General features: G+C 40.7%; 35 protein-coding genes, 1 tRNA gene and 1 pseudogene. 13 read left to right on the top strand and 24 right to left on the bottom strand.

The features are described from left to right. Positions 1-729 precede the first annotated feature (729 nt). Positions 730-2,688 carry a M13 family metallopeptidase gene (locus tag EKM65_RS07660; protein WP_125607225.1) on the bottom strand — a complete coding sequence of 653 codons (1,959 nt, stop codon included), beginning with the start codon at positions 2,686-2,688 and terminating at the stop codon, positions 730-732. Between the two features lie 175 nt (positions 2,689-2,863). Here EKM65_RS07660 and EKM65_RS07655 point away from each other — a divergent pair. After that, positions 2,864-2,936 (top strand) — tRNA-Thr (locus tag EKM65_RS07655). Between the two features lie 303 nt (positions 2,937-3,239). On the opposite strand, the gene EKM65_RS07650 is transcribed toward EKM65_RS07655, so the two are convergent. After that, positions 3,240-5,342 (bottom strand): KUP/HAK/KT family potassium transporter, encoded by a 2,103-nt coding sequence (locus tag EKM65_RS07650; RefSeq protein ID WP_125607229.1) that lies wholly within the window; start codon positions 5,340-5,342, stop codon positions 3,240-3,242. Positions 5,343-6,348: 1,006 nt separating this feature from the next. On the opposite strand from EKM65_RS07650, the gene EKM65_RS07645 reads away from it, so the two are divergent. Further along, positions 6,349-7,008, top strand: a complete 660-nt coding sequence (locus tag EKM65_RS07645; RefSeq protein WP_125607223.1) for a metal-dependent transcriptional regulator — start codon at positions 6,349-6,351, stop codon at positions 7,006-7,008. A 72-nt stretch (positions 7,009-7,080) separates the two neighbouring features. Here EKM65_RS07645 and EKM65_RS07640 read toward each other — a convergent pair whose 3' ends face one another. After that, the gene (locus EKM65_RS07640) at positions 7,081-8,391 is read right to left on the bottom strand and encodes a C40 family peptidase (protein ID WP_225420431.1); all 1,311 of its coding nucleotides are present in this window, start codon (positions 8,389-8,391) and stop codon (positions 7,081-7,083) included. A gap of 454 nt (positions 8,392-8,845) precedes the next feature. Between EKM65_RS07640 and EKM65_RS07635 the strand changes: the two genes are divergently transcribed. The 4 genes from EKM65_RS07635 to EKM65_RS07620 are packed head-to-tail and all read left to right on the top strand — an operon-like array spanning position 8,846 to position 11,419. After that, complete coding sequence (locus EKM65_RS07635; protein ID WP_164506865.1) at positions 8,846-9,304, top strand: LytTR family DNA-binding domain-containing protein; 459 nt, start codon at positions 8,846-8,848, stop codon at positions 9,302-9,304. Beyond that, complete coding sequence (locus EKM65_RS07630; RefSeq protein ID WP_125607219.1) at positions 9,297-10,034, top strand: LiaF domain-containing protein; 738 nt, start codon at positions 9,297-9,299, stop codon at positions 10,032-10,034. Before EKM65_RS07635 ends, EKM65_RS07630 begins: the two co-directional genes overlap by 8 nt. A gap of 57 nt (positions 10,035-10,091) precedes the next feature. Then, positions 10,092-10,343 carry a hypothetical protein gene (locus tag EKM65_RS07625; protein ID WP_125607217.1) on the top strand — a complete coding sequence of 84 codons (252 nt, stop codon included), beginning with the start codon at positions 10,092-10,094 and terminating at the stop codon, positions 10,341-10,343. Continuing rightward, entirely contained in the window at positions 10,319-11,419 is a 1,101-nt protein-coding gene (locus tag EKM65_RS07620; protein ID WP_263853616.1) for an MFS transporter, read from the top strand. Before EKM65_RS07625 ends, EKM65_RS07620 begins: the two co-directional genes overlap by 25 nt. Positions 11,420-11,713: 294 nt before the next feature. Here EKM65_RS07620 and tyrS read toward each other — a convergent pair whose 3' ends face one another. The 3 genes from tyrS to EKM65_RS07610 form a co-directional block, all read right to left on the bottom strand. Beyond that, positions 11,714-12,979: a tyrosine--tRNA ligase gene (gene tyrS / locus EKM65_RS07615; RefSeq protein ID WP_125607213.1), complete on the bottom strand. Its 1,266-nt coding sequence runs from the start codon at positions 12,977-12,979 to the stop codon at positions 11,714-11,716. A gap of 649 nt (positions 12,980-13,628) precedes the next feature. Continuing rightward, the gene (locus tag EKM65_RS11270) at positions 13,629-13,781 is read right to left on the bottom strand and encodes a hypothetical protein (protein WP_164506864.1); all 153 of its coding nucleotides are present in this window, start codon (positions 13,779-13,781) and stop codon (positions 13,629-13,631) included. A gap of 323 nt (positions 13,782-14,104) precedes the next feature. Then, a complete protein-coding gene (locus EKM65_RS07610) occupies positions 14,105-15,064 on the bottom strand; it encodes a Gfo/Idh/MocA family protein (protein ID WP_125607211.1) in 960 nt (319 codons plus the stop codon). A 200-nt stretch (positions 15,065-15,264) separates the two neighbouring features. On the opposite strand from EKM65_RS07610, the gene EKM65_RS07605 reads away from it, so the two are divergent. Further along, a complete protein-coding gene (locus tag EKM65_RS07605) occupies positions 15,265-15,831 on the top strand; it encodes a restriction endonuclease (protein WP_125607209.1) in 567 nt (188 codons plus the stop codon). 319 nt (positions 15,832-16,150) lie between these two features. On the opposite strand, the gene EKM65_RS07600 is transcribed toward EKM65_RS07605, so the two are convergent. From EKM65_RS07600 to EKM65_RS07555, 10 genes and pseudogenes are all read right to left on the bottom strand, one after another. Further along, the gene (locus EKM65_RS07600; RefSeq protein ID WP_125607207.1) at positions 16,151-18,307 is read right to left on the bottom strand and encodes a glycoside hydrolase family 3 N-terminal domain-containing protein; all 2,157 of its coding nucleotides are present in this window, start codon (positions 18,305-18,307) and stop codon (positions 16,151-16,153) included. Positions 18,308-18,491: 184 nt separating this feature from the next. Beyond that, the gene (locus tag EKM65_RS07595) at positions 18,492-19,595 is read right to left on the bottom strand and encodes a DUF916 and DUF3324 domain-containing protein (RefSeq protein ID WP_125607205.1); all 1,104 of its coding nucleotides are present in this window, start codon (positions 19,593-19,595) and stop codon (positions 18,492-18,494) included. Positions 19,596-20,206: 611 nt separating this feature from the next. Beyond that, the gene (locus EKM65_RS07590) at positions 20,207-20,422 is read right to left on the bottom strand and encodes a hypothetical protein (RefSeq protein WP_125607203.1); all 216 of its coding nucleotides are present in this window, start codon (positions 20,420-20,422) and stop codon (positions 20,207-20,209) included. 63 nt (positions 20,423-20,485) lie between these two features. Further along, positions 20,486-20,731: pseudogene (locus EKM65_RS07585) on the bottom strand (WxL domain-containing protein); the annotation flags it as partial. 262 nt (positions 20,732-20,993) lie between these two features. Beyond that, positions 20,994-23,219 carry a collagen-binding domain-containing protein gene (locus tag EKM65_RS07580; RefSeq protein WP_125607199.1) on the bottom strand — a complete coding sequence of 742 codons (2,226 nt, stop codon included), beginning with the start codon at positions 23,217-23,219 and terminating at the stop codon, positions 20,994-20,996. Positions 23,220-23,932: 713 nt separating this feature from the next. Continuing rightward, entirely contained in the window at positions 23,933-24,196 is a 264-nt protein-coding gene (locus EKM65_RS07575; RefSeq protein ID WP_125607197.1) for a diacylglycerol kinase, read from the bottom strand. Positions 24,197-24,212: 16 nt separating this feature from the next. Then, positions 24,213-25,544, bottom strand: a complete 1,332-nt coding sequence (locus EKM65_RS07570) for a PTS sugar transporter subunit IIC (protein WP_125607195.1) — start codon at positions 25,542-25,544, stop codon at positions 24,213-24,215. A gap of 383 nt (positions 25,545-25,927) precedes the next feature. Beyond that, positions 25,928-26,788, bottom strand: coding sequence for a MurR/RpiR family transcriptional regulator (locus tag EKM65_RS07565; RefSeq protein ID WP_164506863.1), 861 nt, complete (start codon positions 26,786-26,788; stop codon positions 25,928-25,930). 296 nt (positions 26,789-27,084) lie between these two features. After that, a complete protein-coding gene (murQ, locus tag EKM65_RS07560) occupies positions 27,085-27,987 on the bottom strand; it encodes an N-acetylmuramic acid 6-phosphate etherase (protein WP_125607191.1) in 903 nt (300 codons plus the stop codon). Then, a complete protein-coding gene (locus EKM65_RS07555) occupies positions 27,988-28,743 on the bottom strand; it encodes an alpha/beta hydrolase (RefSeq protein ID WP_125607189.1) in 756 nt (251 codons plus the stop codon). Between the two features lie 212 nt (positions 28,744-28,955). Between EKM65_RS07555 and EKM65_RS07550 the strand changes: the two genes are divergently transcribed. From EKM65_RS07550 to EKM65_RS07540, 3 genes are all read left to right on the top strand, one after another. After that, positions 28,956-29,843, top strand: coding sequence for an N-acetylglucosamine kinase (locus EKM65_RS07550; RefSeq protein ID WP_125607187.1), 888 nt, complete (start codon positions 28,956-28,958; stop codon positions 29,841-29,843). 1,124 nt (positions 29,844-30,967) lie between these two features. Then, positions 30,968-32,056: a DUF871 domain-containing protein gene (locus tag EKM65_RS07545; RefSeq protein ID WP_125607185.1), complete on the top strand. Its 1,089-nt coding sequence runs from the start codon at positions 30,968-30,970 to the stop codon at positions 32,054-32,056. Between the two features lie 762 nt (positions 32,057-32,818). Beyond that, positions 32,819-34,276 carry an NCS2 family permease gene (locus EKM65_RS07540; RefSeq protein WP_125607183.1) on the top strand — a complete coding sequence of 486 codons (1,458 nt, stop codon included), beginning with the start codon at positions 32,819-32,821 and terminating at the stop codon, positions 34,274-34,276. A gap of 482 nt (positions 34,277-34,758) precedes the next feature. Here EKM65_RS07540 and EKM65_RS07535 read toward each other — a convergent pair whose 3' ends face one another. The 7 genes from EKM65_RS07535 to EKM65_RS07505 all read right to left on the bottom strand — a co-directional run bounded on the left by EKM65_RS07535 (position 34,759) and on the right by EKM65_RS07505 (position 40,356). After that, complete coding sequence (locus tag EKM65_RS07535; protein WP_125607181.1) at positions 34,759-35,460, bottom strand: TIGR00266 family protein; 702 nt, start codon at positions 35,458-35,460, stop codon at positions 34,759-34,761. Between the two features lie 158 nt (positions 35,461-35,618). Continuing rightward, positions 35,619-36,437 carry a ZIP family metal transporter gene (locus EKM65_RS07530; RefSeq protein ID WP_125607179.1) on the bottom strand — a complete coding sequence of 273 codons (819 nt, stop codon included), beginning with the start codon at positions 36,435-36,437 and terminating at the stop codon, positions 35,619-35,621. 262 nt (positions 36,438-36,699) lie between these two features. Next, the gene (locus EKM65_RS07525; protein ID WP_125607177.1) at positions 36,700-37,401 is read right to left on the bottom strand and encodes a hypothetical protein; all 702 of its coding nucleotides are present in this window, start codon (positions 37,399-37,401) and stop codon (positions 36,700-36,702) included. A 32-nt stretch (positions 37,402-37,433) separates the two neighbouring features. Next, a complete protein-coding gene (locus tag EKM65_RS07520; RefSeq protein ID WP_125607175.1) occupies positions 37,434-38,774 on the bottom strand; it encodes a replication-associated recombination protein A in 1,341 nt (446 codons plus the stop codon). Positions 38,775-39,004: 230 nt separating this feature from the next. Beyond that, positions 39,005-39,466, bottom strand: coding sequence for a hypothetical protein (locus EKM65_RS07515; RefSeq protein ID WP_125607173.1), 462 nt, complete (start codon positions 39,464-39,466; stop codon positions 39,005-39,007). Positions 39,467-39,624: 158 nt separating this feature from the next. Next, a complete protein-coding gene (locus EKM65_RS07510; protein ID WP_125607171.1) occupies positions 39,625-39,858 on the bottom strand; it encodes a hypothetical protein in 234 nt (77 codons plus the stop codon). Positions 39,859-39,957: 99 nt separating this feature from the next. After that, a complete protein-coding gene (locus tag EKM65_RS07505; RefSeq protein ID WP_125607169.1) occupies positions 39,958-40,356 on the bottom strand; it encodes an iron-sulfur cluster biosynthesis family protein in 399 nt (132 codons plus the stop codon). Positions 40,357-40,709: 353 nt separating this feature from the next. Between EKM65_RS07505 and EKM65_RS07500 the strand changes: the two genes are divergently transcribed. Then, positions 40,710-41,552, top strand: a complete 843-nt coding sequence (locus EKM65_RS07500; RefSeq protein ID WP_125607167.1) for a hypothetical protein — start codon at positions 40,710-40,712, stop codon at positions 41,550-41,552. Positions 41,553-41,645: 93 nt separating this feature from the next. On the opposite strand, the gene EKM65_RS07495 is transcribed toward EKM65_RS07500, so the two are convergent. Further along, entirely contained in the window at positions 41,646-42,044 is a 399-nt protein-coding gene (locus tag EKM65_RS07495) for a VOC family protein (RefSeq protein WP_125607165.1), read from the bottom strand. 201 nt (positions 42,045-42,245) lie between these two features. On the opposite strand from EKM65_RS07495, the gene EKM65_RS07490 reads away from it, so the two are divergent. Continuing rightward, positions 42,246-42,884, top strand: a complete 639-nt coding sequence (locus EKM65_RS07490; RefSeq protein WP_125607163.1) for an SDR family oxidoreductase — start codon at positions 42,246-42,248, stop codon at positions 42,882-42,884. Positions 42,885-43,915: 1,031 nt separating this feature from the next. Beyond that, positions 43,916-45,421 (top strand): ribosomal protection-like ABC-F family protein, encoded by a 1,506-nt coding sequence (gene abc-f / locus EKM65_RS07485; protein WP_125607161.1) that lies wholly within the window; start codon positions 43,916-43,918, stop codon positions 45,419-45,421. Positions 45,422-45,629 lie beyond the last annotated feature (208 nt).

Raw genomic sequence — 45,629 nt, 5'->3', positions numbered from 1 at the left:
TTAATGGTGGTATTCTTATGTTGGGTCATGGAGTTGTCCTTTCTTGAGTTTAGTCACTTTAAGTGTAGGTCTCCATGGCCTATTTGTATACTTTTGGTATAGTTATTTGGTGTTGCACTTGAATTGTAAATCCGGGAACTAATTTTTTTTAAATGCAAAGTCCTAAAACTGTTATATTGAGCTTCTTCGTGCCTGCGGGAAATACGCTGGTGGAACGCTGCGAGCTTGATTTGAGCCAAATAAATTTGTCTCAAATACAATCTTTCTTGTAAATGGTAAACCATTAACAAGAATTCCGCGGCTGACCGCGATTTCCCTCCGGCACTGACGAAAACGCGTTAGTGCACCTAAACTTCTAGTTTTTACTTCTCAAAATTGAAGGTAATTCAACCACCTGTCAACTCAGCACTTGCGCAAAGGTTGCCCTCTTGCTTGTTTAGTGGCGGCAAATAAATACCGCTCAGTAGTGACATTAATGTTAGCAATTTATTGCTTACATTAAGGCTCGCATTTGAGACGATTTGTCCTGCAATCGGCTCAAATCGACGCCCACTACGTTCCAGCGACTAGTATTTATTTGCCGCCACGACACCTCGCACGTTCCGTATGCAACCTTTACGCAAGCGCGAAGAATCGCGACAAAACAGTTTTAGTTACCACTATTTTAATCTGATGGCAGAAAAAAATCGCGAACAGAATTTCTGTTCGCGATTAATTGTTGACGCAATATTACCAAATATTAACTCGTTCTTCTGGCGCTAACCACATGCCATCTTGATCTGTAACATCGAAGGCTGTGTAGAAATCGTCCATATTTTGTGCTTGGACATTAGCACGTAATGGACCTGGTGAATGAACATCAATTGATAACAGCAACTGGCTATATTCGTTGGTTGCTTTCATGCGCCAAACTGCTGCCCAATTGGTAAAGAAGGCCTTTAGGTCAACGTCTGCTTCTTCTTTAGCAGCTTCTAGGGCACAACTTAGGCCGCCACCATCGGCAACATTTTCGCTAATCACTAATTTGCCATTAACTTTTGATCCGGCATAAGGAATGCCATCGAATTCTTTGATCATCGCTTGCGTACGCTTTTCAAAAGCGGCGTAATCAGCGTCGGTCCACCAATTGACCATGTTACCTTGCTCGTCGAATTTGGCACCGTTGTTGTCAAAGGCATGCGAAATTTCGTGAGCAATAACGGCACCAATCCCACCGTAATTTTGTGAACTAGTTTGCTGCAAACTGTAGAATGGTGCTTGGAGAATTGCCGCTGGGAAGGTAATATCATTAAAGCTTGGATCGTAGCAGGCATTAACTAAGTTGCCTGGCATTGCCCAACGCGTCCGATCAACAGGCTGATTAACCTTGGCAAAATTGTCCAAACGATAAGTCTTATCTAAATTAAAGACATTAGTCAATAAGTTGCCACCTTCAGCAGCCGTTTTAACTTTTAATTGACTATAAATTGCGCGAACCTTATCTGGATAGCCAACTTTAATCACGATGTTGTTCAATTTAACGATTGCTTTATCCTTCGTTGCTTGTGACAACCATGAATTATTAGCTAAACGATTCTTATAAACATTAATCATCGTTTTGACCATCTTAGCAACATCTTGACGCGCTGTATCACCAAAATAAGTCTCGCCGTAATACTTACCGACAACATCAGAGAAATAACTATTGGCTAAGCGATAAGCGTGCTTTGCTTGATTAGGTGCTTCTTTTTGACCGCTGATTGCGCGTCCGTATGTTCCACCTAATTGCCGCAATTCTTCACTCAAAAATCCAGTTGTCCCCAAAATTTCTTTGACAATTAGCCAACCTTTATATTGTGCAAAAGTTTCAGCGGTAACTAATTTGCCTAAGTTTTCGAAATACTTAGGTTGCGTCAAAATCACTTTTTCAGGTGTGCTTTGCAAAACTTCAGGAACTGCCGTTGCAAAATCTACTTCTGGTGCTAATTTCAAAAAGTCAGCAAATTGATAAGGATTATATTGTTTCGTATAATCAGCCAACTCTTCAGAATTCTTAACAAACGGTACAATTGCTGCATCGAATGCTTTAGCTTGATCAACCAATTCAACAGCCAAAGATTCATCATAACCAAACTTTTGTAGTACGGCGATGGCCATCTTAGTCCAGACAGCCAACAGTTGCTTACCATTCTCATTGTCAGCATCATAGTAAGTCTTATCTGGTAAAATCAAACCGGGCACATCAATATAGAGTAAATAAGCCGATGTGTTCTTCATATCTGGTTCAACATCCATGCTAAATGGCAAAGCCGTGCCATCTTTAATGAGGTCGGCTAGTTGCGCATTAACATCAGCCCAACTTTTCAAGGCATCGAGTTTAGCTAACAGAGCTACTGCCGGATGTGTTCCTTCTTCACCGCGTTTAGCAAAGTCTAAAGCCAACTGACTCAGTTTAACCGCCTCTTGCAATTCTGGCTGCTTAACCTGAGTTAAATCCTGGCGAAATTTAGTGAAATCAGCAAGTAATAAATCTTCAACGCCAACAACAAGATCGGCAAAGCCACCAGCCGTTGAACGATCTGCGGGAATATTGGCAGTTTTAGCCCATTCACCATTGACAGATAAGTAAAGGTTATCTTGGGGACGTGCCGATTCAGCCGCAGTGGTGTCGCCGGCACCACCGCGTACTAAGGCATAATTTTTTATCATAAGTTAACACCCTTCTTCAGTAATTAGAATGATTAAAATGATTGTAACATTAGAAGTTTGATTAGACAAATATGAGAAGGCCTCATTTAAAATAAAATTCAACAAAGTTACTTTTCCTAAATAAATCTGGTTGACAAGCTAGCAAGTCGTTCTATATACTATTTATTGTTGCAATGCCGTCTTAGCTCAGTAGGTAGAGCGCATCCATGGTAAGGATGAGGTCGGCAGTTCGAATCTGCTAGACGGCTTTCTTCATGAACTCGGTGAATATGCCAGTCATCAAGAGTAGCCATAACCGTTGCTATAATAGCGGTTATGGCTACTCTTTTTTGTTGACAAAAGTCCTAAAATAATTTTTTTCAAAAAGATAGTCACGTTTTGGCCCCGCTATGCCAGCAGCTTGCTCAATTTCAACCACTCAACTGCCGCTTGGCTTATACAAAAAATACGGAATTCCGCTTAGACATAAAAAAAGCTTGCGTTTAAATTCAGCAACGAATTTAAACGCAAGCTACTTTTAATGCCAGCAAACTTAATGATGTTATTTAGTCTTATTGATCTTCAAGTTCATCATCATCTTTTAACGTCGGCACTTTCACATGCTTGAGTGTTTGTTCTTTGTGCAGATGAGAATGAAGTTCTTGGGCACGCTCGCGTTTTAAATAACGCAAGCTCAATGGCTTTGTTTTGCCAAGAATTAATGGCACTTTTTCGACAATAACGTCAGCAAACTCTAGGCCAAACCAAGAAGCGGGATTGCTGGTAATGTTCTGCAAGCCAACTCTTAAGGAAATAATCGTTCGTTCAAAGGCACCAATCTGTGTCTGTGGTGAAATGACATCCTGGACAATAACGAAGCTAAAGTCACCCACATCACGGCCGCGAATTGTCGTGTATTTCTGTGGTTGCGGATCAATTTGTCCCCGCGCAATCATTTCGTGAACAATCGCCCGCAAGTAGACATTGACTCGTTGTTCACGTCTGAAGCCTAAATACAATTGGACGTTAATAACATTACGGGTCCCCATTGTATCGACGCTATATTCAGCTGTGTAAGGATCATCAGTAACATTGACCGTGACGAACCAATAAGCCTTAGCACGTTTAGGCCGTTTGTCGAGAATTGAGTATAACATCTCTCGCTTAATCATATTGCCCGGTTTAACCTTGGCCATATAAACGACATTATCGCTAAAAATTGACATTGAATCATCATTGCTTAGTCGGACTAATTGATCTTTATAATCATCAAGACTGATATAAGCTGATTGGAATTCTTCTGTGTCGCGAATGCGATTACCGTAATACCAAATGTACATGACAAACAGAATCAAGCCGGCGATAATTGCCGTGACATAACCACCATGAACAAACTTAACTAGTGATGAGATTAAAAACATTGACTCAATTGCACCAAAGAAGATAACCATGGCGGCTGCCCAAACAGTTTTGATATTGCTTTGCCGCAAGAATTGATACAACAGTAATGTTGTCATTAACATCGTCACGGTAATTGCTAGACCGTAAGCTGCTTCCATGTGCGCGGACGTCCGGAAGAACAAAATAATAATGATACACGCAATCCATAGGATCGAATTAACTAATGGAATATAAATCTGCCCGTGTTTTTCCGATGGATAAATAATTTTCATCCGTGGGAAGAACTTCAGGCGAACTGCTTCAGAGACTAGCGTATAAGAACCAGTAATCAAGGCTTGCGAAGCAATAATCGCAGCTAACGTCGCTAAAACAATGCCAATTAGACGCCATTGACCTGGTAACATTTCAAAAAACGGATTAAAAGTCGCATCATGACCCAGCGCAGTGTTATTCGCGTTATTCATCACCCAAACACCCTGGCCTAAATAATTCAGCATTAAGCTCACAAAGACGAAAGGCCAGCTACCATAAATATTAATCCGACCAACGTGACCGACATCTGAATAAAGCGCTTCTGCACCGGTTGTCGCTAAGAAAACACTACCTAGTATAAACACACCAACATGATTGTCTGAGCTAAAGAATAACAGCTTAATCGCGTAATAAGGGTTTAATGACTTAAGAATTGATAAATCGCCCAACATATGCAAGAAACCAGTAACACCAAGGAACAAAAACCAGATAAACATAATTGGACCAAATGCACGACCAATAACACCCGTACCGAAACGTTGAATCATAAATAGTAAGGATAAGATTACAATCGTGATCACAATGACTTCCTGTTGCGTCGTCACAAACGTCATCCCGTTGAAGTCGATTCCCTTAAGACCTTCGATCGCGGTTGTCACAGTTACGGCTGGCGTTAACATTCCGTCTGCCAGTAAAGCTGCTCCACCAATTAAAGCCGGATAGATCAACCATTTAGCACGACGACGTACCAACGCGTACAGCGAAAAAATCCCACCTTCACCATGATTCAGGGCTTGTAAGGCAATCAAAACATATTTGACCGTCGTTAACAGCATAACCGTCCAAAAAATCAGTGAGATACTACCCATAATCATTTCGCGAGTTGCCGTCGTTAGACCACCATTATCTCCAATGATCGTCTTCATAACGTACAATGGTGAAGTCCCAATATCACCATAGACAATTCCGATTGTAATCAATAATCCAGCAACGGAAATAGCACTCCGCTTCTTCTCATTCAAACGCATTTCAACTTCCTCCAACTTAGCAAAAAGCGATGATAACTAATTTTAGCACGTTTAAAAACAGAGTGCGGAGAAGTGCGAACAGTTAGTGAGGATTAAGTTCAAACCAGTTAAAATCTTGGTTTTAAGATTTAAACTGGTTTAACTTAACCGGAACTAACTGCACTTCGCAGCACGTTTCAAAATCAGAGTGCGAAAAGCAACGGGTTGATGGCATTAATTTTAGGGGAAAGATTGATGCATGCCAATGCAGCAAGATTTTCACTAAAATTATTTGCCATCAGTTGCTTTGAGCACGTTTAAAAACAGAGCGCGAAAGCCAACGGGTTGATGGCGTAGCTCTAACTAGGAAGCACAGCTGGGTGTCAACCCAGATGGGATTTCTAGTTAGACATAGCCATCAGTTGGCTTGAGCACGTTTCAAATTCAGTCGAGCATTTTGCCCACACAAACCAAAAGTAAAACATTGTTGTTAAACCGTGGTACAACACTTTCTAAACATGTGCATCATTATTAGCACTCAAACCAGCCTGTCACAATTGATTAAACAAATTCAACAATCAACATAAAAAATAGCCTGTGATAACTAAGCGCTAATTCCGTGAATCTTACCACTTAATATTCAAGCCAATGACGCCACTTTACAAGATAAATGCTTAGCTGTCAAGCCACCTTCAAAAACAGTATTTTCCTCGGAAAAAAGAGATGAAATTAGTCGATTTAAGCACATTATTTATTACAACTCTCGGTTGTTTTTTAAGAAACACAGGATAAAATTGTGGATTCATTCCTGCATACTTCGTTTTGAAACGCGCGAAAGGCAACTGGCGGAAGTGAATTTAAGCGTGAATCTCCTTGCGTTGACACGCAATGATCTTCCCGTTTAAATTCATACCGCCAACCCGTTGCCTTTCGCGCTCTGGTTGTTTTATATCTTTCAAACTATTTAAACACTGCGAAATAAGTTATAATGAAAGTATAAGTTATTCCCGGAGGTTGGCTGATGTCACCAAATCAAGAAAACTATTTAAAAGCAATCTATGAGCTGCTCCACGATCGGCGTAAAATCACCAACAAAAACATTGCCGATATTCTGCAAGTCAGTGCCCCATCTGTCACTGAAATGCTAACCAGTCTTTCTAAAGAAGAACTCGTTAAACACACACCTTACAATGAGATCTCTCTCACCACTAAGGGTAATAAAATCGCCACTAATCTCGTTCGCCGGCATCGTATTTGGGAAGTCTTTCTCCATGACAAACTAAATTACAATATTAGTGAAGTTCATGAGGCGGCTGATGCTCTGGAACATGCAACTGATGGCATGCTGATTCAACGCCTTAATGATTTCCTCGAAGAACCACAACGTTGTCCTCATGGCGGTTTAATTCCTGGTAATGCTGATCTCACCGATCAAAGTGACCAAGTTCTAATTGACACGACTGCCGGTCAAACCGTTCAAGTTAAGCGTATCATTGATAATCACGAATTTCTCATGTATTTTGAACGATTACATCTACCGCTTGGTTCAATTATCACGGTACAGCGGCACGAACCATTTGAAGGACCAATTGTTGTCACCACTGCGAATGATCAAGAAGTTTCCATTAGTTATAAGTCAGCTAGTTATATTTTCGTTGACGCATTACCTGACACCAAATAAAAATCGAGTTTCCACAGTTAAATTTTTAGCTGTCGAACTCGATTTTTTTATGTGCAACTTATTTTCTGATGACTATAAACGACGACCAAAACTTGGACGATAGCCGCTAATTGTTCCAACTGAAACTTTCTTACCAGGTCGCGGTGCATGAATATAACTGCCGCCACCAATATAAATACCAACATGATAAGCAGAACCAACGCCACCCCAGAACACCAAATCACCTGCTTGCAAACTACTGATGGCAACATAAGTGCCCTTAGTACTTTGGGCGCCGGCAGTTCTTGGTAAAGAAACGCCTGCGCGTGCTGCTGCATATTGAACTAATCCGGAGCAATCAAAACCAGATGGTGTCGTCCCGCCATATACATACGGTGTCACACCAACGAATTGTGCGGCCACACTAATCATCGAGCCGCCAGAAACCGCTGGCAACTTTGAACTGGCCGCGTTACTGGTCGTCTGCTTAGTTGTTGAACCAGTTGACGTCGTCTTGGTCTTATTTGTGTTACTGCGACTAACTGATTCAGAACTACTGTGACTGGTTACATTTGCGCTGCTACTTACTTTAGAACTAGCTTGAGCCGTTGTTTTCGCTGCGGCGGCCTGCGCCGCTGCCTCTGCAGCCTTTTTAGCTTGCGCTTCTTGTTCAGCCTTTAATTTTGCGGCTGCTTCAGCGACTGCTTGATCTAAGGTCTTCTCCAAACTAGCAAGTTGGGTTTTATTATCGCTAAGTTGCTTTTCCAAACCTTTTTGTGCAACTTCAGCTTCTTGTTTAGCCGTCACTAAATCTTTTTTTTGTTCGATTAATTTATTTTTAGTGTCGATGAGCGCTTTTTGTTTCGTTTCTTGTTCAGTCTTTAAAGTGGCTAATCTTTCCTTGGCAACAGTAACTGCATCCATGGCGTCTTTATTAGCCTGATTCAACTTACCCACCGCAAATGTTCGCGAAATTAAATCGGTAAAATTATCACTGTTTAAAACAAAATCAATGTAGACATTGCCAGAAACACTGTTAGTCGACTTCTTCTGCAATTCAATTAGCTGTTCGCGTAGGACCGACTTTCGCGCCTTTAGTTCTGCTTCAGCGGTCTCAATTTCACCATCTAGTGCTTTGATGCGATCTTGAACTTCTGTAATTGATTTTTGAGTTGTCTCAATTGCCACAATTTTGTTAGAAACATCATTGTTTAAGCGATCAACTTTTTCTTGTTGGCTATTAATCTGTGCCAACAACTTTTCAGAAGCGCTTTTGTTCCCCGTAATTGCAGATTTCGTTTCGGAAACTTTATCTGCCTGTACTAAATTCGATTTCATTAAAACTGGACTACCTAGCAAAATGGCCGCGGCAGTTATTAACAAACGCTTCATAGATTTCTTCAAAATTACACTCCCACATAAGTCATTAGTTGCAGTATACCGGTATAAGATTACACACGCGTTACAAACAGGGCAAGATGTGTTAACAATCCTTAACAACTTTCACAAACAAAAAACTAGCATACCACACTTAAGCGTAACTAGACACCCTTCACATCATGGAACCAACGCTTTGTCGCCCAGTTAGTGTGAGATAAACGTGTGCAAAAACAACATTTAGTTAGGAAGATTGCCTTTAAGTTAGAACCAAAAATAAAAATCTCATTTTCAAGATGGTCATAAACTGGTGATTCTAAACTTGAATACCAGTGTGCTGATCCCTAATATGCACTTATTTTTCAAGCTAATTTCAACAAAATTGACCGCTTATTAATATTTTTTGACCGTTCACCGAAAACAGCTTGTCATAATCCTCTAATTAAGCTTTAATTAAATCATTGCAAAGGAGGGGTGCCAGTTGAAAATTCATTACCAAGTTGATCCAACAAAGACAGAAACTGAATTACTCATTTCGGCACCAACTGAACAACAAGCCGAATCGTTGGTTCAACGTTTACAGAATATCACCTCTCCTAAAACATTATCTGTAACCAAAGATGAGCGCGACTATTTCCTACCACTAGCTGATATTTTATTTATTGAAACAGAAGCCGGGCATCTCGTCATCCATACTGCTGAAACGAGTTATCAATCAAGTTTACGTTTGTATCAATTAAGTGATGTCTTGCCCGATTACTTTTCTCAAGTTTCAAAGTCAACCATCGTGAATTTAATGCAACTTTCTGCCACCACGCGTTCAATTTCCAGCTGTTTAATTTCTTTTTACCACACGCACAAGGAAATTTATGCATCACGCCGCTATTACCGAATACTCCGTGAAAAGCTTGTCGAAAGAAGGTCGTTAACAAATGAATAACCAGAAGAATTACACGAACATACTGATTGGTTTAGGAATCTTAGCGCTCACAGTCGTTTTAATTTTACAGAAACTCGACCTCATTACCGTGATCATCTTCCCCGATTTTTGGACACTAGGATTAACTTTATTGTTCGGCGTCTTTTGCCTGAGAAGTTTACTTCATCTTGATCTCGATGGTTTGCTTTTTAGTGGCGCGTTGTTAATTAATCTCTATAAACAACCATTAGGAATTGGTCACTGGAGCTTGTGGTATCTACTCGGAATTGCGTTGTTATTAGACATTGGCCTAAGCCTCTCTTTAAAACCCTGGCTCAAAAAGAAAGGTCACTGGCAAATAACAACCAGGCTTAGTCAAACCAATCATGATAGTTTTGTTGAATCAACAACTGCTAATCACGACGACGAACTTGTTTTAAATCTCAAAATAAGTGACGCAACACGTTACATTCGCTCCGATAATTTTCGATCTGCCCAGATTACAATGTGGATTGGCGAAGTGAAATTATATTTAGACGAAGCAACAATCATTGATTCCGCGCAAATCAGTTTCGATGGTGGAATTGGCGAAATTGAACTTTATGTTCCTAAAACGTGGCAAGTTGTGAATCAAGTTAGCACGACCATCGGTGAAGTCAACGATGATGGTGAACAAGCCGCAGTCACCGGCCCCATCCTTTATTTAGTCGGACATCTACAAATTGGTGAAATTACAATTCATTATATTTAACTTACTAAAAAATAACTTACTAAAAAATAATTAGAACGCTAGAAATGAGGACTTATTATGAAAAACAAAATTGATCAACAGCTTTTAAAAATGCTACTCCTGCGTTTCTCAGGAACTTTCGGCAGCGGCATGTTAGATTTCGCGATTGGCCTGTACATCTTGAAGCAAACAGGTTCTGCTTTAAGCATGGGAATTTCATTGATTACCGGGCCACTAGTTTCACTCGTACTGACCCATTTGTTGGCTACGTCGTCGATACGAAACGGCACCAACCTGTTATGGTCATGGCCCAAATTGCAATTAGCCTAACATTAGCTGTGTTTGCCGTGATCTTTCATCTATTCCCGGCTCAATATTATCCGGAATTAATTGGCTTGATTATTGTTTTGCAGATGACAGATAATTTTTTGAGTACTACTTTAACTGCCAGCCTAGTAGAACTTTTCCCCCAACACCAATTGCAACAGGTGAATTCTTTAAATCAATCGATTAGTTCTGTCGCCACATTTTTAGCACCAATCCTCGGCAGTGTCATCTTTTCATTCGTCTCCCTAGGAAACTTTGCACTTTTGGAAATCTTTTTTGAATTAGTTGCCTTAGGTATGATTCTGTTATTGCATTTTGATACGAATCCTAACGGTGTTCAAGAGACAACCGCTAATTCTGATCCAAATGCTACTACCGAAGCGGAAACGGAACACGTTGGGATTTGGCAGAACTTCCAAGCAGGTTTCACTTTTATCTGGCAACAGAAATTAATTCTGGTCTTAATGATCTCATCAAGTGCACTTAATTTCCTTTTTGCCGCGATAAATGTTGGCGAACCCTTTATTTTAGTAAAAGTATTACGGCTTTCTAATAGTCAATACGGTCTCACAGAGTCAGCATTTGCGGTGGGTATGTTTTTAGGCGGCTTGTTATTAAGTCGTCTAGTGTTAAAGAAGCATCCCGTCGTCACTTCATACCTGAGTTTAATTATCGTTGGTGGCTTAATCATGGCCAATGCGCTACCGCTCTTCTTTAATGGTCAAGCTGCTACCCGAACTATTTACTACTTCTTACTCAACAGTATTTTAGGCGGCGTCTTAGTCTTCGGTAATACACCAATAAATACTTACATGCAGCAAATTATTCCACCTAAAATGCAAGGACGATTCTTCTCATTGTCTTCAACCATGTCCATGATTTTGATGCCGCTGGGCACACTTCTCTATGGCGCGTTGTTCGATCATTTCGACGCACGACCACTCTTTATCATCACCGGTGTCATTGTTGTTATCTTATCCGTTGGATTGCTTACCGTTGTGACAAAGCGACAACTCTTACCAACTATCAATGAAGAACATATTGACGCATCAGAAACGCAGCTTAGCGAAGCCAAATGACGGCTTAAAAATAATGACGATTTAGCAGATAATTGTTCAACAACTATCCACTTTAACTTGACCGTCAATAATTAAATAGCTTTTAATTTGAAAAATAGCTCATAATCAAAATCAACAAATAACGGAGTCAGGATAAATATCCCGACTCCGTTATTTGTTAGTGTTGTAAAACAAAAGTCGCGTTAAGCACACCGTTCAGCTTGACTAAAAAAATTGATTAAACAGAGTCGTTTTGCTAATTATGAACTCAGCTTGATCTCTGTATGGCATTTAGCCTAATTGTTTTTCTCTAAATTAGGCGACAATTCGAACTAAGGTGTATTTTTTCTTACCTTTACGGATAATTACAAATTTACCATCAAAGGTTGCAGAAGTATCGATCTCAAAATCAGTTTCAGTTTGACGCTGCCCGTTCACATAAATAGCCCCGTTTTGAATATCTTCGCGTGCCTGACGCCGACTTGCTTCGATCTTTGTTAAATCAACTAAGAATTCAACCAAATTGATTTTAGTTGGTGCAATCGTCACACTGGGCATTCCTTTGAAACCTTGCTCGATTTCTTCAGTGGATAAATCAGTCAAATCACCCGTGAACAAAGCTGCAGAAATATGTTCAGCTTCTTCGACGGCTTGCGGACCATGAACAAAATTGGTCACTTCACGAGCAAGTGTCCGCTGTGCCTCACGTTTCTCAGGTTCTGTGGCAACCTTTTCTGCTAAAGCCGCAATTTCATCGTGAGTTAAGAATGTGAAGTACTTCAAATATTTCACAACATCACGATCATCTTGGTTCAACCAGAATTGATAAAATTCATATGGTGTGGTCTTTTCTGGATCCAACCAGACAGCACCGCCAGCAGACTTGCCGAATTTAGTGCCATCGGCTTTTAACATCAAAGGAATCGTCAAGCCATAAACTTTGGCTTCGAATCCTTCTTTTTTATGAATTAAATCGGTGCCAGCCGTGATGTTACCCCATTGATCCGCACCACCAATTTGTAATTGCACATCATGTTCACGATACAAGGTTAAGAAATCGATTGATTGCAAAATCTGATACGTAAATTCTGTGAAAGAAATACCATCGGCTAAACGTGAAGCAACAACTTCCTTATTTAACATCACATTGATAGGGAATTCCTTGCCATAAATACGCAAGAAATCCAATAAACTTAACTTCGAGAGCCAATCGTAGTTATCAACAATCTCAAAGTTTTCAGTCCCAAATAAATGAACCATTTGCTTAGTTAAGGCTTCTTTATTATGTTGAACTTGATCCATTGTCTGCAGCTGACGTTCTGTTTTACGACCAGAGGGATCACCAATTGAACCAGTTCCACCACCAATGACGATAATTGGATGGTGACCAGCCATTTGGAATCGTTTCAAAATCATAAACGGAATTAAATGACCGATGTGCAACGAATCGGCAGTTGGATCTGCACCGCAATACAATGAAACGGCCTTTTCCTCTGTTAATTTTTGTAGTCCTTCAAGATCTGTGACTTGATTAACGGCCCCACGCCACTCTAAATCAGCTAAAATTTCATTCTTTTCCACTTCTAAAACTCCTTCTTCTGACTATTTTCTTGTCCACTCAGTTATGATCAACGGCGTTTGCACGATACAAAAAAATCCCCGATCAAAAAATGATCAGGGACGATAATTTACCGCGGTACCACCCAATTACCTGTCGAAACAGACAACTTTAAGTTCGTATGGTGAACGACGCCGAATAACTGTCGAGTGTAATTCGTTGTTAAAACACGACTGATTCACAGCAACCATCAGCTCTCTGAACGTTGTTTTAACAACTACTGGGCAAGACTTTAATTATTAATTTAGCATCAGCATATCATTGTTTGAGGGCGAAAGTCAAGAGTGTTATGTTGCTATTCTTCGTGCCTACAAGAAATACACTGATGGAACGCTGTGGGCCTGGTGTGAACCGAATAAACGTCAGATTAACTTGAACATTGTAAACCCTAAAACTGTTATATTGCGTTTCTTCGTGCCTACAGAAAATACGCTGGTGGAACGCTGCGAGCATTGGTTTGAGCCGAATTAAAACCGATTCGTCTCAAACTCAAGCTTTGTTGTAAGTGGTAAACCACTAACAACAATTCCGCGGCTGACCGCGATTTTCCTCCGGCACTGACAAAAGAGATGTAGTGGTGTGATTTAGCAGCAAGTTTGTACTTCTAAAAATTTAGAAGGTAATTCGACTACTCGTCAAATCAGCGCTTGCGCAAAGGTTACTATCTTGTCGGATTAGTGGCGGCGAAATAATACCGCTCAGTAGTGACATTAATGTTGGCAATTTATTGCCTACATTAAGGCTCGCATTTGAGACGATTGGCATTTTAATCGGCTCAAATCGACGCCCACTACGTTCCAGCGTAAAGTATTATTTCGCCGCCACGGCACCCACTATTTTCCATTTCTAACCTTTGCGCAAGCGCGAAGAACTACAATACAACAGTTTTCGTTGCCACTATTCAGTTGGCAGTGTCCACCACGTTCCAGCGAAAGTATTTATTTTCCCTCACGGCACTCGCAATCCTTCGTATGCAACCTTTGCGCAAGCGCGAAGAAGCACAACATAACAGTTTTAGTTTCGCCTATTTCGATTTGCAACACCCAATATTCTCTCGTCACCTCGATAACTCTACCAGTAACTTAAAGCTATCGTTTATTACGCCAAATTTGATCATATAGTCGCGCGCCGGCAATCGTTAAATCATGCGGTACCAGAACACTCTGTAAGGCACCATCCCGAACGCAGCTCATCACTTCTTTGATTTGATAAACGAAACCATTAGTTGTTTCTGTATCTTGATAGTGCTCGACTAGCTTGTCATGACGATCATATAATCTAGCTTCTGTTGCGCCATTGGCATTAGGAATGACAACCTTACCTTGATTCCCATAGACAACCAGTTCACCGCTTAAACGCGCCAAAAAGCTGGCCGACATCGTTGCTAGTGAATTGGCATAGTGTAACGTAACATGGTCCGTGGCATCGACACCATGCCGCCAAATTGTCGCGACATCTGTATTCGAGTAATCATTACCCATCAATAATGTCGACAGTTCAAAAGAATAAACCAATAAATCATACGTTGCCCCACCACCAAGTTCTGGATCAAAGAAACGATTAGTTGGATCGTCTTGCGCAAGAAAGCCAATATCATAATTTGATAGCGTCAGCTGCCCAATTTTGCCGTCGGCGAGCCAATTCAAAACTTGACGGTATACTGGCAAGAAACGACTCCACATAGCTTCCATGACAAAAACCTTTTTTGCTTCTGCTTCATCCAACGCATCGATTGCTTCGTCAGAATTCATGAACATCGCCTTTTCGCAAATAACCGCAACGTGGTGCTTAATGCACAACTTAGTTAGTTGATAGTGCATGTTGGTGGTCGTTGCAATATAAACGGCATCTAATTCCTGATCAGTGACTAATGCTTCAAAATCATCACCATAAACAGAAATTTGAAACTTCTCTGCAAAGGCTTGAGCGCGTTCAACGTGACGATTAGCAACAGCAACGATCTCGCAATCGTCGATTAACGCAACAGCTTCAGCAAATTTATTTGCAATATTACCAGTTCCCATAATTCCAAATCTAAATTTTGCCATTAAAAAGTGCCTCCTCAAATTTCGAACAATCTGATTAATTTTCTCCTACATTGTATAACTAAGCGTTGGCCAATGTATACGTTTTACCATCATCTATAAAAAACTATTAAGTTAACTTAATTACGACTAACGACGGTTGTTGTCCTCAAGATTGTTTGTTATATTAAAAACATACGTTCGTTAAGTAAGGAGCTATTGCCATGCGTCTTTTTCGTTACATTGCCACGGCCTTATATGCTATTATTTGGTTAATTTATATTTTTACTCATCAGCATTTAGTCCTCAGCCAACAAAACACTATCAAAGTTTGGTTGGTTATTGCTGGCCTGATCTTAATCGTTTGGTGGGTGCTGGTAGTTTACCATTACTTCTTTGATTTCCGACGCACGAATTTACGTCAGATTGATAAAATGAATGGCCTTGATTTTGAAAATTATACAGCTAAGTTGCTCGAAAAAAGTGGCTTCGAAAACGTCGTCGTTACACCAGCGACTCGTGACCAAGGTGTCGATATTACCGCAAAACTTGATGGTGAAACTTATGGCTTTCAATGCAAACGTTACGATCATCCCGTTGATAATAGCGCCGTTCAAGAAATATTTACCGGTTGCGCCTTTTATCATTTACAAAATCCGGTCGTTATTACAAACACAACTTTTTCACCAAGCGCTCAAGAACTAGCTACCGGTGTTGGTGTAGAGATGGTTGATCGCGACGTTTTAGGCCAATGGCTCGAAAAAATTAAACATCAGAAAAATAAAGCATAACCAAAAACTTACAGTCGAGTTATGTCTCAATATTTAACAAATTAACAGTGAAAAAGCGAATCTAAAATTAGCTTGGATGCACCACTAACTTAGTCACGCTGTTTGCCCAAACTTTTGATCGAACAGCATGGTAAAGTTACAGCACGTCAATTCAATCTTTCACTCTTACAACAATCAAAACAAAGGGGCTTTGTCAAATAGTATTGGCGTAGACCCCAAACAAATAGGACCCGGGATTTTTTATCCTTGGTCCTATTTGTTTGGTTCAATGACGTTTTTGGGCAGTTACTCAACTTTCTGTTAAGCTACCTGTCATGATTTATTGAACTTCAAAGTCACATTTAATTAATTTTTCTGAATCAAACCCAATCATAACTTCATAATGACCGGCATCAGTCGCACGTTTCAAATTAGTGTGAACGCTACTCAATTGTTCTTTGGCAATTGTCACCGTGATTGTTTGTTCACTGTGCGCCGGAAAAGTAATTTTGGCAAAATATTTCAATTCCTTCATTGGCCGAACTGTCTCGCCAATCAATTGATGGGTATAGCCTTGCAAGACATTTTTAGCAGCAAAATCAGAATTGTTCTTAATTGTAACATTAACCGTTAATGGTTGAGTCTCTGTAACGACGTTATGGATCACTTCAACTTTTTCAATCGTTATATCGGCATAACTCAAGCCAAAGCCAAATGGATAAAGTGGCAAGGTTGAACAATCCATATACTTCGATTCATAACCATTGCCGCTATCCACGTATGGATCCGGAACAGGACGACCAGTACGATACTGGTTGTAATAGATTGGAACTTGCCCCACACTGCGCGGGAACGTCATCGGTAATTTACCATTTGGTGAAACTGTGCCGTCAAGTACATTCTTAATGGCAATCGCACCTTTAGTCCCGGGGAACCAAGCGACGACAATCGCCGTTGAGAGTTCATTAACGCGCGTTAAATCCATTGCCCGCCCCGTAATAATCACCGAAATAATTGGTTTATTTAATTTAGCAAGTTTTGCCAAGAGCTCAAGTTGTGCTTGTGGCAATTTAATATTGGCCAGACTTGATGCTTCACCACTTTCGGAGCTTGGTAAACCAAGCACGGCCACGATGACATCTTGTTGTTCGGCAATGGCCAACGCTTCAGCCTCCGCTGCTGCATCAGCATGTCGGTAGTCACAACCAGTGGCAACTTTTACATCGTTAAAATCGGCCTTAAAAGCATGCTCTAGCGTTTCTGTCTCATGCCGGTGACCATTCCACGACCAAGCACCAAGTAGATCATTTGAAGCAATTACAGGACCAATTAAGGCAATACTTTGTGTGTGATGTAATGGCAATACTTGCTGATCATTCTTTAATAAAACTAGTGACTCTTCGGCAGCTTGTTGAACAACCGCCATCGTTTCGTCAGAATGAATATCATGCAACTCTTTTTCTTCATCCATTCCGCGGAATGGATCATCAAACAAGCCTAATTTTTCTTTTAACTCCAAGACACGCACGGCGGCTTCATTAATTAATGCCAAGGTTTGATCGTCAAGGTCAGCTGCTTTTTTCAAATAACTAGCATAGGCGAAGGACATCATATCAATATCTACACCAGCTTTTAAAGCCAATGCTGTTGCAGCTTCAGAATTAGCCGCAACCCCGTGGCGAATCAACTCGCCAACAGCATTCCAATCAGAAATTAAAACACCGTGGAAATTCAGTTCGTCGCGTAGTATATCGCGCATTAAGTGTTGGTTGGCAGAAGCTGGTACGCCGAACAATGTGTTGAATGACGTCATGACCAACATAGCTTGCGCTTCAATTGCGGCAGCATAGGCCGGTAAATATTGTTCACGAAAACGCCATTCGGACAAATCAACCGTATTATATTCCCGACCTGCCTCTGGCGCACCATAAGCAGCGAAGTGTTTCACACAAGCGGCAATATGTTCTTTATCCAGTGGCAACTCACCTTGAAAACCTTCAACACTTGCTTGTGTCATCACAGAATTCAAATAAGGATCTTCACCCGTTGATTCCATAACTCGGCCCCAACGTGGATCGCGAACTAAATCAACCATTGGCGCAAAAGTAACTTGAATCCCACCTGCAGCTGATATTCGTGCCGCAACTTCTGACGTTTGTCGAACCATTTCCGGATTAAAAGTTGCCCCTAATCCTAATGGGATTGGATAAATTGTTTGGTAACCGTGAATGACATCCGCCATAAACATTAGGGGAATGTGCAGACGGTTATGGGCCAGATAATCCTTTTGAATTTCTTTAACCTGTTTGGCACCAGAAGTTCCTAGAACTGACCCTACGGCATAAACTGTCTCCGTAGACAAATGTTTATCTTGCATGGGACCGGTAATTTTTGACTCGCCACTCTGGAAAGCGTCGCCAGTCATTTGTAACAACTGTCCAATCTTTTCAGCAGTCGTCATTTGATTCATTAGCGCATTTACTCTAGCAGTACTCATCACAATTCTCCTAGTTTTTATTAAAAATAACTTTCTTTCACGAAAAGCGTACAACGCTTTCATACTTAAAGCAATAGTTTTACTGTTCCAAAATAAAAACGTTTTCCAAAAAATAATTCGCACCAAAAAAGCATGCCGAGTTAGCATGCTTTTTGAAAATCATCTTGATAAAATCTGATGACTATTAATTATTTTTCTTGGTTGTCTCAGCTGTATTCGCAGTTGTTTTGGAATCGTAATCGTCAATTACTTCTGAATCATCTTTTTCGTCCTTCTTATGACGCTTCCAAATAATAAAGAGAATCACAATTAACAATAATAATCCTAATAATAACCAGAGCCACCAGTAATTCGGCTGCTTCAAGTTAACGCCTTTTTTGTTAATGCGTTCTGCTTTAGCCGCCGCAATTGTAAAGTGACGCGTGAATTTCCAAGTTTTCACACCAGACTTAGCTGTTAAATGGAGTGTGTATTGACCGGCTTTAAATCGCTCGCGATTCCAATCAATTTGATAGTTGAAATTCGACATTGGCGCCATTGACAAATTAGTTCGCTTAGCAGCATGTAAAACCTTGTCACTGCCACGCTTCGTCACTTTAGCAGTAACCGTCATTTCACCAAATAACGATGGTTTAATATTTTCAAGATTAACAAGAAGAGTGGTCGTATTCGCAACTAACGCTGGCTTAACGGTGTTTAACTTTAATTCAGGCGAAACATTGGTCTTAGACATTTGCGCCGTCGCACCGATAATCATGGCGTACTTATTCTTGATTCCCATTCCGTTTTTGACTTTGGCCGTTGTCGTGTCGTGGGTAGACATTGCGCGAAAGCCACCATCGATTAAACCAGCGAAAGTATCATCAGGCACCTTTAACTTGAAGTTAACATTCGTCGTACTTTTTGCTGGTATATTGACAGTCACTGACTTGGGGGCGACTAAATCAGTCCATTGATATTTAGCAGCAGTTTGCGTTGTGGTGACCTTAGCCTGATAATCAACAATCCCGTTATTGTTTGTATAGGCTGCTACAGGCGTCACCGTAATTTTATTAGTCTGATTAGCTAAATTTTTCAGTACTAACGTCAAGGTTTGCTCTTGCTTGGGCTGGATTAAGAGATCAAAATAATTAGCACTTTTTTCAATCTGATTAGCCGGCTGCTTGATTCCCATCGTAAAACTCGTTCCTGCAGCACTGACTGATTGCGGTTTTAAAAAGAACAAGCCTAGTAACACTGAAGTCATCATTAACCAAAACCGAAATTTTTGTTGCTTAAACTGCACCATTAACCTTCTCCAATCGATTGAAATTAGCTAACTGAATAAAGGAATCAGGATGAAAATTCGCTGGGAAACACCCCTGAATACAATTAAGGAACCGAGACAAAAGATCCCAGTTCCACTTAATTTGATATTGTCGCGAGACCAAAACCTGAGTGTCAATACCTTTAATTCCCGCTCTGCGCACTTTGAAATTCGATCAAACAGAACAAGGTTATTAAGTAACGCACTCTGATTTGAAACGTGCTGCAGAAGTCTGACAACTCTGCTTAAGCCAGCAATGAATAAGTTCAAAATACGAACTTTTTAATTGCTTTCTTAATGCTCATTGTCAATCTGACTTTCTCCGCGCTCTGATTTTGAAACGTGCTGCAAACCAACTGGCGACAGTGAATTTAAGCGTGAATCTCCTTGCGTTGACACGCAATGATCTTCCCGTTTAAATTCATACCGCCAACCCGTTGTTCTCCGCACTCTGATTTTGAAACGTGCTACGAACCAACTGATGGTAAGTAATTTAAGCGTGAATCTTGCTGCGTTGACACGCATCAATCTTCCCGTTTAAATTAATACCATCAACCCGTTGTTCTCCGCACTCTGATTTGAAACGTGAATTATTAGTCTGTAGCGCCTGTAGCAACTGGTGTGCTCGATAACGTCCAAGTAACCTCTGATTGATGTGCGCCGGTCGTAATTTGGCTTGCATCCTTAACACCAGAAAGATCCAAAGTTGCTGCATCGGCAGCTTTAACATCAGCGGTTGTGACACCAATTGCTGGTGCGCCATCAAGAACATCAACTGCACCGTTAATAAGATCTGCATCAGCGGTCACTGATGACGTTGCAGATGTACTAGAACCGTTTACAGTTTCGACATTTTGTGGCTTAACATTAAGTTAAACACCAGAAATACCAGCAAAAGCAGTAGCACTTGCCGTTAACTTCCAGCTTGATACAGTAGCATCATAGTTCGTTACTTGAATGACGCCTTCTGTGGATGACTTATCTGTTGATTCGTTGGCAACTTGTTTACCAACTGTGTTGCCTGCCAATGAGAGTGACTTTGTCTTGCCAGATAAAATATCAGCAAACTTGGCTGAACCAAATTCAAGATCTGGTGCTTTGTCAAGCGTCAAGTCACCATTTTCAACAGAGAATTCTGCTGTTGTTGTTGCTGTTTTTGATTCAGTATCAGCTGCGGATACTTGTGTTGCACCGACACGTAACTGCGAGTAATAAAGCCAAACCTGTAACTGTCATTAATTTAGTGAATTTCATTATCCATAATCTCCCTTTAATTGCTAATTTTCTTTGTATAATATTTTTTCTATAATGCCACTAGTCGTAGATTATATAGCATTACTAATAAAAAGTAAACAAAATTATATTGTGATTACTCAATTTTCATTGTGTTTTGGCCCCAATTGCTAGCGTCCAATCTAGACCAATTGTCGCTTTATTATTACGCAATGCCATTGGTACTTTCAGCGAGAAGTTGGTTACCTGATATTTTGTCTGGTTATTATCTAGCAACGGCGGCTTGGTGAATGCGTCAGTACCATTTTTATTGAAAACAATCGCAGCGTTATTAATTAAATTTTGATTGGGCAGATAGGTAAATGTGCTGTCCGCATCCAAAAAAACATTTTTCGTAGTGGCACCTGCACTCGGCGTCGTATTGGCCGAAGAATTGCCGGTTGTTGTTAATGTAAAAGGTGCATCTAATTCATTATTCAATTCGATAAAGGCTGTCGTATCCGGCTTAACCGTTAAATAGCCTGTGTTTTCAGTGCTAGCAACAATCGTTGAAAAAGTCAGCAAATTCGGAACTGCTAGCGAAAATGATTGTGAGGCCGTCGTTATATCGCTACGCCACACTGGTGTGCCAATATCGGTAATCTCGTCAGCAGTGCTGTCCAATAAGGCAAACGAGTAAGTAGTCGCTGCAGAGGCTTTAAACGTTGTCTGCTCATTCATACTTGCATCAACACTCATTTTGAGCGCTTTTGCCGGATACTTCGCTGCAGAATGATACGTTGTAACGTCGTCAGCGGTTAAGCGCGTCCACGTTTTGCCATCCGTTGACCCATAAAGGTGCGCACCGGAATACCCTGTCCAATCAAACTGAAAGGTCGCTACATCGTTATATTGAAATTGTCCTAAATCAACATTCGAATTATTTTCAGAGATATCGGTGCTTGACGACTGATCATCTTTTTTAGTTTGCACCGTTGCTGTCATTTGATTAGTCTCAGATGAACCGTTATTATGATTATCCGCATCAGCAAACGCCGGCGGATTAAAAATCCCTTCTGAACCGTCAGTACTAAACGAATTAGCAAGAGTGACGTTCTTTGCGATGATCGCAGAGATACTAGTATTTAATTGATTGACTTGCGCTGTTGCTTGTGGCGCAAGGAATGTCCCAACGAACACGTTGTTGAACTGTAACCCGGTTAGTTTAGGAAAGTTCAACAACAGTTGATTTCTCGTTGTTACGGCACGCATCGTACCATCAGCGGACCCATACATAATATGCAAATGGTCCAACAAACTCTGCATCGTTAGCGTGCCAGTTAAATTCGGAAAATTCAGAACCACAATTGGTGGCGTCGTGTCATCGGTTTTAATTCTAATATCAATACTCAAAACATCAGTATCCGTTTTAATCCCGCCACTGCCTTGAATCTTAGATGTATCCACGTTAATGACGAATAAACCATGTTGCTGACCACTATCATCAATCGTCTTATTAATACCGCCGTTCGGGTTATAATCAGCGCCCTCAATTGAAACAGTCTTCATGAAGCTATCAGAGAATGCCTCTTGCAGCTGTGTGGAATCTTGATAAAAAGCACTAACATTAGCAATTTGTTGACTGGCATCAGTGAAATTACTTGTTCCGGTCTCGCTAAAATCAGCAACACCACTTAACGGATCGGTGTCCACCAAATTTTCTGATGTGTTTTTTAAAATCGAATTGGTGAATGAATCCGCGGCAAAAACGCCTGAAGTTTTGTCGGTATTTAACCGCGTATAAGTACCTGTATTACCATCAGCCAACGTGTTAACAACTAACATATGTGAGTCAACATTACTCGAAGACGAGGTCCAGCCAATTGTCGACTGACCGGTTCCGCCGTCAGCTTGAAACCTATTAGCAGCAATTCGAGCGTCGCCAACACTATTATTTTGGACATAGTTGTTGGTCGCAAAAATATTAAAGTTAGCAGCAACACCCAGGGCATAGCCATGAGTTGCCAAATACGCGATATTAGTCGGATCAACGGTTGCTTTTGCTGCTTTCGCCCTAACAGCGGGTTTGCTCGCTACAACCGTACTAGAACTTGATGAAGTCTCTTTACTTTGACTACTATTTGAAGATGATTCCGTCAAACTACTTGTTGAGCTTGTTGAGGCTTGCTCGGATGAGAGCGTGCCTGCCGTTGCGGAGTCGTTTGCCTGATCTGATCCATTAGTTCCCGCTGTCGAACTCTGCTGGGAACTTAATGTCTTGGCCGAACCTGTTAACGCATGCTCGTCTTTATCAGCATGGACAACAGCAGCTACCAAGGTTCGAAAAATAGTTGTTAGCAGGAAAATCAGCGTAATAGATTTGATTATTTTCATGAAAACTCTTTTTTTCATTACTACCGTTGTCGCTTTCTCTCCCTCACCCAAGTTTAGTATAACACGTTATTAAGCTATTCCCTTACCATTCCTACTGACCTTACAAAACTGTAAGCTGATGAAACCCGTCTAAAACAAAGATGACAGTAGGACGATTGCCACTTTGAAGATGCTAGTTAATGTGCTCGCTTTACTTGACCGGATTTTTAGCTGAATAGGTCAGCTTGGTTCAAGTATTGACACACGGGCTTTTTGTTCCATAACAACGCAAAATAAAAGAAGCTAAGGTTTTCGCCCCACTTCTTAGTGTAAGCAATTATAACGAAACTTTTCAGTCAAATCAACTAAACAATTTTTAGTTGAAAGAATTTTCAACCAAATGAATGTAAACTTTCATGCCGAGAAGATCTAATAAGCGGCGTCTATTTAATCTCGCCACGAATCTAAAATGACAAAGCTTTTCAACAACTAATTCAGGGTAAACAAACGATTAGAAATTAGGATAAAGGACGCAGCTTGATCAATTAATTATTAAACTCAACCCAGCCTTTACCTTACTTCGATGACAAAAAAAGAGCCTCAGTCGAAGTGTTTACACTTCAACTCAGACGCTTCTTTTGATAATTGACATTAACTATTTAAATATTGTGCTGCTCTACGAATACACATGGGTTACTTCAATCTCAAAGAATATTAAATGCTGCCATATTAGACTAGATTTTTTTATCAATCATCCATTGATGTTGTTCAGTCATAAAGTTAATTGCGAAAACACAGCAGAATACAAGTAATACAACTGTCCATGCTGCACTCATTTTTGGAAAAATCACTTTGGGGATGATTACAATCAAGAATGAGGCCGCTGCCCACACCCAACGATTAATCTTGATGCCACGTCGTTTGAGAACCTTCAATAAGAAGTTGCTGGCAATCAAAAGAATAATAAAACCGATAAAAACCAATAGCCAATATAGCATCTTACACCTCTAAAAATTATGCGTTAGCTGTTTCAGAATCTACAGCGTCACCGTGAAGAATTTCTTCATCAGTCTTGCCAGCTTCTTGTTCCAACATATGTTTGTCATATGCCTTAACAAATGGATAGTAGATAACTGTGGCAATTGCCATGTTGAGCAAGATCAAAACAACAACACGCCAGTCATTACCAGCTGATAAGTAGCCACCAATTGGAGCAGGCAACGTCCAAGCAGGAATTGTTGAGAATCCGTTAACTAAACCAGCTTTAACGGCTAAGTAACTAATCGTTGTTAAGATTAACGGAACCAAGTTAAATGGAATGAACATATATGGGTTAAGCATCATTGGCGCACCAAAGATCATTGGTTCGTTGATGTTAAAGATACCAGGAATAATTGAGAAACGTCCAACTTCTTTTAAGAATTTAGACCGGCAAACAGTTAAGAATAAGATAGCGACAACTAATGTAGCACCGGCACCACCAATTGTAACTGTCCATTGGAATAATTGTTCTGGAGCAACATAAGGCAAGTTAGTTGCAGCTTTACCAGCAGCTAAAGCCTTGGCGTTGTCATCCAACATAATTAACCACATTGGCCGAACAAGTGAACCGATGATACTCATACCATGAATACCAAATGACCATAAAATATGAATCAAGAACATTGGTAACAAAGCACCAAACAAGTTGTTGCCTAATACGCCCGTAATTGGCTTGAACAATGCCATTAAAGCAGAGTTCAAATCAAATCCAGCAACATCACGAACAATCCAGACAGTCGTGATAATAACGAATCCTGGAATTAAAGCTTCGAAAGAACGTGAAACTGCAGGTGGTACTTGTTCAGGCATCTTAATTGTTACATTATGTGTCTTAAACCAACGATAAACTTCGACGGCAAAGATCATTGAAACGATACCAGTAAACATACCAGAAGCACCAGTATAAGTCATTGGTAAAACGAAACCAAGTGGCGCTGACTTAGGTGTTAAAACATTAACAGGTACTTGGAACATGAAGAATGTACCTAATGACAAAATACCACCAGTCACACCATCCAGCTTATATGACTTAGCTAAATCCGAACCCATGACGAAAGTTGCGTAAATAGCCATCAACCCCATGGTCATCCGATATGGCAAAACAATTGTTTGCGTATACGGCGCTAATGCTTTAGCGAAAGCTGGGAATGGTAAGTTGATGAAGACCATGAAGAACGTACCAATCAAAATTAATGAAAGTGAAGATACAACACCATTACGAATAGCTAAAAGGTGACGTTGTGTCCCGATTTTTGCCATTGGTGGAACGAGTTTATCTTCGACCCATTTCATGATTTTATCCATGAAAATCACTCCTCCTAAAATATAGATGAAAAATAATTACAAGATGCTCCGGCGTGTATCCGCCTTCACGAATTATTATAACATGGTGAAATTTAATTTCAACATAATATTATAAAAATGTTTTATTTTGATATTATTCTTTATCGCTTGAGTTATTTTCACAATTATTTAGACATGAAAACATTGATTTTGCTCATTTTTGAATTGCTTTGTGTTTTGAAACCACACGATCGATTATTGCTTAGTTTTTTGCCCTAACTCAATTCATTTTCATACTCAGTCTAATCACGCGCCGCATCGCTGTCAATAAAATGGCTTATTCATTTTAACTAATCAATGGATAATCTTGATGTTTTAACCGATTTGTAAATTATGCTGAAATTTTATTTCAGCATAATTCCTTTATACTCTTGAACAATCGAGTGTGACACATCCAGAGCCTTAGCGCTTTTATCAAAGGTTCTACTAACAAAGAAGTAGAAAATAATATCAATCAACATAAATTGAGCTAATAAAGAGTTAGTCGCAGCAATTCGATTTGGGCTTTCCATCGGTTGGGAAGTGTGAACACTAATATCGGATAGCTTGGCTAAACTATTATTGCCAAAACGCGTCAGTGAAACAACTTTGATTTGATATTTTTTAGCGGACTGTGCAGCAAGTAATACTTCTGGTGACTCGCCTGAATTAGAAATCACCCACAAAACGTCTTTTTTACCAGCGTTAACTACTTTAGGCAACAAGGCATTTAAATCATTGTCTGCAACTGTTGGGTAACCAATTCGATTCCACTTTTGGGAAATATTCTCTACAGCTAAGTAAGAAGCGCCAATCCCAAAAATAAAGAGCCGCTGTGAGTGAATAATGACGTCTACCAGATGATTAACCTCATCCTCGTTAACTTGGTCGGTTGTCTCCTGAATTGATTGTAACGCGCTAGAAAGTAGCTTATCTTTGATTGACGATAACGATTCATTCTTCTTAATATCTTCGCGATCTTTAGGATCAGTCCGATTCTTCGTCAGGTCTGACGACAATAAGATCCGTAAGGTTGTGAAGCTATCAATATCCAATCGTTTCGTTAAACGAATCACTGAAGCTGGACTGGAATTAGCAGCCGTGGCTAATTCTTTAATGGTCATTTTCAAAACTTGTTGCTGATGGATCAGAATATAATCGGCGACCTTACGCTCAGCCTCCGATAAATCTCCCTTTGCATTTAAAATCCTGCCTCTAACTGACATATTGATCATCATCCTAATTTTTATAATTATAGTTTAAATCGAAAAAGACATTACCAAATAGTGATAAAATCAGTAGCTATATCGTAACTCTCAATAGCCGTAAAACGCAACAAAACCAGATCTGGCTAATTGCCGATCTGGTTTAACTGTCTTTAAACTACTTTGCCATATAATACTGGTTTTAAAATGTGCTCAAAGCAACTGGCGGTAGTGACTTTAAGCATGAATCTCCTTGCGTTAACATGCAATGATCTTCCTGTTTAAAGTCATACCACCAACCCGTTGCTTTGAGCACTCTACTTCCGTAAATATTTAAGTGCTGCTGCGATAAAGCCATCGGTTGCGTTTAATGCTGCGACGGCTGTGTTGTAGTCGACGTCGCCATTGATCATGACGATCGCAATTTTTGGTTGTTGCTTAGCGGCCGTGAAGAACTTCTCGGCGGTGGCGTAATCCACACCTGTTGCGTCTGCAATGATTCTTTTAGAGCGATCAACTAATTTCAAATTGGTTGGTTTAACGTCTACCATCAGATTACCATAAACTTTACCCAATTTGATCATCGCGGTAGTTGAAATCATATTTAAAATTAGTTTTTCAGCAGTACCAGCCTTCATTCGCGTCGAACCAGTTACAACTTCTGGTCCGACAACGGCTTCAATGGCTAAATCGGCGTGTTGACTAATTAATGCACCTTGATTACAACTCAACGCACCAGTAGCCGCTCCAACCTCTTTAGCATAGTCTAACCCACCAATAACGTATGGTGTTGAACCGCTTGCTGCTAACCCGAGCACAAAATCTTGGGCAGAAAGATGGCGGGCCGCTAAATCAGCGCGACCACCTGCTACTGAATCTTCAGCACCTTCAACGGCTTCAGTCATCGCCTTTTGACCACCAGCAATTAAACCTTGAACCAATTCTGGACTAGTTCCAAAAGTAGGCACACATTCAGCTGCATCAAGAATACCTAAGCGGCCACTAGTTCCAGCGCCGATATAAAAGAGCCGACCGCCTTTTTTGAAGCACGCCACAACGGTATCAACAACTTGAGCGATCACATTTAATAATTCAGGTTGACCAATAGCAAGCGGAACTTGTTGATCCTGTTGATTAATTGTCGTTAAAATTTGCTGAGTGGGCATTTCATCGATTGCCATTGTTATAGGATTGCGCATCTCAGTTGTTCGTTTATTCATCTATTTTACAACCTCGTTTTCATTTATCATGAGCCATTCAAGCACCATCCGAATTTGTTCGTTCCAATAATTCCAGTCATGATCTCCGGGACCCTTGTTGTAGGTTACTTCCAGGTCAAGTTGACGAACTAGATAATCATTGAAAGTATCGTTAGGCCGCTTCATAAAATCTTGATCACCAATTGCGTGATACCAACGTAATTGCTGTAAGGCTTGCAAATCAGCTTCTTGCGCCATTGTTGACAACTGATATTGCGGTTGCGTAATGCCCGCTTGGCCAAAAACAGCTTGATAGTCAGGCATGATACTCGGCACAACACTTAAATCAACAACCGGTGAAATTGCCGCAACAGCACTGAACCAGTTTGTTTTTTTCAACGCTAATTTCAGTGCACCGTAGCCACCCATTGAATTACCAGCAATGAAATTATCTGCAGCTGCTGTACTAATTGGTAAGTAGGCGCGCATTTGCGGAATTAATTCTGCTGTTAAATAATCCCAATAACGGCCACCAAAAGCCATGTTGGTGTAAAAACTTCGACCAGCATCCGGCATAATGACACAAAGTCGATACTTGCTCGCTAATTGTTCTAGATTAGTTTTACGTTGCCAGCAACTTCCGTTATCGCCTAAGCCATGCAGTAACCACAGCACAGGTAATTTCCGGTCCTCAGTCAGTTGATCCGGCAAAATCACTTGTACCTTTGTTTGATTCTCCAAAATTTTTGAAGAACGTAAAAGCGTTAAATAAGCCATGTTTGTCTTCCTAACATAAAAAGGTATAACTCATTTATAAAACAAAAAATCATTTTTTTCAATTAAATATTGAAAAAAGATTTCAAGAATTTATAATTAAGGTTGTCATAACAAGTAAAAGCCACTAAAAATCGGTGAACATTTCTTCAAAAGAGAAGCATAATCAATAATTGGTTCGTGGTAATTAACGTTGTTTAAAAAGGAGTACACAAATGAAATATGTGATTGGTATTGATAGTGGCGGCACTCATATTGTCGGTCAGGCCTTAAATAATTCAGGCAAAGTACTTTTTGAAACTCAAAGTGGTCCTGGTAACATTTTATTAGATGAATCCGGCACTTACCAGAATCTTAGCGAAATCATGACAACCATCTTTAAAAATATGGTGCCAGCTGATTGTCAACATGTTCTAATCGGGATTGCCGGTGTTGAGACGACAGGAAATGCCGCTGAAGTTGCGCAATTCTTTACTGATAAATTCAACGTACAAGTTGACGTTATCAGCGACGCCCAATTGGCTTTACTTAATGGTCTAGAGGGCCAAGACGGCACCTTAGTCATAGCAGGAACTGGTTCCGTCGTTTACGGTCGGCAAAATAAAAAAATGATGCGTTATGGCGGCTGGGGTTTCTTACTCGGCGATACTGGTAGTGCTTATAAGATTACTGCTGCAGCCATGATTGCGGCGTTACGCGCTCATGATTTAAACGAAGCTTATAGTCTCAGTGCACCGTTAATCAGTTGGCTGCACGCAAATGATATTAAACAAGCCGTGCAAAAATATTACGGCCACGATCGCAAAGAAATTGCATCATTAGCCGCCAAAATTGCCGAGCGTGCCGCAGCCGGCGATGTAGCTGCGCAAACTATTTTAGCCGATCAAGCCACTGCACTGGCAACCGAGGTTTTAGGCCTAATCAACCAATATCAACAACCGCTTCCCGAACGAATTGCTTTTTCTGGCTCGGTTTTGGTGTACAATGATTTTTATCGAGAGACATTATTACGCAAACTCAATGATGTTTATCCAGAAATTAAGGGACACGTCGTTTCAACTAATAACGGTCGCGGGGCAATTTTCTGGGACCGGTGGCAATAATTTACTTTTCATTCTGAAATTTGCGTGCCGTTCCTACCCGAGAAAAATATTTTTTACTAGACCGCTTTCAATTAATCGGAAATAACTCGTCACCTTTTGCGACGAAATTTTGGCTGAAGTTGGTGGCCGGCAAATCCGGCTACAATGATCAATTAAGTGGTCATTGTAAAATTGATATAGACCAATTTTTATCAGTCATTTTGCAAACTTGATTTATCAATTCATAGCGTGCCATAATTAGATTATTCATTATGTAATCGTGTTCAAAACTAATATCTAATCGTATTACTGACTTAGAATGCTAATTCTATAATTGAAACATCGTGCTTCTTCGTATCTGCGGGAAATGCGTCGGTGGAACGCTGTGAGCATTGGTTTGAGCCGAATAAAAACAATTCGTCTTGAACGTAAGCTTTATTGAGAGCGGTAATCCCTAGAACTGTTATGCTGTGGTTCTTCGTACCTGCGGGAAATGCGCTGGTGGAACGCTGCGAGCATTGGTTCGAGCCGAATAAAAACAATTCGTCTCAAACGCAAGCTTTGTTGTAAGTGGTAAACCACTAACAACAATTCCGCGGCTGACCGCGATTTCCCTCCGGCACTGACTAAAGTGAGTTAGTGCATCTCAACTGCAAATTTACACTTCTTAAAATTGAAAGGTAGTTCAACCACTCGTCAATTCAGTGCTTGCGCAAAGGTTGCCCTCTTGCTAGATAAGTGGTGGAAAATAAATACCGCTCAGTAGTGACATTAATGTTGGCAATTTATTGCTTACATTAAGGCTCGCATTTGAGACGATTTGCACTTTAATCGGCTCAAATCGACGCCCACTACGTTCCAGCGACTAGTATTTATTTTCCACCACGGCACCTGCACGTTTCGTATCCAACCTTTGCGTAAGCGCGAAGAAGCACAAAATAACAGTTTTAGTTGCCACTGTCTTAATCAGCAACGGCCTCTACGTTCCAGCGCCAAGTATTCTTTCGCCGCCACAACAATGCGCCACGCTCCATATGCAACCTTTGCGCAAGTGCGGAGAACCACACGCTCAAGGCATTTATTTTATTCTAAGTCACACTAGCTATTAGTATTTTGACACCATTAATCCCAAAGGAGTAATTCAATTGACAATGCGTCAATTAGGTTTATCTATTTATCCAGATCATAGCGATTTCGAAGCTGACAAGCGTTATCTTGAGCTAGGCCACAAATACGGCTTTTCTCGAATCTTTATGAGTATGCTTGAGGTTCAAGGTTCGGCTGAAGAAACTAAAGCAAAATATCAAAAGATTGTTGATGTTGGTAACGCCCTAGGTTATCAAACAATTATCGACGTTGCCCCACGGATTTTTGACGAGTTAGGAATTAGTTACTCTGACTTGCAATTCTTCGCTGACTTGCATGTTGCTGGTATTCGTTTGGACCAAGGTTTCGACGGTGCTACTGAAGCCATGTTATCTTACAACAAATATGGTTTAATCATTGAATTAAACATGAGTAATAACGTTGACTACCTGAATAACATCATTAGTTATCAAGCTAATGAATCATTTATCTATGGCTGCCACAATTTCTACCCACAAGTTGGGACTGCTTTGCCATATGATTTCTTCATGGAATGCAGTAAACGTTTCAAGGACTTCGGCATTCACACTGCTGCCTTTGTTGCCAGCCAAGTTGGTAACATGGGACCTTGGAACGTTAACGATGGCTTGCCAACAATGGAAGTTGATCGTCGTTTACCAATCGATGTTCAGGCTAAGCATTTATTTGCAACCAACATGATTGATGACGTTATTATTGGTAACGCCTATGCTTCAGAAGACGAATTAAAATCCTTGTCTGAGTTGAATCGTTATCAGGTTCAATTCCACATTGATTTCGTTGATGAAGTTAACGACGTCGAGAAGAAAATCGTACTCGATAATCAACACTTCCGTCGCGGTGATATGAACACGTTAGTTATTCGTTCAACGATGCCCCGTGTTTACTACAAGGCCGTTGCTAACGCACCACATGACAATACACATGAATTCCAACGTGGCGATATTGTCATCGGTAATGATGGCTTCGGGATTTACAAGAATGAATTACAATTAGTTCTCGAACCTCATTCAGATACCCGCAAGAATAAAGTCGGCTCAATTCCAGCTGCTGAATTAATCTTGCTTGACTTCATCAAGCCTTGGAGCAAATTCAAGTTCTTAGATTAATCACTAAATGCAAAAACACTTCGAGATTATTACTCGAGGTGTTTTTTTGTACTGTTTTTACTTAAGGATTAGTTATCTTTGATTGTTGAAAATGTATTCTCGATTGTAAGTGCCAGGTCCTAAAACTGTTATTTTGCTGTTCTTCGTGCCTGCGGGAAATACGCTGGTGGAACGCTGCGAGCTTGGTTTGAGCCGAATTAAAACCGATTCGTCTCAAACGCAATCTTTGTTGTAAGTGGTAAACCACTAACAACAATTCCGCGGCTGACCGCGATTTCCCTCCGGCACTGACGAAAGAGATGATATGGCGTGATTTAACAGCAAATTTGTACTTCTAAAAATTTGAGGTGTTCTAATCACTCGTCAATTCAGCGCTTGCACAAAGGTTGCCATCTTACTAGTTTAGTGGCGGCGAAAGAATACCGCTCAGTAGTGACATTATTGTTGGTGATTTATCACCTACAATAAGGCTTGTCTTGGAGACAATTTTGTAAAAATTGGCTTCAAGCAATGCCCACTACGTTCCAGCGCTAAGTATTCTTTCGCCGCCACGGCAACGCGCACGTTCCATATACAACCTTTGTGTAAGCGCAGAGAACCACAACAAAACAGTTCTAGAATCAAGTTCACCGTCCAAAGCCAACATTGTATTTTAAGAACAATTATTATTAATTAAATAAAATAGTTCGTATTTAATCTTGATTAATCAATTTTTATCGGCTATTATAATCATATAATCTATGAAAAGAGGAACATTATCTGATGGATCGTTATTTTAAACTCACGGAAAACCGAACGAAGGTTAGCACAGAAATTATGGCGGGTGTCACGACATTTTTCGCGATGTCATATATTCTCTTTGTTAATCCGTCTGTACTTTCATTAACAGGTATGCCTTCGCAGGCGGTCTTCCTGGCAACAATCATTGCTTCAGCTGTTGGTACGTTATTCATGGGTCTATTCGCAAATGTTCCTTATGCTTTAGCTCCCGGAATGGGTTTGAATGCTTTCTTCACTTACACGGTTTGTTTCGCCTTAGGTTTCACTTGGCAAGAAGCGCTGGCATTAGTTTTCATTTGTGGTTTGATCAACATCTTGATCACTGTTACTAAAATTCGGAAAATGATTATTAAAGCAATTCCCGAAACTTTACAACAGGCTATGGGTGGTGGTATTGGGGTCTTCATCGCCTATATCGGAATTAAGAACGCTGGTTTCTTACAATTCACTTCCGAACCTTCAAGCCTTGTCAGCATTAATAACAAAGCTTTTGATGCGGCACAGTCAACTTTCAAAGGCGGTATCACAAGTATCGTATCTAACGGCGGTATTGTTCCTGCACTGGTCAACTTTTCGCAATCAGGCGCATTATTAGCGCTACTAGGTTTAGCAGTCGTGATTATTTTATTAGTTAAAAAAGTTCCTGGCGCGGTTTTATTGAGTATTTTAATTACCACTATTGTCGGTATTCCACTAGGAGTAACCAACTTACATGTTTCTGGTGCTAATTCCTTAGGCAATTCTCTTTCTCAACTTCATATTACGTTTGGCGCAGCTTTAGGTGCCAAGGGAATGGGCTCATTATTCGGTGACGCCGACAAGTTGCCGTTGGTAATCATGACCATCTTTGCTTTTAGTTTCTCCGATACATTTGACACTTTGGGAACGTTCATTGGAACTGGCCGCCGAACTGGTATTTTCTCCGCGGAAGATGAAAAGGCTATGGAAAACGGTCATGGCTTCTCGTCAAAAATGGATAAAGCCTTGTTTGCTGATTCAATTGCCACTTCAATCGGTGCCATCTTTGGAACAAGTAATACTACAACCTATGTTGAAAGTACTGCTGGTATCGGCGCTGGTGGTCGTACTGGTTTAACCAGTGTTGTCACAGCAATCCTATTCTTACTTAGTAGTTTATTCGCACCATTTATTTCAATCATTCCTACGCAAGCAATTGCGCCAGCATTAATCGCCGTTGGTGTTATGATGATGGGAACCTTTAAAGAGATTGACTGGAACAACCTTGAAGAAGCAATTCCTGCTTTTATGGCTTCGATCTTTATGGGCCTTTGCTACAATATCTCTTACGGAATCGCAGCCGGTTTTATTACCTATTGCTTGATTAAGAGCATCACTGGCAAGGCTAAGGAAATCCATCCCGTACTTTGGATCGTCACGATTCTCTTCATCGTTAACTTTATTATTCTCGCTATTATTTAACACAGTAACAGGTTGCCCCGATCAAAATTAATCATCAGATCAAATAAAGGCGCTGGGATATTTGTCCCAGCGTCTTTTTATGTTGTGGTTTGGTAGGTACTTGAAGTAAGTGAGCTGTTGGCTTTCGCGCTGTGGTTTTGAAATGCGCTTAAGCCAGCAATGAATGAGTTCAAAATACGAACTTTTTCATTGCTTTCTTAATGCTCATTGTCAACCCGACTTTCTCCGCGCTCTGATTCTGAGACGTGCTCAAGTCAACTGGGTGTCGTGTATTTAAGCGTGAATCTTGCTGCATTGACATGCATCAATCTTCCCGTTTAAATACAAACACCCAACCCGTTGCCTTTCGCGCTCTGATTTGAAACGCGCTGCAAAGCGCAGTTAGTTCCGGTTAAGTTGAATCAGTTGAAATCTTAAACCCAAGATTTTAACTGGTTCGAACTTAATCCTCACTAACTACCCGCGCTTCTCCGCGCTCTGATTTATGATTCTTTAGGTAATACACCTTGTATTAGGTTCGCTAAGGCTTGTAGGTTGCGGGTCTGTACGTATATTCGGCCGGTACCGCTGAAGCGATTGACTAGGCCTTCGCCTGTTTTGAAGCCGAATGTGCCGCTGGCTGCTTCAATCTTATAATTCAACTGGCTGGACCAGGCCACCACATGGGCGTTATCAACAACATAATCTGTTTCACCATTTAAATCCAACGGTAAAATTGCTCCGTAAGCACTAATTAACATCGTTCCGGTTCCGGCCGTCTCCATAATAAATAAACCACCGGTGCCGCCGAATAAGGCACTTCCCACGTCTTGCTGCACCATCTTGTATTGAGCAGTAGTGTCCATTGCCAGAAACGCGCCCGAATTTAGCCGCCATTGTTGCTGATCGGTTAACGTTAACGTCTCAATGACACCAGGATTACTTGGTGCAATCGCCAACTCTGCATCATTTGCAGTTCCAGTTGCGGTCGTTATAAAAAAGGTTTCGCCTGAAGTTAACTTACGCCCGACAGCACTCATCAAGCCGCCCAAGCCTTTCTTGCCATTATTGTTCATATGGCCTTGCAGGCTAACTTTCGTATTGTGATAGATCATCGAACCAGATTCTATTTGAATACTTTCGTTTTGGCTTAAATGTAATTGCGCCACTGGAAATGGACTAGCACCCTTAGTCTCATAATTCATTAACATCGCCCCTAATACTTGATATTTTTAGCGTTCAATGTAAGAACACCACTTTTAAGATGAATATAGCACATGTTGAGGAAACGAAAAGTAACCGTTAACAAAAATTGGCGACCAAAATAACTAAAATACGTTAATTCCTTTTTGACTTAGTCGCTTCAACTTAGTGCCACATCCAAGATCATCATGATAATAAATCCGACCATCACGCCGAAGACGGCTGTGTGGTTTTTGCGTTCAGCGCTTTGTTGTGCTTCTGGAATTAATTCTTCGACTACGACGTAAATCATCGCTCCGGCTGCGAATGCTAGTGCATAGGGGAGAATTGCTGTCATGCGGCTCACTAACAATGCGCCGACCACACCGGCAATTGGTTCGACGAGCCCTGATGCTTGGCCGTACGCAAAGGCGCGTGCTCGGCTTAGTCCACCTTGGCGTAAGGGAATTGAAACGGCTGCACCTTCTGGGAAATTCTGAATGCCAATACCTAACGCTACTGAAATGCCGGCTGCAATTGCTACGGTTGGATTGCTAGCTTGACTAACAGCACCAAAGGCGACACCAACAGCTAATCCTTCGGGAATATTATGCAAGGTAATTGAGAAGACTAATAGAATCGTTCGCCGCAGATACGAGGGAAAATCACCCTTGTCTGTTTCTTGACCAATCGGTAAATGCGGAATCAATTTATCAGCTAGATATAAGAACAAACCTCCGGCAGCAAAGCCGATTGCCACAACTAACCAGGCAATATCGCCGTTTGCTTCTGCCTGTTCAATCGCTGGATCTAACAGCGACCAAAAGCTGGCCGCAATCATCACCCCCGACGCAAACCCCAACATTAAATTCAAAACATTCTTTTTGATTGTCTTAAAGAAGAAAACTAACGCTGCGCCCAATGCCGTCATGCCATACGTAAATAATGTTCCTACTAGTGCCTGTTGCCATGGTGCTAACGCCACAAAAAAATCGACCATCACGTCTCACACTCCTGTCTGGTGTGAAGCATGGCAAGCCGATTAACAACAAATTTTTTAGTTACGCAAGTGTTGTTATCGAGGTTGCCCGCCTTTTCGCACCTGTTTACACTCTTACTTTATCATGACTTAATTCAAAAAGATAGCAAAATGTTAGCTGATTTTAAATACTTGTTTAGCTTAGCCTAAAAGTGTGAGGATCACATCGCAGATTATTGGACTACTAATTATTGGACTGCTACTTCTAAACTTAAGTAATATTTCATTGCTGCTCCTGTAAATAGGTAGTCAGCCACTGTGGCAGTACTGCTTGAGTGGTTGCTGGCGGTGTTGTCTGATTTTGCGCATCCTTAAACAAAAACGTAGCTAACGCGAAAAAGGTATTGTTCATTTGAACTTGAGTGACGACTTCATGATAATCAACGTTTTCAGTAAACAATGGTAAAATCCGTTGAAGCTGTGCTGGCGTTGGTTTTTGTTCAACGGCGTAACGTTGAAAGGCCGCTTCATAACCCGCAATCATAGGTTCAATTCGCGCCAGAACCGGATCGAGCAGCGCCAACAAAGTCGCAAAAGAGTTAGCCAATAATAACTGCTCATCTGTAACGTCACGCAATGCGATATCGTAATGCTCTGATGGATACGTGGTTTTAATCTGATTGTCAACTAACATCGCGGCCAGCGACAAACGTAAATAGGGCAGCCAAGCCACTTGCAGAACGGTTAAATCAGAATGGTTTCTGACCGTGGTATCAAGTTTAATATCGTCAATTAATCGTTGCCGATCTGCTAGTTGCAATAAGGGATGTTCCCGTTGAAAAGTCGGATCAGCCAAGCGACTCAACGCAAAACGGCGCCACGCGTTGCGCTGAATGATAAACGTCGCAATACCAATCATTGCAGCAATAACTAATAAAATTAAGAGCCCGGCCACAAAGGTAACCACACCATTACTGCCCCACATGATCATGCCTCCTATCCCAACAATTTGATTGATCAGTCTGGTTGCTTAGACTGATCGTGTTCATGGTGCCACTGCTTAATCTGAGCCAAACGCTGGGCAAACTTCACTTCACTACCTTGCGTGGTCGGTTGATAATATTGATGACCGACTAAATTATCCGGCATCGTTTGCATCGTTGTTAATTTATCGGCATTATCATGAGCATATTGATAATCAGCACCATAGTGTAATTCTTTCATCAACTTAGTCGGTGCGTTGCGAATTTGCAATGGTACTGGCTCAGCTTGCGTATTCAACGCGTCTTTCTTAGCGGCTTGGTAAGCTAAATAAGCGGCATTAGATTTCGGCGCCAATGATAAATAAAGGACCAATTGCGTTAGATTAACCGAACATTCAGGCATACCAATGAAGTGACAAGCCTGATAAGTTGCCACCGCCAACTCCAAGGCACGGCTATCAGCCAAGCCAATATCTTCACTGGCAAAACGTACCAACCGTCGCGCCACATATAAAGGATCCTCGCCGGACTCCAACATTCGTGCCAACCAATAAACGGCTGCATCTGGATCACTATTGCGCATAGATTTGTGTAAGGCTGAAATCAGATTATAATGTTCTTCGCCCTTTTTATCATAGAGCAGCGATTTTTTGCCGAGTAATTGGGTCAAATTAGCTTTGGTAATGGTGATGATTTCGCCATCACGCTGACCATTCAATACTGCCATTTCCAACGTGTTCAAACTAACACGCGCATCGCCATTAGCAAAGTCTGCAATAATTTGTAAACACTCAGCCGAAATTTTAACAGTCTGCTGCCCATAACCTCGCGGATCAGTGAGCGCATTTTGTAACAGTTGAAGAATATCTGCGCTCGTTAACGCCTGCAAGACGAAAACTTTGGCCCGCGACAACAAAGCGGAATTGATTTCAAAAGAGGGATTCTCTGTTGTGGCACCAATTAAGATAATGCTGCCTTTCTCCACGTAAGGTAGAAACGCATCTTGCTGAGCTTTATTGAAACGGTGAATTTCATCGATGAACAGAATGGTCTTCTCACCAAACTGACGATTCTCCTCGGCCTGTTTCATAATCTGGCGAATATCTTTAATGCTACTGGTCACGGCACTTAAATTAATAAACTTAGCTTGAGTTTGTTGGGCGATAATTGCTGCTAAGGTGGTTTTACCTACGCCTGGCGGTCCCCAAAAAATCATCGAAGGAATTTGATCGTGTTCAATCAACTCTCGCAACACTTTACCCGGTCCGACTAATTGTGGTTGACCGACAAATTCTGTTAGATTGCGCGGCCGCACCCGATTAGCTAACGGTTCAAAATCCATATCATTGCCACTGAATAACGAAATTTCACTCATAATCGTCACCTTCTTTACGCTTCTAAGTATAGCGAAAAAATCTCCAAATAGTGATTAAAGTGATTGCTGCTGCAACTAAAAAATGCCAGCAAACTAAAAAAGGAACTGGAATTTTAGCCCCAGTTCCTTCGTTGCCTTTTGCAGGATTGTCCCACGTTAATCTTTGATTCGTTAATCTCAATTAATTATTTGAGCACTAGTTTTTAGTTTCCGCCCAGCTTTTTAATTTACTATTGATTGTTGCGATTAAAATAATCGGTAATTTGGTTTTGATCATGCACACTTAACTCGCGCAACGGACTAGGACGGTGAAATTGTTGCCACTTCTTCCAAAAATCAAATTGATGTACGAAGTCTTGTAAGAAATCCAAACTATTATTCCGTGACAAAACATAGGCCATTGTTGCTAAACCTTTATCAACCTTTTCTGGATTTTTCTGATAAGCCGTTTTTACCTGGGTTAAGATTTCTTCTGGATCGGCGCGATAGGCGTCTCGAAAATCTAATAATTGTGGTTGCCCTAATAACGATTCAATCGTGAAACCCGTAAAGTCTGCGCTCAAACCAGAGTTTTTACGCAATAGTTCATAAAAAAACATAAAGAAAGAAAAACGATCTGTTTCGCTAAGCATCTTTTGATCTTCTGCCGCTAACCAGCCAATAACTTGAACCCTTTGTTTTAAATCAGCCATATCTGACCAACCTCCCATTTGCAAACCCTTTTGCTATAACTTCATTCTACCGCAACTGGCCTAAAATTACTGTACTCACCACAAATAGTTCAGAAGATTGTGTCCAAGTCTTTAAAAATAGGAGCAAGGATGCCAATTCCATAAAAAAAGACCGCCACTTATTCGCGGCAGTCATCTTCTAAATCATCTTCATCAGCTAACATTAAATTAACAAGTTCTTGAATATTACCATCATTTCGGGTAGCATGTTGATGCCAATAATCACTAATTGTTGTGCGTTCAACTTGAAAAATTGCCAATGCCTGACTTTCTTCTAAATGAAAACTCGTTTTAATTTCATCAATCACTTGATCACGAAATAATTCAGCATCTTTAAAATCAACTGCAGCCATTTATTCAAGTCCCTTACAAGTTAATGAACTTATTGTAGCAGAAAATTCGACCTTAACAAGTGAAAATGTGAAATCTAAATCCCACTTCAACATTTTAAATTAGCAATTCTTGTGACCGATTGTTTCCATTTGTTCTTTTAACTCAGCTTCCGTGCGCGGTTGATATTGATTAACCGTCATGGCACCATCAATAATGCCGCTGTTATCAGCTAAGCTAAGGAAACCATTCCGATAATTAACATTTAAACCGTCAACGAGAAACGCTAACTCATCTTTACTCGTAAACATCTTCAAGCCCATGTTGTTTTCAATCGGGACATCATATTTAGCATACATTTTATCGACGATCACAAATTGGAAACTTGCTCCGATTGAACAAGTGCCGCCCATATTGGAGAATTGGTTGGAACCGTCATTCAGCGCCAACAGGATAACATTGTCAGTTGTTACTTTATTTTCTAAATAAGTTTCAGCTGCTTCTTTAACTTTAATTTCCATTTTTATCACCTCAATAGAATTGATACTACCGTTACTTTTAACAGTTTGATTGTACGATGCTTACAAAAAATAAGCAATAAAACTGCCTATTTAGTTCCCAAATTAATGAAAAAATCATTGCTTAAATTGACGACCAAACCAATCAATCGGCGTATAATCAACGTTATGTTTGGCGGCACAGGCAGTCACTTGAGCCAACGACCCTAAAAAGTGTGCGAACCAAATGACAACTTCGAATCAAATCACGACGCCGCTTAACCACATGCACCATTTATCAGGGCAACAACTTAAATTAGGCCGTGCAAATCAGCCGTGATTATTCTAAACCTGACGATTGCAGAAGGACAAATACTATGGACAAACAACAATTACAGACACAATTACAGCAACAACTCCAGGACAAGCGCCGCTTTGGCCGCATGTTATTCATTGACGATGGTGGTCATGCAATCGCACAAATCATTTTGGGACTGGGTTTCATTTTTTTGTTATTTGCTGCGCTAGGCTGGCTTGCATTAGGTGCCAATGTTTTGCTGACTGGATCGTTGGCCATGAAGGTGATGATCTTAAAACAAGCATTGCGTGTCTTTTGGCTATTACCACTACAGCCATTACTATCACTAAACTCTTTTGTCTGGACCGACTGGAGTAGTTTCCTGATTTTAGCCGCCGATATTGCTTTCATATACTGTTTATTTTGGCGGTTAGCCCAAATGATCCGCCGCAATCGCCTTTACCAGAAATTCAACCAACAACAACTGCACTTGTCACTGGCAGCAGTCTATCAGCTTAACGGTAAATATAATTTAATCTATCAAAACAACGCAACGAAAGGCACGCTAGCTCAAGCGATCCAAGCACTTCCTGAAAAGCAGCGTGTTCAATGGGAGAAAATAATTCGCCGACCAAGCTGGCTTAGCAATGACCAGACTGCTGTTGATCAGGAAAAGATCGCTCAATTTATGCAGACCAACTTTGCTGATACCTATCAATATCTCGATGTCTTATTGACAGCACCGGCTTCACTCCCCTTTTACTGGTCGTTGACTGCTAATCAAGACGTTGTCGCCACGCTAAGCGACAACAGGCAGCACCATTACTATCTCCTGCATTACTTTGATCAGCACGATCAACGCGTCAAAGTTTCTTGGCGGCAACATTGCAGCAACTTAATACAATTGTTTTTGTTCCATTAATAATTGCCACAACAATAAAAAGCTATCTAAAATTGGTTGCTTCACCGCAAAATTACAGTGAAGCAACCAATTTTAGATAGCTTTTTTGATTACCTACATTGACATCCATGAGACAGAAATAATATTGCCATCTGGATCCTTAACTTCTAACTCATACATTTGATCCTCAGGAATCGCTAGATCAACATGATAATAAGTACCGCCATTAGCAGCCGCTGTTTGGGCAAACGCCTTAACGGCAGCGACACTCTCTAAATTAAAGGCAGTCATTGAACCACTAGTTGTCTGTGTGTCCGCTAAAACTTGGTCCTTGAGAAATTTTCGATAAAAATCATGGGTTAACAACATTAGCCAAATTGTTTCATTCCACATCATACCTGTTCCGTTAGCGTCGGAAAAATCAGGATTTTTCTTGAAACCTAACGCCGTATAGAATTCAATTGAGCGCTGCATGTCGCTCACCGGTAAATTAACGAAGACCATTTTTGTCATCTCATCGCACCTCCTGTTTTGTTAACTTAATTATCGCAAGTGTCGTCACCAAAAACAATAAATAGGCCATAACAATGCTGGACGTTTTTGGTTGCATTTAATTTTGACATACCCTACATTAGAAGGCGCAGGGGAGAGAAGGCTGACGGAAGTGGGTAACGTCTCACTTCCGTTAGTAATTTGTCCTATGGAGGCTTTTTTATGACAAAGGTAATTATTTTAGGTGCCAACGGACAGATTGCCCGTTTAGCAACAACACAATTAATTGAACAGCAAACAGACTTGCGCTTATTCTTACGCCGGGCAAGTCGTCTGCAAGGCAATAACACAGGTCATGCGGAAATTATTGATGGCGATGCCGCGCAAGTTGCTGATTTAGTTAAGGCAATTAAAGGCGTTGACGTTGTTTATGCTAATTTAGCAGGCGCTAATATTGAACAACAAGCACGAAGCGTTGTGACAGCAATGAACCAAGTTGGTGTCAAACGTTTAATTTGGATATCAACGCTTGGTATTTATGACGAGGTTCCTGGTAAATTTGGTAAATGGAATCACCAAATGCTGGATGACGGTTATTTGCCAACTTATGCTGCTGCGGCCAAAGTTATTGAAGATTCCAATCTGGATTACACAATTATTCGTCCAGCCTGGCTTGATAATCAAGACGAAGTTGATTACGAATTGACGCAAAAAGGTGAACCCTTCAAAGGTACCGAGGTTTCTCGCAAGAGTGTTGCTACTTATCTCGTTCATCTCATTAATAATCCTAGTGAACAAGTTCGTCATTCAGTCGGCATTAACAAGCCTAATACAGATGGTGACAAACCTGCCTGGTACTAAACTCAAGTAACAACCATTTTCAAAATTGAAAATCCATGTTATACTCAATGCAACTTTTAAATCAGAAACGAGGGATCCGTCCGTTGAGAATCTAACTTAATTCTTGAAATAACTTAATAAACTTGTCCTACACGCTAGGCGCGGTTTATTAAGCTTACTTTCAGAATTAGTTAGACAACTCAAGGGATGGGTCCCTTTTTGCGTACACGAAATTGCCTCCCAAAATTAGCCACTGTCAAACTAATTCTGAAATAACTTTGTCGTTGATAATAATGAAGATTACTCTTAATCCATTTAATGCGGTTCTCCGTGCCTACGGGAAATGCGCTGGTGGAACGCCGTGAACATGATTTGAGCCGAATGAAATTTAGTTCGTCTTAAATGTGGGTTTTGCTATAAGTGCTAAGTCCTAAAACTGTTATGTTGTGCTTCTCCGTGCCTACGGGAAATGCGCTGGTGGAACGCTGCGAGTTTGATTTGGACCGAATACCAAGACCTAAAACTATTATATTGCGTTTCTCCGTGCCTGCGGGAAATACGCTGGTGGAACGCTGCGAGCCTGGTTTGAGCCAAATCAAACCCAATTTGTCTCAAACTCAGGCTTTCTTGTAAATGGTAAACCATTAACAAGAATTCCGCGGCTGACCGCGATTTCCCTCCGGCACTGACAAACGAGATGTAGTGGTATGATTTAACAGCAAATTTGTACTTCTAAAAATTTAGAAATGATCCAACCGCTCGTCAGTTCAGCGCTTGCGCAAAGGTTGCCCTCTCATTTGTTAAGTGGTGGAAAATAAATACCGCTCAGTAGTGACATTAATGTTGGCAATTTATTGCTTACATTAAGGCTTGTCTTGGAGACGATTTTGAAAAAATCGGCTTCAAGCAACGCCCACTACGTTCCAGCGACAAGTATTTATTTTCCACCACGGTACCTCACACGTTTTATTAGCAACCTTTGCGTAAGCGCGAAGAACCACAAATAACAGTTAACGTCTATTGCCACTCTCTTTAAATTATGAGGTGATTTTATGTCTAATATTGAAATTAAAAATCTAACATTTGGCTATGATAATCTGGGAACATTACTATTCGATCAGGCTAATTTAAACATTGATACTTCTTGGAAACTTGGGTTAATCGGTCGTAATGGCCGTGGTAAAACGACTTTACTGCGATTATTACAAAATCAATTACCCTACCAAGGACAGATTATTAAACAAGTTCACTTTACCTATTTTCCGCAAACAATCGCTAATCCGGACCAGCTCACTTTTTATGCGTTGCAAGAAATTTCAGATGCTGAACAATGGGAAATTGAACGAGAATTAAATTTACTAGGCGTTGATCCTGAAATCCTTTGGCGTAATTTCGCTAGTTTATCCGGTGGTGAACAAACCAAGGTTTTATTGGTGCTCTTGTTTATTAACCAAACCGATTTCCCGTTAATTGATGAGCCGACTAATCACTTAGATATTAATGGCCGCCAACAAGTAGCAGATTACCTAAATCAGAAGCAACAAGGTTTTATTGTGGTCAGTCATGATCGCCATTTTGTTGACAGCGTGACCGATCATATTATGTCAATTGAAAAGAGTCAAATTCTGCTGTATCAAGGTAATTTTGCCACCTATGAAGCTCAGAAAAAATTAAGCGACGATTTTCAACAAAATCAAAATACAAAATTGAAAAAGGATATTGGGCGGTTGAAACAATCAGCCGTCGCCAAAGCGAATTGGGCCGATGCGCGCGAAGCCGATAAACACCAACGACGCAACGCCCGAGTTGATAACGAACAACGCTCGGTTGATAAAGGTCATATTGGTGCGCGAGCGGCCAGAATGATGAAACGCTCAAAGAATATCGTTAATCGAATGACCTCTGAAATTGATGATAAGGAAAAATTACTCAAAGATATCGAATACATCGATCCTTTAACAATGGATTTTCAAGCGGATCATTATAAATTTTTATTGGATATCAATAACCTACAATTGGGCTATGATCGCCGGTCGTTGTTTGCCCCACTATCCTTTGAATTGACACCACACCAACGTCTAGCCATCGTTGGTCCTAATGGCGCTGGGAAATCTTCCGTCATTCAAGCCATTTTGCAGCAGTTTACGGGTCAGCAACAAGGCACCATTGATCGCCCGCAAAATTTATCAATTAGTTACGTTCGGCAGAACTATGAAGATAACCGCGGCACATTAACTGAATTCGCTGAAAAAAATCAACTAAATTTTCAGAATTTCCTCAATAACCTTCATAAGTTGGGAATGGAACGTCATGTTTTTAACAATAGAATTGAAAATATGAGTATGGGTCAACGAAAAAAAGTTGAACTGGCAAAATCATTATCAAAACCAGCCGCTTTATATATTTGGGACGAGCCATTGAACTACTTAGATGTTTTTAATCAAGAGCAATTGGAAGCCCTAATTCTCGACGTTCAGCCCACAATGTTAATTGTCGAGCACGATCGTGATTTTATCGATAAAGTGGCAACGAAGCAAATTGAATTGCAACAGAATTAAATTTGGGCTTTACTACAAAGTGCTAAGTCCTAAAACTGTTATTCTGTGGTTCTCCGTGCCTACGGTAAATACGCTGGTGGAACGCTGCGAGTATTGATTTGAGCCAAATCAAAGCCCGATTTGTCTCAAATAATCGAGTAGGAGGTAATTGATTAATTCAATTACCGACCTCTCACACCACCGTACGTACGGTTCCGTATACGGCGGT

The sequence above is a fragment of the Lapidilactobacillus bayanensis genome, from assembly GCF_003946695.1.
GTDB classification, from domain to species: Bacteria; Bacillota; Bacilli; order Lactobacillales; family Lactobacillaceae; genus Lapidilactobacillus; species Lapidilactobacillus bayanensis.
The sequence above is the reverse complement of the archived record's forward strand: the minus strand, read 5'-3'. Positions and strand labels throughout refer to the sequence as shown.

What these genes read in the sequence shown, in the direction of transcription:
- EKM65_RS07660 (WP_125607225.1), bottom strand. Translation starts at nt 2,688, where the DNA reads ATGATAAAAAATTATGCCTTAGTACGCGGTGGTGCCGGCGACACCACT.
- EKM65_RS07645 (WP_125607223.1), top strand. Translation starts at nt 6,349, where the DNA reads ATGTCACCAAATCAAGAAAACTATTTAAAAGCAATCTATGAGCTGCTC.
- EKM65_RS07630 (WP_125607219.1), top strand. Translation starts at nt 9,297, where the DNA reads ATGAATAACCAGAAGAATTACACGAACATACTGATTGGTTTAGGAATC.
- EKM65_RS07625 (WP_125607217.1), top strand. Translation starts at nt 10,092, where the DNA reads ATGAAAAACAAAATTGATCAACAGCTTTTAAAAATGCTACTCCTGCGT.
- EKM65_RS07620 (WP_263853616.1), top strand. Translation starts at nt 10,319, where the DNA reads ATGGCCCAAATTGCAATTAGCCTAACATTAGCTGTGTTTGCCGTGATC.
- EKM65_RS11270 (WP_164506864.1), bottom strand. Translation starts at nt 13,781, where the DNA reads ATGCCAATCGTCTCAAATGCGAGCCTTAATGTAGGCAATAAATTGCCA.
- EKM65_RS07610 (WP_125607211.1), bottom strand. Translation starts at nt 15,064, where the DNA reads ATGGCAAAATTTAGATTTGGAATTATGGGAACTGGTAATATTGCAAAT.
- EKM65_RS07605 (WP_125607209.1), top strand. Translation starts at nt 15,265, where the DNA reads ATGCGTCTTTTTCGTTACATTGCCACGGCCTTATATGCTATTATTTGG.
- EKM65_RS07600 (WP_125607207.1), bottom strand. Translation starts at nt 18,307, where the DNA reads ATGAGTACTGCTAGAGTAAATGCGCTAATGAATCAAATGACGACTGCT.
- EKM65_RS07595 (WP_125607205.1), bottom strand. Translation starts at nt 19,595, where the DNA reads ATGGTGCAGTTTAAGCAACAAAAATTTCGGTTTTGGTTAATGATGACT.
- EKM65_RS07580 (WP_125607199.1), bottom strand. Translation starts at nt 23,219, where the DNA reads ATGAAAATAATCAAATCTATTACGCTGATTTTCCTGCTAACAACTATT.
- EKM65_RS07575 (WP_125607197.1), bottom strand. Translation starts at nt 24,196, where the DNA reads ATGCTATATTGGCTATTGGTTTTTATCGGTTTTATTATTCTTTTGATT.
- EKM65_RS07570 (WP_125607195.1), bottom strand. Translation starts at nt 25,544, where the DNA reads ATGGATAAAATCATGAAATGGGTCGAAGATAAACTCGTTCCACCAATG.
- EKM65_RS07565 (WP_164506863.1), bottom strand. Translation starts at nt 26,788, where the DNA reads ATGTCAGTTAGAGGCAGGATTTTAAATGCAAAGGGAGATTTATCGGAG.
- murQ (WP_125607191.1), bottom strand. Translation starts at nt 27,987, where the DNA reads ATGAATAAACGAACAACTGAGATGCGCAATCCTATAACAATGGCAATC.
- EKM65_RS07555 (WP_125607189.1), bottom strand. Translation starts at nt 28,743, where the DNA reads ATGGCTTATTTAACGCTTTTACGTTCTTCAAAAATTTTGGAGAATCAA.
- EKM65_RS07550 (WP_125607187.1), top strand. Translation starts at nt 28,956, where the DNA reads ATGAAATATGTGATTGGTATTGATAGTGGCGGCACTCATATTGTCGGT.
- EKM65_RS07540 (WP_125607183.1), top strand. Translation starts at nt 32,819, where the DNA reads ATGGATCGTTATTTTAAACTCACGGAAAACCGAACGAAGGTTAGCACA.
- EKM65_RS07535 (WP_125607181.1), bottom strand. Translation starts at nt 35,460, where the DNA reads ATGAATTATGAGACTAAGGGTGCTAGTCCATTTCCAGTGGCGCAATTA.
- EKM65_RS07530 (WP_125607179.1), bottom strand. Translation starts at nt 36,437, where the DNA reads ATGGTCGATTTTTTTGTGGCGTTAGCACCATGGCAACAGGCACTAGTA.
- EKM65_RS07525 (WP_125607177.1), bottom strand. Translation starts at nt 37,401, where the DNA reads ATGTGGGGCAGTAATGGTGTGGTTACCTTTGTGGCCGGGCTCTTAATT.
- EKM65_RS07520 (WP_125607175.1), bottom strand. Translation starts at nt 38,774, where the DNA reads ATGAGTGAAATTTCGTTATTCAGTGGCAATGATATGGATTTTGAACCG.
- EKM65_RS07515 (WP_125607173.1), bottom strand. Translation starts at nt 39,466, where the DNA reads ATGGCTGATTTAAAACAAAGGGTTCAAGTTATTGGCTGGTTAGCGGCA.
- EKM65_RS07510 (WP_125607171.1), bottom strand. Translation starts at nt 39,858, where the DNA reads ATGGCTGCAGTTGATTTTAAAGATGCTGAATTATTTCGTGATCAAGTG.
- EKM65_RS07505 (WP_125607169.1), bottom strand. Translation starts at nt 40,356, where the DNA reads ATGGAAATTAAAGTTAAAGAAGCAGCTGAAACTTATTTAGAAAATAAA.
- EKM65_RS07500 (WP_125607167.1), top strand. Translation starts at nt 40,710, where the DNA reads ATGGACAAACAACAATTACAGACACAATTACAGCAACAACTCCAGGAC.
- EKM65_RS07495 (WP_125607165.1), bottom strand. Translation starts at nt 42,044, where the DNA reads ATGACAAAAATGGTCTTCGTTAATTTACCGGTGAGCGACATGCAGCGC.
- EKM65_RS07490 (WP_125607163.1), top strand. Translation starts at nt 42,246, where the DNA reads ATGACAAAGGTAATTATTTTAGGTGCCAACGGACAGATTGCCCGTTTA.
- abc-f (WP_125607161.1), top strand. Translation starts at nt 43,916, where the DNA reads ATGTCTAATATTGAAATTAAAAATCTAACATTTGGCTATGATAATCTG.